The following is a 57,671-nucleotide window of genomic DNA, read 5'->3' on the forward strand; positions in this document are numbered from 1 at the left end:
CATTGGAACCACCTGATCCCATCCCGAACTCAGAAGTGAAACGATGCATCGCCGATGGTAGTGTGGGGTTTCCCCATGTGAGAGTAGGTCATCGTCAAGATTAAATTCCGAAACCCCTATCTGCTGATGCAGGTAGGGGTTTTGTTTTGCCCGCAGGAAAGTTCTTACGACAAGCGCGGACAGCTCCCGGCTGTCACAGCCCCCCGACAGTGCTAAGGTTCTGCCCTAGCTTTTGCATTTTCAAGGATGCCTTTCATGCCGGACGCAACGTCCCTTAGCCCAGCTTTCATGGTGGTTCACGGGAATCGCCTTGATGAGTTGCGCAGCCTGGTGATCAGCTTGATGCGGCGCTACCCGCTGGCTCCCCTTGAAAATGAAATCGCCCTGGTACAAAGCAACGGCATTGCCCAATGGCTCAAGCTCGCACTGGCTGAAGACCCGGAAGATGATGATTCCGGCGGCTGCGGTATTGCGGCGGCCATTGATGTGCAATTGCCGGGCAGTTTCATGTGGCAGCTGTATCGAACAGTCCTGGGGCGTGACGAGATTCCGGCCAAGTCCCTATTGGACAAGGCTCCGCTGACCTGGCGCCTGATGCGCCTGCTGCCGCAGTTGATCGAACAGCCTCATTTCGAACCTTTGCGACGATTCCTTACCCACGACACCGACCTGCGCAAGCGCTATCAACTGTCCGAGCGCCTTGCCGATCTGTTCGACCAGTACCAGGTGTACCGGGCCGACTGGCTCGAGGATTGGGCTGAAGGTCGACACCAGACACGAAATGTCCGAGGCGAAATCAAGCCGCTCGCGCCGGCGAATTGCTGGCAAGCGGAACTGTGGCGTGCCTTGTTGCTGGATGTGGGTGAACAAGGCATGGCCCAAAGCCGTGCCGGCGTCCACCAGCGTTACATCGAGCGTATCAACAATCTGGAAGTCGCTCCGAAAGGCTTGCCGGCGCGGGTCATCGTGTTCGGTATTTCTTCGTTGCCTGCCCAGGTCCTCGAGGCGCTTGCCGGTCTTTCCCGGTTCAGCCAGGTCCTGCTCTGCGTGCATAACCCGTGTCGTCATCATTGGGCGGATATCGTCGCCGACAAGGATCTGCTGCGCCACCAAAACAAGCGTCAGGCTCGCAAGACCGGCATGCCCGCCGTCCTCGATCCGCAAACCCTGCATCAACATGCCCATCCGTTATTGGCTGCCTGGGGCAAGCAGGGGCGCGACTATATCAACCTGCTCGACAGCTACGACGACCCCAACAGCTACCGTGCGGTATTTCGCGATGGGCGAATCGACCTGTTTACGGATGGGACCCCCACGACCCTGCTCAGTCAGTTGCAGGATGACATCCTGGAGCTACGCCCCCTGAACGAAACCCGGGAGCACTGGCCTGTCGTCGATACGGAGCGAGACGGCTCGATCCGCTTTCATGTGGCCCACGGCGCCCAGCGTGAAGTCGAGATTCTCCATGACCAGTTGCTGGCCCACTTCAGTGCGGATCCGACCCTGCGCCCACGGGATATCATCGTCATGGTCCCGGACATCGACAGTTATGCGCCGCACATTCGCGCGGTGTTCGGGCAGCTCGACCGGAGCGACCCTCGTTTCATTCCATTCACGCTGACTGACCAGGGCCAGCGTGGACGTGATCCATTGCTGATCGCCGTCGAGCATTTGCTCAAGCTGCCGGACAGTCGTTTCCCGGTCAGCGAAATCCTCGATCTGCTGGATGTCCCGGCGTTGCGCGAACGGTTTGGCATCGATGAGGCCGACCTGCCGACATTGCACCGCTGGATCGAAGGGGCGGGGATCCGCTGGGGGATGAGCGCCGAACACCGTGCCGGGCTGGGGCTGCCTGCGGAGCTTGAGCAGAACAGCTGGCGTTTCGGCTTGCGTCGCATGTTGCTGGGGTACGCTGTCGGCAGCTCGCAGGCCTATGACGGCATCGAACCCTATGACGAGATCGGCGGCCTGGATGCGGCATTGATCGGTCCGCTGGTTGCGTTGCTGGATGCCCTGGAAGTCGCTCATCAGGAACTCACCCAGCCGGCATCGCCGCAGCAATGGGGTTCGCGCCTGCACGACCTGATGCAGCTGTTTTTCCAGGCGAGCAACGAGCATGACGACTATTTGCTGGCCCAACTCGAAGACTTGCGTGAGACCTGGCTGGAAACCTGTGAGTCGGTGGGGCTGCAAGATGAATTGCCGCTGACGGTGGTACGTGAAGCATGGCTGGCCGGGCTGGATCAGGGGCGACTGTCCCAACGCTTCCTGGCCGGAGCCGTCAACTTCTGTACCTTGATGCCAATGCGCGCGATCCCCTTCAAGCTGGTGTGCCTGCTGGGGATGAATGACGGTGATTACCCGCGAGCCCAGCCACCCTTGGACTTCGATCTGATGGGCGGCGATTATCGTCCGGGCGATCGTTCCCGCCGTGAGGATGACCGTTACCTGTTGTTGGAAGCGCTGCTTTCGGCCCGGGAAAAGCTGTACGTCAGTTGGGTGGGGCGCAGCATCCGCGACAACAGTGAGCGACCGGCATCGGTGTTGATCGGCCAACTGCGCGATCATCTCGCCAGTGGCTGGCGGTTGGCCGATGACAGCAAGAGTCTTCTCGATGCCCTGACTCAGGAGCATCCGCTGCAACCGTTCAGTGCGCGTTATTTCCATCAGGGTGACGAGCTGTTCAGTTACGCCAGCGAATGGCGAATGCTCCACGACACTTCCGATCACACCGATAAAACCCAGGTGCTGGCACCTTACGTCCAGGAAGAACCCTTGGGCCTCGGTCAGTTGCAGGACTTCCTGCGTAATCCCGTCCGCCATTTTTTCAGCCAGCGACTGAAAGTATTCTTCGAAGCCATCGAGGCGCCTCTGGCCGATGACGAACCTTTCGTGCTCGATGCGCTGCAACGCTACACCCTGAGTGACAGCCTGCTCGAGGCTGCCCTGATACGCCTGGACCAGCCGGATCTGGCCCTCGCCGCCCACGCCCAGAGACTCCAGAACAGCGGCCTGTTGCCGATGGCCGGGTTCGGAGAGTGCATGCAGCGTGAATTGATCGAACCCTTGCCGGATCTGCTCCTGCGTTACCAACAGCTTCTGGCGTTATGGCCCACACCGCTGACCAGTGCCGTGCCTGTCAGCCTGCACTTGCAGGGCGTGAGTGTCGAAGGGTGGCTCAGTGGCCTGCACCAGCGCGCCGACGGTGCGGTCCTCGCCATCACGGCTATACCCAATAGCATCGGCTCCACCAAGACCCGCAAGTGGCATCGCCTGATACGGCCCTGGGTCAACCATCTCGTGGCCTGCGCTAACGGCTTGTCGTTGACGACAGCGCTGGTGGCCAGTGATGACAGCTTGCTGTTGGCACCTTTCGAAGAGCCTGTCGCACGAAGGTTGTTGGGCGACATGCTGCAGGCTTGGCAGACCGGTATGCGCCAGCCGCTGCCGATCACGGTGAAGACGGCTTTCGCCTGGCTGGGCCAGAGTGATCCACTCAAGGCCGAAGCCGCGGCGCGCAAAGCCTACGAGGGCGATGGACAGACGTTTGAAGGCGAACGGCGGGAAAACCCGGCCTTGGCTCGACAGTTTCCGGATTTCGCGGCCTTGATGGCTGACGAAACATTCCCCGACTGGTGCGATGCGCTTTATCGGCCATTGCTCGAAGCCCCATGGCGTTCGTCGGCCGGCGAGGAGGCCCGTTCATGAGTCGGCAGACACCTTTGGCCCTGGCTTTTCCGCTACGAGGCAGCCAACTGATCGAGGCCAGCGCCGGTACTGGCAAGACCTTCACCATTTCGGCGCTGTACCTGCGTCTGGTGCTGGGGCATGGTGGTTCGGTGTCCGGTTTTGGCCGAGAACTGCTTCCGCCGCAAATCCTGGTGGTGACCTTTACGGACGCTGCCACCAAGGAGTTGCGTGAACGAATTCGCACCCGTCTGGCCGAAGCCGCACGCTTCTTTCGCGACGAGATTCCAGCCCCGGATTCACTGATCGCTGCATTGCGCGATGAATTCAGTGCCGAGCAATGGCCTGGCTGCGCGAACCGGCTGGACATCGCCGCCCAGTGGATGGACGAAGCGGCCGTCTCGACCATCCATAGCTGGTGCCAGCGCATGTTGCGTGAGCATGCCTTCGACAGCGGCAGCCTGTTTACCCAGACCCTGGAAACCGACCACAGCGAATTGCTGGGCGAGGTCTTGCGTGATTACTGGCGGCTGTTCTGCTATTCGATGCAAGGCGAGGCGCTGAATTGGGTGCGTACCCATTGGGGAGGGCCGGCTGCGCTGTTGCCACGGGTGAGGGGGTTGTTTTCCAGCGAGCGTGGCGACGGTGACGGGCTTGAGCCGGCCGAACTCATCGCTGCCTCCCTGCAGGAGCGCAGTGCCGCCTTGCTCGATCTCAAGGCGCCATGGCGACAGTGGGCCGTGGAGCTGCTGGAGATCTGCCAGCAAGGCGTCGCCAGCAAGTCCGTCGATGGGCGCAAGATGCAGGCGCGTTACTTCGAACCGTGGTTTCAGAAAATCACCGCTTGGGTCGATGACGAAAGCCTTGAACTATTGGACATCGGCACCGGGTTCACGCGCCTGACCCCCGAAGGCATGGCCGAGGCCTGGAAAGGTGAAGTGCCCAACCATCCCGGGCTGGACGCCATGGCCGGTCTCAAGGCCAGCCTGGATGCGTTGCCCACGCCAGATGCCGCCGTGTTGCAGCATGCCGCGCAATGGGTCGGGGCGCGTTTCGAAGCCGAGAAACGTCGCCGCGCCGAAATGGGCTTTGACGACATGCTGCTGCGTCTCGACGCGGCGCTGCAGGCCGACGGGGGCGAACGTCTGGCGAGCCTGATCCGTGAGCAGTTTCCGGTGGCGCTGATCGATGAGTTCCAGGACACCGACCCGGTTCAATACCGGATCTTCGAAAGCATCTACCGCATCGAAGACAACGACACTGAGACCGGGCTTTTCCTGATCGGCGATCCGAAGCAGGCGATCTACGCTTTTCGCGGTGCCGACATCTACACCTACCTGCGTGCTCGCCAGGCCACGGCCGGCAGGTTGCATACGCTGGGCACGAACTTCCGTTCCAGCCATGCCATGGTGGGTGCGGTAAACCATGTTTTCCAGAAGGCCGAGTCCCGTCCTAAGGGGCGCGGCGCCTTTCTGTTCCGTGAACCTTCGGGTGAGAACCCGGTGCCGTTCCTGTCCGTTGAGTCCCAGGGGCGCAAGGAGTCCTTGAAGGTGGCAGGGCAGGCCGTTGCGGCGCTGAATATCTGGCACCTGCCGTCGGAGCAGCCACTTTCCGGTGCGGTGTACCGGCAATCCATGGCGGCCGCCTGCGCCAGTGAGATCACGGCATTGCTCAACGGTGGCCAGTCGGGACGCGACGGTTTCACGGTCGATGGCGAAACGCTGCGCGGGTTGCGCCCGGCGGATATCGCCATCCTGGTGCGTGACGGTAAAGAAGCGCAGGCCGTGCGCGCCGAGCTGTCCACCCGGGGCGTGCGCAGTGTCTATCTGTCCGACAAGGATTCGGTCTTCGCATCGCAAGAGGCGCGGGACTTGCTGACCTGGCTCAAGGCTTGCGCCGAGCCGGATGTGGAGCGACCGCTACGGGCAGCGCTGGCCAGCATCACGTTGAACCTGCCGCTGGCGGAGCTGGAACGTCTCAATCAGGATGAGCTGGCCTGGGAAGCCCGGGTCATGCAGTTTCGTGGTTATCGCTCGGTCTGGCGCAGCCAGGGCGTGCTGCCGATGTTGCGCCGCCTGCTGCATGATTTCGAACTGCCCCAGGCCTTGATGGCGCGTAGCGATGGCGAGCGGGTGCTGACCAACTTGCTGCACCTTTGCGAACTGTTGCAGCAGGCCGCCGGTGAACTGGATGGCGAACAAGCCTTGATCCGGCATTTGTCCGAGCACCTGGCCTTGTCCGGGCAGGCGGGGGAAGAGCAGATCCTGCGCCTGGAAAGCGATGAGCAGTTGGTCAAGGTGGTCACGATCCACAAGTCCAAGGGGCTTGAATATCCGTTGGTTTTCTTGCCCTTCATCTGTTCGACGAAACCGGTGGATGGCAGTCGATTGCCGTTGCATTACCACGATGAGGCCAACAAGGCGCAGATCAGCCTCAAGCCCACCGCCGAACTGATCGCCAAGGCCGATGACGAGCGTCTGGCCGAGGACCTGCGGCTGCTCTACGTGGCACTGACCCGTGCACAACATGCCTGCTGGCTGGGGGTGGCGGACCTCAAGCGGGGCAACAACAACAGCTCGATCCTGCATGTGTCCGCACTGGGTTATCTGTTGGGCGGCGGCGTGCCGTTGGCCGAGTCGGTGGAGCTGAGGCGTTGGCTGGAAGACCTGCAACAAGACAGTGTCGCGGTGAGTTGCCAGCCAGTGCCCGAAGCCACCGACGAGCGCTACCGACCGCCGCGCAACGACGCTGTGTTGCTCGAACCCTTGGTGCCTTTGCGAAAAGCCAGCGAAAATTGGTGGATCGCGTCTTACAGCGCCCTGCGCATCGGCGAAAGCCTGAGCGAAGGCAGCGATACCGCGCCAGAGAATCCGCAAGCCCAGAAGTTGTTCGACGATGAGCGACTGGACCCGGACGCTCCCAGGGAGACCATCGCCCTCGGTGGCGATATCCACCGGTTTCCCCGTGGCCCCGGTCCCGGCACTTTCCTTCATGGCCTCTTGGAGTGGGCCGCCGGGGAAGGTTTTTCATCTGCGCCGACGGATATCGAGGATGCCATTGCCCGACGCTGCAATCGCCGAGGCTGGAAAGGTTGGATCATCACATTGAGCGACTGGCTGCAACACTTGATCAAAATGCCCATGCCCGTCGGCAACGACCAGGCGCCGGTGGTGCTCGAACAACTGACCCGGTTCCAGGTCGAGATGGAGTTCTGGTTCGCCAGCCACAAGGTCGATGTGCAAAAGCTTGATCAACTGGTTTGCCGGTTCACCCATGGTGGTGTGGCCCGTGTCGCGGCGGAACCGGTGCTGCTCAACGGCATGTTCAAGGGCTTCATCGATTTGACGTTCGAGCACGACGGTCGGTATTACGTGGCCGATTACAAATCCAACTGGCTGGGTGTCGATGACATGGCCTACACCGTACAGGCCATGGAACAGTCGATCCTGGACCATCGCTACGACCTGCAATACGTGCTGTACCTGTTGGCCCTGCATCGCCAGCTCAAGGCGCGGCTCCCTGGTTACGACTACGACCGGCATGTCGGCGGCGCGCTCTACCTGTTCCTTCGCGGCACCCGCTCAACCAGCCAGGGCGTGTATTTCACCAAGCCGCCACGGGCCTTGATCGAACAACTGGATCGGCTGTTCCAGGGCGCGCCCGAACCCAAGGCCGAGCCGGCGTGGGTACAGGGAGAACTGCTATGAGTCGTTCCTTTGCCGACCTGCTGCCCAAGGCCGCCGACGACGAGAGCCCGGTTGACCTGGCCCCCTTGAGCCGTGCCCAGGACCTGCTGTTGTTACTGACGCGCTGGGTCGAGCGCGGCTGGTTGCGCGCCCTGGACAAGGCATTCGTGGCGTTCCTCCATGAACTGGCGCCGGACGATGATCCCTTGGTCCTGCTCGCCGCTGCGCTGACCAGTCATCAACTGGGCCACGGGCATGTTTGCCTGGATGTGTTCGAGACCCTCAAGGAGCCGGACTTCGCCCTGTCGCTGCCCCCCGAGGGCGACCTGCAGCCAGGCGTGATGCTGTTGCCTTCGCAAATATTGCAGACACTGGACGGCGTCCATTGGTGCAAGGCCCTGGCGTCCAGTCGTCTGGTGGCCCTGGCTGCGGATGAGAGCGAAGAGGCGCAGCAACGTCCGTTGGTGCTGTCTGGCAAGCGTCTTTATCTGCGCCGCTACTGGGGCTATGAACGACGGATCGACGAGGCGTTGCGCCAACGGCTGATTGACCATGAAGTGGCGCCTGGTGACCTGCGCGAGCGTTTGGACGGGCTGTTCGGGCCGGCCAATGCCAACGCCCCGATCGATTGGCAGAAGCTGGCCTGCGCGCTGGCGACTCGCGGGGCCTTCAGTATCGTGACCGGTGGCCCGGGTACCGGCAAGACCACCACCGTTGTGCGCCTGCTGGCGTTGTTGCAGGCTCCGGCCGTCGAGGCCGGGAAGCCGCTACGGATTCGCCTGGCTGCGCCCACTGGCAAGGCGGCGGCGCGCCTGACCGAGTCCATCAGCCAGCAGGTCCGGACCCTGGACGTGGATGAGGCTGTGCGCGAACGCATTCCGTGCGACGTCACGACAGTCCATCGTTTGCTGGGCAGCCGCCCCGGCACCCGGCATTTTCGCCACCATGCAGGCAACCGCTTGCCACTGGATGTGTTGGTGGTCGATGAGGCGTCGATGATCGACCTGGAGATGATGGCCAATCTGCTGGATGCACTGCCGGCCCATGCACGGTTGGTGTTGCTGGGGGACAAGGACCAGCTGGCTTCTGTAGAGGCCGGTGCGGTGCTGGGGGATTTGTGTCGAGACGCCGAGGACGGTTGGTACAGCCCCCGGACCCGAGCCTGGCTTGAGTCGGTCAGTGGTGAAGACCTGGCGGCCAGTGACCTGCAGCAAGACCTCGACGGCACTCATCCCCTGGCGCAGCAAGTGGTCATGCTCAGGCATTCCCGACGTTTCGGCGAAGGCAGTGGGATCGGTCAACTGGCTCGCTGGGTCAACCAGCAACAGCCTGAAAAAGCCCGTCAGTTGCTGGAGCAAGGGCAATATTCCGATCTGTCCTCCCTGAAACTGGCGAGTGAGCACGACACCAAGTTGGAAAAACTGTTGCTCGACGGCAAGCCAGAAGGGCCCCAGGGGTATCGGCATTACCTGAGCCTGCTGCGGCAGCGTCGCCCGGCCATTTCTCGCCCATTGGAAGACGGTTGTTGGGCCGATTGGGCTCGAGAGGTACTGGCGGCCTTCGACGAATTCCAATTGCTTTGCGCGGTGCGTAAAGGCCCGTGGGGCGTTGAAGGGTTGAACCAACGGATCACCGCGGCGTTGCTCAAGGCTCGCCTTATCGATAGCGATCATCAGTGGTACGAAGGACGCCCGGTGCTGATGACTCGTAACGACTATGGGCTGGGATTGATGAATGGCGATATCGGCATCGCCCTCAAGCTGCCCGAGCGTGACGGGCCCGATGCCGGCAAGCAGGTCCTGCGGGTCGCTTTCCCGCGTAATGACGGCCAGGGCGGTGTGCGTTTCGTCCTGCCCAGCCGACTCAATGACGTGGAAACCGTGTATGCCATGACGGTGCACAAATCCCAGGGTTCGGAATTCACCCATACCGCGTTGATCCTTCCGGATGCGCTCAACCCGGTCTTGACCAAGGAACTGGTGTACACCGCCATTACCCGGGGCAAGCAATGGTTCAGCCTGATCGAACCGCGAGTGGGCATCTTCGAGGAGGCGGTCCGGCGCAAGGTCAAGCGTTTGAGCGGGTTGATGCTGGAGTTGGAGCCGGCTGACTGAATCATCAGCTTTTAATGGTTCATGCCCCATGGCAATTTTGCCTGTTTCGCTCCGAAGTCTGCGTAACACGCGGCCTCGCTGGCTTTTGGGCACTGTGCTATCGTTCCGGCACTTATCGTCCGGATCAAGAGATTCTCCATGAAAGTGCCTGTACGGGAGGCAGTGCGCAGCAAGGGGCGGGGGCATTTTCTGCTGGCCGGCCTTTTGTGTCTGCTGCTGCCTGTCGCGATGGCCCAGGAGCAAGTCACCACGACCCAGGCCGAGCAGCGGGCCGAAGCGGTGACCCAGGTGGTATTGGGCATTCTCAGCTACGCCCGTTGGCCCGTGGAGCCCACCCAACTGCAACTGTGCATCGTCGGGCCGACCCAGTACACCGATGATCTGGTCAAGGGCACCACCCAGGCCACGGGGCGGCCGGTGACGGTGCAGCGGCTGCTGGCCGATCATCCTGATATCGCCACTGCCTGTAACGCGGTCTACGTCGGCAGGCTGACCAACGATGAGCACACCCGTTTGTTTGCGTCCTTGATCGGCAAGCCAGTGCTGAGCATCAGCGAAGGCGGCGACCAGTGCACCGTGGGTAGCCTGTTCTGCCTGCGGGTCGGCGATGAACAGGTGTCTTTCGAGGTCAACCTCGACTCTGTGGCACGCAGTGGTGTGCGCATCCATCCAAGTGTGCTGCAGCTTTCCCGTCGCAGGCCGGCGACGCCATGAAACAGCGCAAACCAAGGGTCCGTCCCACCCTGGGCTCGGTCATCGGTCGTGGCCATCTGATCGTCGCGTTGGTGGCCATCACCATGGCCAGTGCTTCCTTGACCTTGCTCGGCCTGCTGGCATTGCGGGTCTACGCCGATCACAACCTGCATTTGATCGCCCGTTCGATCAACTACACCGTGGAAGCGGCCGTGGTCTTCGATGATTCGGCTGCGGCCACCGAAGCACTGGCCTTGATCGCCTCCACCGAGGAAGTCGCCGATGCCCAGGTGTTGAATGAACATGGCCGTCTGTTGGCGCGCTGGCAGCGACCGCAAACCGGCCTGTTGTCGGAACTGGAAGTACACATTGCCAAGGCCTTCCTGGAAAAACCCATCAGCCTGCCGATCGTTCATCAAGGGCAGAACATCGGCCGTATCGTGTTGGCAGGGCATGGCGGTAGCCTGTTGCGCTTTTTGCTCAGCGGCCTGGCGGGGATCATCCTGTGCACGGCGGTCAGTGCCTGGGTGGCGCTTTATCTGGCGCGGCGCCAGTTGCGTGCGATCATCGGGCCGCTGCGCAGCCTGGCCGAGGTGGCCCACGCGGCACGCAGCGAGCGAGCCCTGGACCGACGCGTGCCACCGGCCGCCATTGCTGAACTGGATAACCTGGCCAATGACTTCAACGCATTGCTCGATGAACTGGAGTCCTGGCAGACCCACCTGCAAAGCGAAAACGAAACCCTGGCGCACCAGGCCAGCCACGACAGCCTGACCGGTTTGCCGAACCGGGCGTTTTTCGAAGGCCGACTGATTCGCGCCTTGCGCAATGCCAGCAAGCTCAACGAGCAAGTGGCCGTGCTGTACCTGGACAGCGATCGGTTCAAGGGTATCAATGACAACTTTGGCCACGCCGCCGGCGACGCGGTGCTGACGGCCGTGGCGACCCGGGTCCGGGCCCAGTTGCGCGAGGATGACTTGGTCGCGCGCCTGGGGGGCGATGAATTCGCCGTGCTGCTGGCGCCCCTGCACAAGGCCGAGGATGCCGAGCGGATCGCTGAAAAAATCATCGCCAGCATGGAAATGCCGATTCAATTGCCCGGCAACGCCTCCGTGTTGACCTCCCTCAGTATCGGCATTGCCGTCTACCCGGATCATGGTGACACACCGGGCACCTTGCTCCATGCCGCCGACGCGGCAATGTACCAAGCCAAACGCCTCGCTCGAGGCGGACAACACACGGCGGGGTCGGATCACTCCGTCGCTGATTTTCAAACCAGGAGCTGACTCGTGCGTTCATACCCTCAATTTTCCCTGCGCTGGTTCGCGGCGCTGTTCTTGCTTGCCATCCTGGCGCTGAGTGGTTGCCAGACGGCACCGCCGAAAGGCCTGACCCCGGCGCAAATTACCGTACTCAAGCAACAAGGCTTCGAATTGACCGACGATGGCTGGGCCTTCGGTTTGTCGGGCAAGGTGTTGTTCGGCAGCGATATGGAAAATCTCAACCCGGCCAGTACCGAAATTGTCGAGCGCATCGGCAAGGCGCTGCTGGGGGCGGGCATCGAGCGGGTACGCGTCGATGGTCATACCGACGCATCGGGCTCCCAGGCCTACAACGAACAACTGTCGATGCGCCGTGCCGCCAGCGTGAGCAAGGTGCTGACAAGCGTTGGCATGCGCGAAGAAAACGTCCAGCTGCGCGGCCTGGGCAGCAGCAACCCGGTCGCCTCCAATGACACGCCCAGCGGCCGCACCGAAAACCGCCGAGTCGCCATCGTGGTCATCGCCGATTAGTCGGCGAACACCATCTCCCGGCTATCACCCATCAACAATGGTTGATTCTGTTCAGTCACCTCGCGGATGTAATCCCACAACAACGTAATTCGTTTGAGCTTGCGCAGGTCTTCCCGGCAGTACATCCAGAACTGCCGGGTGACAGTGATTTCCTCCGGCAGCACGGGCAATAGTCGTGGGTCCTGGGCGGCGAGGAAGCAGGGCAGGATCGCCAGTGAGCGCCCTTGCTGCGCGGCCACGAATTGCGCGATCACGCTGGTGCTGCGCAGGTGGGCATTGGCGCCGGGCAGGACGTTGGCCAGGTAGAGCAATTCGGAACTGAACGCCAGGTCATCCACGTAGCTGATGAACGAATGCTTGCTCAGGTCGGCCGGGCGCTGGATCGGTGGGTGATTGTCCAGGTAGGGCTGGGTGGCATAGAGCTGCAGCCGGTAGTCGCACAATTTGCAGCACACATAGGGGCCATGTTCGGGACGTTCGAGGGCGATGACGATGTCGGCTTCGCGCTTGGAGAGGCTGATGAAGTGCGGCAGCGGCAGGATGTCCACCGAAATGGCCGGGTAGGCGTCGACGAAATGGCTCAGTTGCGGGGTGATGAAGAAGCTGCCGAAGCCTTCGGTGCAGCCCATGCGTACATGGCCGGACAGCGCCACGCCAGAGCCTGAGACCTGTTCGCAGGCCATGTGCAGGGTGCTTTCGATCGATTCGGCATACCCCAGCAGGCGCTGGCCTTCGGCGGTCAGGACAAAACCGTTGGTCCGGGATTTCTCGAACAGCAGCGTGCCCAGCGAGGCTTCCAGCGAGCTGATGCGTCGCGACACCGTGGTGTAGTCGACGGCCAGGCGCTTGGCGGCCGTGCTGGCCTTGCGGGTGCGGGCCACTTCGAGGAAAAACTTGAGGTCGTCCCAATTCAGCGACCCCAGGGAGGTGATGTTTTTTTGCATGATGGACCGGCTTTTATGTGCATTCTTATTAGAAGTTTGCACATCTATACTCCAAAAACCGTCTCATCACCATGCGTGCCCGTGCACCTTGGTCTTTGCTGAACCAGCGCTCTCTATAAGAACAATCCCGGAGGCCAGCATGAATGTTTCCCTTACGCCCAGCGACACTGCCCTGCAAACCGTCAGACTGTTGATTGATGGCGAGTGGGTTGAATCCCAATCCAGCGAATGGCACGACATCGTCAACCCGGCGACCCAGCAGGTGTTGGCGAAGGTTCCATTCGCTACGGCGTCGGAAGTCGATGCCGCCATCGCCGCCGCCCAGCGTGCGTTCCAGACCTGGAAACTGACGCCCATCGGTGCGCGGATGCGCATCATGCTCAAGCTCCAGGCGTTGATCCGCGAGCATTCCAAGCGCATCGCCGCGGTGCTCAGCGCCGAACAGGGCAAGACCATCGCTGACGCCGAGGGCGATATTTTCCGCGGCCTGGAAGTGGTCGAGCACGCCTGTTCCATCGGCACCCTGCAGATGGGCGAGTTCGCCGAGAACGTCGCCGGTGGCGTGGACACCTACACGCTGCGCCAACCGATCGGGGTGTGCGCGGGCATTACGCCGTTCAACTTCCCGGCGATGATTCCGCTGTGGATGTTCCCGATGGCCATCGCCTGCGGCAACACCTTTGTGCTCAAACCGTCGGAACAGGATCCGTTGTCGACCATGCTGCTGGTGGAACTGGCCATCGAGGCCGGCGTGCCGGCGGGTGTGCTCAACGTGGTGCACGGTGGCAAGGACGTGGTGGATGCGCTCTGCACCCACAAGGACATCAAGGCGGTTTCCTTCGTCGGTTCGACGGCGGTCGGCACCCACGTGTATGACCTGGCGGGTCGCCATGGCAAGCGCGTGCAGTCGATGATGGGGGCCAAGAACCACGCGGTGGTGTTGCCCGATGCCAATCGTGAGCAGACCCTCAACGCCCTGGTCGGCGCCGGTTTTGGCGCGGCGGGACAGCGTTGCATGGCCACCTCCGTGGTGGTGCTGGTGGGCGCGGCCAAACAATGGTTGCCGGAGCTCAAGGCCCTGGCGCAGAAGCTCAAGGTCAACGCCGGCAGTGAGCCGGGCACCGACGTTGGTCCGGTGATTTCCAAGCGGGCCAAGGCGCGGATTCTCGAGTTGATCGAGAGCGGCGTGAAGGAAGGCGCGAAGCTGGAACTCGATGGCCGTAGCATCAGCGTGCCGGGCTTCGAGCAGGGCAATTTTGTCGGCCCGACCTTGTTTTCCGGCGTGACCACCGAGATGCGCATCTACACCGAGGAAATCTTCGGCCCAGTGCTGGTGGTGCTGGAAGTCGACACCCTGGATCAGGCGATTGCCCTGGTCAACGCCAACCCATTCGGCAACGGCACCGGCCTGTTCACCCAGAGCGGTGCGGCGGCGCGCAAATTCCAGAGCGAAATCGACGTTGGCCAGGTGGGCATCAACATCCCGATCCCGGTGCCGGTGCCGTTCTTCAGCTTCACCGGTTCCCGTGGTTCGAAACTCGGCGACCTCGGCCCGTACGGCAAACAAGTGGTGCAGTTCTACACTCAGACCAAGACCGTGACCGCGCGCTGGTTCGATGATGACAGCGTCAATGACGGTGTGAACACCACCATCAATTTGCGTTAAGGAGCCGGACATGAACATCGCATTTATCGGCCTGGGCAACATGGGCGCCCCCATGGCGCGCAACCTGCTCAAGGCCGGCCATTCGCTGAACCTGTTCGACCTGAACCAGACGGTGCTGGCTGAACTGGCGGCATTGGGCGGCACCGTCAGTGCCTCGCCTCGCGACGCGGCCCAGGGAGCTGCGCTGGTGATCACTATGCTGCCGGCCGCCGCCCATGTGCGTAGCGTCTGGCTGGGTGAGGACGGTGTGCTGGCCGGTATCGCCGCTGGCACACCGGCGGTGGATTGCAGCACCATCGATCCACAAACCGCTCGCGACGTGGCGGCTGCCGCTGCGAAACAAGGGGTGGCGATGGCCGATGCGCCCGTCTCGGGCGGCACCGGCGGTGCGGCAGCGGGTACGTTGACTTTCATGGTCGGCGCCACGGCTGAGTTGTTCGCCACCTTGCAACCGGTGTTGGCGCAAATGGGTCGTAACATCGTGCACTGTGGCGAAGTCGGCACCGGGCAGATCGCCAAGATCTGCAACAACCTGCTGCTGGGCATTTCCATGGTGGGCGTCAGCGAGGCCATGGCGCTGGGCGATGCCTTGGGGATCGACACCCAGGTGCTGGCCGGGATCATCAACAGCTCGACGGGGCGTTGCTGGAGTTCGGACACCTACAACCCGTGGCCGGGCGTGATCGAAACGGCGCCGGCGTCCCGTGGCTACACGGGTGGCTTTGGCGCCGACCTGATGCTCAAGGACCTTGGCCTGGCGACCGAAGCCGCGCGGCAGGCCCATCAGCCGGTGGTGCTGGGGGCGGTGGCGCAGCAGTTGTACCAGGCGATGAGCCAGCGGGGCGAGGGCGGCAAGGATTTTTCGGCGATTGTTAACAGCTATCGCAAGCCGCAATAAGCGTGCACTGGGCGAGGGAGCGAGCTTCCTCGCCACAGCGTCTCATGTTCAAGGCCGCCCCGCTGGCTGGGAAATAAGCTGACTGGGCGATATTTGCCGTGAAGCTGTAATAAACGATATTTACTATGACATTGTCTTGAGTGTTCTTGGTTTCATATATATGAAACGTTGCGGGTGATAACGAGTTGTTATAGTTATGGAGCCTTGACAGAAAAAAATCGTTGCACAATACTCGGCGCTCAGGACGAGCAATCATTATCAAGGAGCGATACCCATGCCTTCGCAGGATACATGCGTACTTATATCTGCTGCCCTTAAAAAGTTGGCGCTCAATCAAGAATGTCGGGACGCCTTCAGCAAAGACTCGTTGTTCTTCAAATTATTCGAGCAAGCGGCCCACCGCTATATCGTCTCTTCCGATCGAGAAGAGCTCGCTGGAAAACTCCAATTACTTCACGACAAAGGCTATCGACTCGGCGTTGAATATGTCGGCGAGGAGAACCATGATCCGCGCGTGGTGCAGGCCTTCGTCGATGAATATCTGAAGTCTATCCAGACGTTCGCCAAGGCCGGATTAACACCACAATTGGGGTTTGATCTAAGTGCCGTGGGCATGCTCATTTCCCAGGAAACGGCCTATCGCAACGCCGCCACTATCCTGTCTGCTGCCGCAGAACATAATATTTCCGTGATGATTAGCATGGAGCATTCTTCAGCAGTCGATAAGATCCTCGAAGTGTATTCCCAACTGGCGCCCGATCATTCCAATATTGGTCTAACAGTACAGGCGCACTTGCATAGAACGCTTGATGATTTACCCGCAATCATTGGGTATGGTCGTAAGATTCGATTGGTTAAAGGTGTATATAACGAAGCGCGTGAAATAGCCCTCCCCCGTGGCACAGAACTGGATGAGCGCTATTTGACGTTACTCGCCGAACTTCTCGAGGCCAACATCGCGGTCAGTTGCGCGACGCAGGACCCCAACCTGATCAAGCGCATTTTCGAGCAGGGTTACCACTCGCGGATCCAGGAACTGGAAATGCTCCACGGTGTGCAACCCGAGACGTTGCGTAAAGCCAAGGAGGCCGGGCTGGCCTGTCGTATCGCGGCGGTTTATGGCGACAGCTGGTACCTGCATTTTCTGCATCGGCTCGCGGAGTCGCCTGAAAACGTCCTGGAGTCCCTCGCTGACTTCTACGATCCCTCTCGCATCGTCTTTGGCGCAGGTTACTAACGGAGCAATTTATGTTTATCGATCTGAGAAGCGACACGGTAACCAAGCCAACGGAAGGCATGCGCAAGGCGATTTATCAGGCTGAAGTGGGCGATGACTGCTTCGGTGAAGACCCGACAGTGCGTGCACTGGAGGAGTACTGCGCCAATTACTTCCAGAAGGAAGCGGCGCTGTTCACCTCGGGCGGCACCTTGAGCAACCAGTTGGCGATCAAGGCACTGACGAACCCGGGCGACGAGATATTCCTCGACGCTTCGTACCACATCAATTTCTATGAGTCGGCCTCGACGTCGGCTTTTTCAGGGGTCAACTTTTCGCTGTCCAACCACGACAACGGTCTGTTCGACGTCGCTGACCTGGAAAAACTCCACGCCTCCAAATGCCGCTGGAGTCAGAACTATGCCTTGCCGCGGGTAGTGGTGATCGAAAACACCCTCGGCTGCAAAGGCGGGGACATTTTTCCGCTGCAACAAATGAACGATGTCTTTGCTTACGCCAAGGATATCGGTGCCTATCGTTATCTCGATGGCGCACGCATTCTCCATGCGTCGATTGCCTCCGGTATCGATGTGACTTCATACACCGACAACGCTGATCTGCTGTCCATGTGCCTGTCGAAGGGATTGGGGGCGCCGATCGGTTCGATCATGGTGGGTTCGCAAGAACTGATACTGCGCGCCAAAAAATACCGCAAATGGTTCGGTGGTGATTTGCACCAGGCCGGCATGATGGCGGCGGCGGGGCTTTATGCGATGCAAAACCACGTCGAGCGGTTGGCCGACGACCATGAGCACGCGGCGTTGCTGCACCAGTTGCTCAATGACATCGACGAGGCGCCTGCGCGCTACAAGGGCACGAACATGGTCACCCTGGACATTGCCGCGCTGGGTGTCGCGCCGGTGCAGTTCGCCACTCTTCTGCGTCAGAAAGGGGTGGGGGGCTTGCCTTATAACGCCAGGGAAATGCGCTTCATGCCGCATCTCAACATCAGCCGCGACGATATTCATAAAGCCGCCGGGATTATCAAGGCTACCGTCCGCGAACTCAGCCGTGCCCCGGAGACGATCAAGTGATCTATAAGAAAAACATTGTGCTGATCGTGGATGCCTATTCGATCGGCAGCCTCATCGCGCCTGCCTTTATTTCCCGTGGATTCGAATGCGTGCACGTGCGTTCCACCGCCAATGTCAACGCCTTCTACAAGTCCTGGCTCCGGCCGGCCGACTTTATCCAGGACGTTCTCTATCACTCTGACGCCGAGCTGCAGCAGGCATTGTCCGATTACTCGGTGCAGTTCGTGCTGGCCGGCTGCGAGTTTGGCGTTGAGCTGGCCGCGCATCTGGCGGGCCTGTTCGATGTCCCTCGCCGCAATGATCCGGCGCACGCTGTTCGCTGGCGCGACAAGTTCGAAATGCATGAAGCCTTGCAGCGGGCGGGCGTGCGCTCGATCAAGCATTTCAAGTCGGATTCGCTGGCAGCGATTCTGGAGTGGGTAAAAGAACAACGCATCCTGCCGGTGGTGTTGAAGCCGATCAAAAGTGCCGGATCCGACAATATTCATATCTGTACGCAGGAAAGCGAAGTCGAACAGGCCTTCGAGGTCATCAAGTCGAGCCAGAACCTGTTCCTTGAAAGCAACGAGGAAATCCTGGTCCAGCAGTACCTGGACAATTCGGATTTCAACTCGGAGTTGTCGGCGAGCAAATCCACGGACGTGGACATCGAATACTGCGTCAATACCGTGAGTGTCGACGGCCAGCACTATGTCAGCGAAATCATCCGGGTGTACCGCACTCGGATTGGCGATTCGCCCGTACACGACTACAACCAGCTGATGTGCCCGGTGGACAATGCCGACGTCTACCGTCGCCTGTCGCAATACATTTTTTCCGTGCTCGATGCACTGGGTATCCAGCAGGGCGTCGGTCACAGCGAACTGATGATTGTCGACGACGAACCGGTGTTGCTTGAAACCGCGGCACGCATGCCGGGCGGTATCGACCTGTCGGCCTATACCCGGGCCTTGGGGCATAACCAGTTGAGCCTGTGGATCGATTCGTTGATCAACCCCCAGGCCTTTCTCGATTACCGGCAACGCCCGAGAAACAAGCTTTATTTCCATTCCAGCTGCGTGTTCCTGATCGCACGACAGGCTGGGCCCATCAAGCGTGCGCCGGACCTCGCCCGGTGGAAAGCGATCCCGGGCGTACACAGCATCAAGATTCAGGACGAAGGGGCGCTCAAGGAAACCGTTTCCCTGGAAAACTGCCCGGGGCACGTGTTCATTCTCGACCGTGACCGTGCAGCCATTCAGAAGAGCATCGAGTTGCTGCGCGAGGACGAACCCGGCGTGTACAGGGAAATGTTGTCATGAAAGACGTGTCGGGAGAGCTGGCGGTGCAGGGTGGATTCAAGGTGTATACCCGGCCCGTGGTTCTGCTGCTGTCGGCGACGTTCATCCTGACCGTTGCCCGGGCGCTGGCCTTGCCTTATCTGGTGGTTTATTTCTCCCAGGCCTTTGGCCTGGGGGTCACCGATATCGGTCTTGTGGTGGGCGGTGCGCTGATCGTCAGCTCCATCCTGGGTGTCTACGGCGGTTTTCTGGTGGACCGGTTTTCCAACTACCGGATCCTGCTCGGTGCCGCCACGCTGTTTGCCTTGGCGTTTGCCGTGGCTTATCAGGTGGCCAGCCTGGTGCCGTTCATCATCGCTATCGTGGTGGTCAACCTCGCCTATGCGGTGATCGATATCGCGGTGAAATCAGGCATAGGTTTCCTGGTGACGGCGGACAAGCGGGCGAGCGTGTTTTCCATGAAGTACACGCTGACCAACGTCGGTTATGCCATCGGTCCTTTCCTGGGTGTGCTGTGCGCGAAAGTCAGTCCCGGCCTGCCGTTTGCGGTTTCGGCCTTGATCGGGGTGGCTTTTGTCGTGTTGTACAGCGGGATGGGGGCACGGCTTCCTCGTGGAGAAGGCGTAGAGCGGCCAAATCATGATTTTGCCCGCGTGCTGGTCCATTTGGTGCGTAACTACAAGCTGGTGTGTTTTACGATCGGAGGCGTTCTCAGTGCTGTCGTGTTCGGTCAGTTCACGGCCTATTTGTCGCAATACCTGATCGTGACCAGCACGCCGGAGAACACCTACAAGATCATCAACTATCTGGTCACCACCAATGCTTGCGTGGTGATTGGTTTGCAATACCTGGTCGGCTCCAGGATCAACCAGAACAATTTGTTCCGGATGTTGATGCTGGGCATGTTGTTTTTCGTGGTTGGCCTGATGGGGTTTTGTTACGCACAGACTCCGCTGGCCTGGGTATTGGCCATGATCGTTTTTACCGTGGGTGAAATCATCATTATCCCGGTGGAATACCTGTTCATCGATTACATCGCCCCGGAGGATATGCGCGGCGTGTACTACGGTGCGCAAAACCTGTCCAACCTGGGAGCTGCGCTGGGGCCGGTGCTATGCGGTGTTGCCCTGTCGCTCTTTGCACCTTGGGCGGTGTTCTACCTGTTATCCATGTGCGTGGTCGTGGCCAGTCTGTTTTATTTCCTGGGTTCAAGGCGTGAGAGGTGATTGATGATTCACTTCAATACGGCGGGTTCGGGGCTGATGTCTGCCGAGACGCTGAAGCTGATGCAACGTTATCTGCAGGACGAGTTTGAGTCGGGGGCTTATGAAACCGAATTGAATTACGCCTCTGTGCTGGACGTTGAGGTCTATGAAAACATTGCCCGGCTGCTGGGCGCCGATGCGCGTAACGTGGCGCTTTTCGATGGGGCGACCAAGGCTTGGGTGACCGCGCTGGAGGCATTGACCTGGTCCGAAGGCGCACGTGTTCTGGTCACTCCCTACGAATACGCGGGCAACTTGATCGCACTTGCAACATTGCAGCGCCTGCATGGGGTAGTGGTTGAAGTGATACCGCTGCTGGCCGATGGCAACCTCGACCTGCAATGGCTGGCCCGGCACATGAGCGCCGAGGTCAAGTTGGTCTCGATCGTCCATGTCCCTTCTTGCTGTGGCATTGTGAATGACATCGAGGCGGTGGGCGATATCCTGCGCGACTACTCGGCCTGGTACTTTGTCGATGCCTGTCAATCGGCGGGCATGCTGGCGCTGGACGTGGGCGCCGCCGGCTGCGATGTGTTGACGGCTGCCGGCAGAAAGTTCCTGTGTGGGCCAAGGGGAACAGGGTTTGCCTACCTGTCCGAGCGTTTCCTGGCCACCGCGCAGCCTCGTTTCACTGACCTGGGCCGGGCCACGGTCGATGTCAGCGGCGTCGTCACGCGAGGGGTGGGAGATGCCCGCTGTTTTGAATATGCCGAGCGTAACAACGCGGCCGTAGTGGGTTTGAACCAGGCGATCAAAGAGCGCCTGTCGAGCGCCTACGGGGCGGAGTCCGAGCTCTATCGAGTGCTGCTCAGGCGTCTGGCAGAGACCCCCGGTGTCAACTTGATTGCTCCGGGCACTCACCATCAGGGCATCATCGCGTTCACCCATGAGCGTCGTTCGGCGACAGAACTCGTCAGTTATCTGCGGGCCCGAGGTATCAACGCTTGGCCGGGATATGCATCGCATACGCCGTACTTCATGTTGGCGCAGGGGCATGAGCGTTTTGTGCGCGTTTCCATCAATGGGAGGAACAACGCTCAAGACGTGGATGAGTTCATCGCGTTATTGGCCGAGTTGTAAATGATCAATGAGGCAATCAATAGCCTGTAAATAAAAAGTCTATGTCGTGCGGTTTGTCGCAATGGAATGTGCGTCGTGTGCCTGGCAGGTGACCGTCTGCGGCAGTGGTACTGCATTAATTGTTTTGTCTGGGGAAGTAATCAAGGTTGCGCAGGCGTTTCGCGCCTGTATTCATCACTTCGAGTTACGAAAGGGAATTCCGATGAACGATGTGAACAGGTTTAATCCTTCTGCTGCACTCAGGCTGCGTCTGCGGCCTTTGTACAAAAAAGACAATTGGCACTGGCTGGTTGCCCTGGGTGCGGATCTTCTGATCATTGTCTCGGCGATATTTCTAGCCAATCGCTATAACGCGCTTTATCCGCTGGCATTGTTGTTCATTGGCTCTCGGCAGCGGGCACTTGCCTCGCTTTTGCACGAAGCGGCGCATATGACGTTGGCTCAAAGCAAGGCGCTTAACAAATGGGTCGGTGAATATTTGTTGGCCTACCCCATCTTCCAGGACTATGAAGCCTATCGTCGATCCCATGTGCAGATGCACCATCACCATCTGGGCGACAAGCTGAAGGATCCCGACCATCGTTTCTATATCGAGTCGGGTTTGTACGAGGCTCAGGACCGTCTGGACTTCCTGTTCCGTCATTTGTTCAGGAGCGTGACGCTGGTCAACACCTACAAGTACTTCCTTTATCTGGTCAAGAACCGGGCGGGGGACATCCTGGCCAATCCGTTACAGGGCTTGAAGCTTCTGGCGGTTCATGGCGCCATGTTATTGCTCTTCAATTACTTTGTCGGCCCGTGGGCTTATGTCCTGTTCTGGTTGGTCCCTTACTTCACGGTATTCCAGGTGATTGGCTGGCTCTCCGAGATTTCCGAGCACTTCGGCATGTTCGGGGTGTACAAGGATGAGGTGCAACTGACGCGCAATCGTTTCCCCACGCCGGTCGAGCGATTGTTTATCGGTATGCATGGCGATAACTATCATCTGACGCACCACCTGTTTGCCGGCGTGCCGTTCTGGAACCTGAAGCAGGCGCACCAGATATTGATGGAGGATGAAAGTTATGCGGCGGCCAATCGGGGGTGTGGCGGCATTTTCACTGCGAAAGGCGATGCCCGATCGAGCCTGCATCAGATATTCGAGGCGTATCGCAGCGGTAAAATCAGCACCGTCGACGTGACGGCATAGCGGGCGGTCATGCTGCGCTGTGCTCCAGGCGCGCCTTTGAGCACAGCGTATCGGTCAAGCGCGTTCGTCAGGCGAAGACGAAATATTTGCGCACGGTCTCGACCACTTCCCACGTGCCTTTCATGCCTGGCTCGATGACGAAGATGTCACCGGCGCGCAGATGGATCGGCTCCAGGCCCTCTGGGGTGATGATGCAGTAGCCTTCCTGGAAATGGCAGTACTCCCACTTCACGTATTCCACATACCATTTGCCGGGTGTGCAGATCCAGGTGCCCATGATCTTGCTGCCGTCTTCGCTGGTGTAGGCGTTGAGGTTGACGGTGTGCGGGTCGCCTTCGAGTTTTTCCCATTTGCAGGCATCGAGTACGGGCAGCGGATGGGTGTCGCGCAGGACGGTGATGGGGGCGGTCATGTGAACTCCGAAAGGGGCGGAAGAGAACAGGCACCCTAACGCGTGGCCTGGGCAGGTAGATGCCTGTGGTCGACATCGAGCTATCCAGAAGCGCGCATCAATCGGCCAGATGTCGAGCCAGGGCCGTGGCGTAGGCCGGCAAACCGTCGAAGTTGCGGGCGCACAGCAGCAGCGCCCGGTGGGTCCAGGCCTCTTGCAGCGGGACGCAGTGATACGAAGGCTCGGGCGGGCGCCGGTCGATGGCCGCCTTCGGCACGATGGCAATGCCTGCACCATGGGCCACCATGCGAATCATGCCGTCGAAACCATCGGCACGAATGCGGATTTGCATGCGTGAGCCGATGTGCAGGGCCTGTTCTTCCAGGTGAATCGCCAGGGCACTGGAGGCGTTCAGGCCGACATAGTCGTGGCTGAGGGTCTCGCTGAAACGCACGGCTCGACCGTCAGCCAGTGGGTGCCCGGTTGGTAGGATCAAGACCAGTGGATCGTCGCGAAACGGCCAGGCCTGAAGGCCGTGGGTATCCACCGCGTCGGAAACGATCCCCAGGTCCGCCGCGCCCTGGCGCAGCGCATGGGTGATCCGTGAGCTGGGTAATTCCTGCAGGTCGATGTCGAGGTTGGGATGGGCCTTGAGAAAACCTGCCAGCAGTTCGGGCAGGTACTCGGTCATGGCGCTGGTGTTGCACAACAATCGTACCCGGCCTTTGACGCCCTTGGCGTATTCGGCCAGATCCTGTTGCAGGCGTTCGGCCTGTTGCAACAGGACTCGGGCGTGCTCGGCCAGGGCCCTGCCAGCCGGCGTTGGGGCTACGCCACGCCGTCCGCGCTCAAGCAGCTCGATGCCCAGGGAAGCTTCCATGGCCCGGACCCGCGCACTGGCCGCGGCCAGGGACAAATGGCTGCGGGCCGCACCGGCGGTGATGTTGCCGGTGTCGAGGATGTTCAGGTAGAGGCGCAGGTCGGTGAGGTCGAAGTGCATGGGCGGGTGATCCTGTGCCGGGTTTGTCTGGTGTTTGGTACGTCGCCATCGCGAGCAAGCTCGCTCCCACAGTTTGAAATGCAACCCCCTGTGGGAGCGAGCTTGCTCGCGATAGCGTCGGCAGCATCAGCGAATGAACAGCCTCTTGCCACAAGAGAGGCACCCTCAGTATATGGCAGATTTTCAAGCCAAGTCCCGGGGTGCACGATACGCCCATGAACACACTCATCGCTTTCTATCAAAATCTCGGCCTGGCCCTGTCCCTGCTGGTCATCGCCACCTTCCTGCTGGCCGGTACCATCAAGGGTGTGATCGGCCTGGGGCTGCCGACCATCTCCATGGGCTTGCTCGGGCTGGCTATGGCTCCGGCGCAGGCTGCGGCGTTGCTGATTATCCCGGCGACCCTGACCAATCTCTGGCAACTGGCGTTTGGCGGTCATCTGCAAGCCCTGATCCGGCGCCTGTGGCCGCTGTTGCTGGCGATTTTCATGGGCACTGGGCTCGGTACGCTGTGGCTCGGTATGACGGGCGGGGCTTGGGTGGTGCGGGCCTTGGGCGGGGCGTTGTTGCTGTATGCGTTGAGCGGGCTGTTGCTGCCGACGCTGCGGGTCGGTCCCGATGCCGAATCGTGGATCGCTCCGCTTTGTGGGCTGCTGACCGGCCTCATCACCTCCGCCACCGGTGTGTTCGTCATTCCGGCGGTGCCCTATCTGCAAGCGCTGGGCTTGAGCAAGGATGAATTGGTGCAAGCCCTGGGCCTGTCATTCACCGTTTCTACTCTGGCCCTGGCCGCCGGCCTGTTGTGGCGCGGCGAACTGGGCGGCGGCGAATTGAGCGCTTCGTTACTGGCGCTGGCACCGGCGCTGCTGGGGATGTGGCTGGGGCAATGGTTGCGCCAGAGGATCAGCGCCGTGTTGTTCAAACGGGCATTTTTCATCGGCCTCGGCGTGCTCGGCGGCCATCTGCTGATCAGCGGCTAGCCGAGGAAGGGCTGAGCATGTCGACGCGACGGATGTCGAAGTCGCGCTCCAGATAGTCCATGCGTTGCTCGAAGAATTGCCGCATGTGCGGCAGGTTCGAGTGCACCTCCAGGTGCGCCTGGGAGGCCCAGATCTCATAGAAGATAAACAGCGTTGGATCCTGCTGGTCCCGCAGCATGTGGTATTCGATGCAACCGGGCTCGGCACGGCTTGGCTCGACGTAGGCGCGAAACAGCGCTTCGAAGGCTTCGGCTTTTTCCGGACGGGTCTTGGCATGCAGGATGAAACCGTGCAGTTCGCTCATCGAGATGGCTCCTGAAATAAAAGAGGTGTCGGAGCTTACGGCAACAATAGGTCTTCCATTCTTGCGTATAGGTCAAATCAGTTTTGCCGTTGCGGTGCTTATTCCGCGCGAAGCTCGTCGGTACTCTGCCGCCATCATTTTCAACCTTTCCATGCAGCGGCCCTCCAACGGCCCACGCCGTGGAACCCGATGAGGCTCCCCATGAAAAAAGTCCTGTTGCTCAACGGCGGCAAACAATTCGCCCATTCCGACGGTCGCTACAACGCCACCCTCCATGACACGGCGCTCAGCGTGTTGGACCGTGGCGGTTTCGATGTGAAAACCACCTTTATCGACGGCGGCTACGACGTCCAGGAGGAAGTCGCCAAGTTCCTCTGGGCCGACGTGATCATTTACCAGATGCCAGGCTGGTGGATGGGCGCACCGTGGACCGTGAAGAAATACATCGACGAAGTCTTCACCGAAGGCCACGGCAGCCTCTATGCCAGCGACGGTCGGACCCGTTCCGATGCCTCGCAGAAATATGGCAGCGGCGGCCTGATCCAAGGCAAGCAGTACATGTTGTCCCTGACCTGGAACGCCCCGCAGCAAGCCTTCGACGACCCGACCGACTTCTTCGAAGCCAAGGGTGTGGACGCGGTGTACTTCCCGTTCCACAAAGCCAATCAGTTCCTCGGCATGACCGGCCTGCCGACCTTCCTGTGCGTGGACGTGATGAAGCGCCCGAACATCGAAGAAGACGTGGCGCGGTATGAGCGGCATTTGATCGAGGTGTTCGGCCTTTCGCGGTAATCCGGCTACTATCGGGACCTACCTGAAGGCAATCATGCATCTGTGGCAAGCCCTGTCACATTGAGTTGCATGTCATGAGAGGACGCCTGTGAAAGCCAGATCCGACGAGTTGCAGATTTTCGTCTGCGTGATTGAGTGCGGATCGATTTCTGCCGCCGCCGAACAGGTCGGGCAGACGCCATCGGCGGTCAGCCGCACGCTGTCGCGGCTGGAGGCCAAGCTCGACACCACGCTGATCAACCGCACCACGCGACGCATGGACCTGACCGAGGAGGGCAAGTATTTCTTCGAACAAGCCAAAGGCATCCTCGACCAGATGGATGAACTGGAAGAGCGCCTGTCGTCCCGCCAGAAAAATCCCGCGGGACGCTTGCGGATCAACGCAGCCTCGCCGTTCATGCTGCACGCCATCGTCCCGCACATTGAAGAGTTCCGCCGGCTTTACCCGGATATCCAGCTCGAACTCAACAGCAACGACCTGATCATCGACCTGCTGGAGCAAAGCACCGACATCGCCATCCGCATCGGCACCCTCACCGACTCGACGCTCCACGCCCGCGCCCTGGGCTGCAGCCCGTTGCACATCCTCGCCAGCCCGGCCTATTTGAAGCGGCACGGCACACCCACCAGCGTCGCCGAACTGGCGGAGCATGCGTTGCTGGGTTTTGCCCAGAACGAGGGGCTCAATCAATGGCCGCTGCGCCATCCGCACGGTGATCGCTGGCCGATCCAGCCCGCCATCAGCGCGTCCAGCGGCGAGACCGTGCGGCACCTGGCGCTGCAAGGGCAGGGCATCGTCTGCCTGTCAGACTTCATGACCCGCGAAGACATCCAGGCCGGTCGGCTGAAGGTGCTGCTGGCCGATGCCAACAGCGGATACCGCCAGCCGATCAATGCGGTGTACTACCGCAACTCGCAACTGGCCCTGCGGATCCAGTGCTTCCTGGACTTCATCCAGGGCAAGCTCGCCGACTACGCCGCGCGGGACTTCAAGGGCTGATTCGTGACTTCAAGGCAAGAGTGATTTGGGCAATGTGGACTGTTTCGGCAAGGACCAGTCCTCGATACTCGTCCCATCACTTAGGTTGCCAAGGAGTTATCCATGAACGTATTCATCACCGGCGCTGCCGGTTTTATCGGCGGTTCCATCGCCAACGGCCTGGTACGCGCCGGGCATCAGGTTCGCGGTCTGGTGCGCAGTGCCGAACAGGCGAGCGAACTCACTGCGCTGGGCATCGAGCCGGTCATTGGCACCCTCGAGGACAGCGCTCTGCTCACCGAACAGGCCCGTGCCGCCGACGCCGTGATCAACGCCGCCAGCAGCGATCATAGGGGTGCGGTCGAAGCCCTGATCGAAGGGCTCGAAGGCTCGAACAAAGTGCTGCTGCACACCAGCGGTTCGAGCATTGTCGGCGATGCTAGCGGTGGTCGTCACAGCGATGACATCTACCGGGAAGGCCATCTGCCCCCGCCCACCGTCGACAAAGCGGCCCGTGTCGCCATCGACAATCTTGTCCTGGACGCCGCCAAGCAAGGCGTGAACTCGGCGGTGATCTGCAACACCTTGATCTACGGTCACAGCCTGGGGGTCAAGCGTGACAGTGTGCAGTTGCCACGGCTGCTCAAGCAGGCGCGTAAGAGTGGGGGGGTGCGGCATGTGGGACCGGGGCAGAACATCTGGTCCAACGTGCACATCGAAGACGTGGTCGAGCTGTACAAACTGGCCCTGACCCGTAATGTACCCGGCACGTTCTATTTCGTTGAAAGCGGCGAGGCCTCGTTCATCGACATGACCACAGCCATGGCCCGAGCGCTGAAGCTGGGCGAGCCGCAAGATTGGCCGCTGGCCGAAGCCGAGGCCGAATGGGGCTACGAAATGGCCAACTATGGCCTGGGTTCCAACAGCCGTGTGCGAGGCACGAACGCCCGTGAGCTGCTGGGCTGGACGCCGAAGCGGACGTCGGTGGTGGAGTGGATTCTCGATGAGATGGTGTGAGTACCCTCAAAGCCATCCGTAAAACATAGGACCTGTGGGAGCGGGCTTGCTCGCGAAGGCGGTGTGTCAGTCGATAAAAAGGCTACCTGACACGCCGCTTTCGCGAGCAAGCCCGCTCCCACAAGGTCCCATGCGGGCCTGATACTTTTCAGTCGTGCTGCACGCCCGCACGCTTGAGCATTTGTTTGCAACGCTCGGACAGGTGAAACACCCGCAGGTGCTTGCCCGCTTTGCTGTAGCGCTCGCGCAGGGTCTTGAGTGCGGCGACGGCCGAGTAGTCGACGAAGCGCAAGTGACGGCAATCGAGGGTCACCAGGGCCGGGTCGTTGGCCGGGTCGAACTGGTTGAGGAACGGCGTCGACGAGGCGAAGAACAGCGTGCCGTGCAAGCGATAAAGCTTGCTGCCGTCGGCTTCCTCGTGGGTGTCGGCGTACAGTTCCCGTGCTTGTTGCCAGGCGAAGTTGAGCGCCGCGATGATAATCCCGCAGAGCACGGCGACAGCCAGGTCGGTGAACACCGTGATCACCGTCACCGCGATGATGACCAGCACATCGTTGGCCGGCACTTTGTTGACCACCCGCAACGAGGCCCAGGCGAATGTCTGCTGGGACACCACGAACATCACGCCCACCAGTGCCGCCAGCGGGATGCGCTCGATCAGCGGCGACAGGAACAACACGAACAGCAACACCATCACCCCTGCCACCACGCCCGACAACCGTCCGCGTCCGCCCGAGCTGAGGTTGATCATCGTCTGGCCGATCATGGCGCAACCGCCCATGCCGCCGAGCAAGCCGGAGGCCATGTTGGCCGCGCCCAACGCCACGCACTCACGATCCGGATAGCCGCGGCTCTCGGTGATTTCATCGGTCAGGTTCAAGGTCAGCAAGGTTTCCAGCAAACCGACCATCGCCATGATGACCGCATAGGGTGCGACGATCTGCAGGGTCTCCAGGTTCCAGGGAATGTCCGGCAGGGCAAGGGTCGGCAAGCCGCCGGCGATGTGGGCCATGTCGCCCAGCGTTCGGGTCGGCAGGCCGAGCAGGTCGACCGCCAGGCCAACACCGAGGATGGCCACCAGCGCCGGCGGCACACTGCGAGTCAGACGCGGCAGCAGGTAGACGATGGCCATGGTCAGCGCCACCAGGCCGGCCATCAGGTACAGCGGCGGGCCGCTCAGCCAGGCCTCGCCATTCTTGAAGTGTTCCAACTGGGCCAGGGCAATGACGATCGCCAGGCCGTTGACGAAGCCGAGCATCACCGGGTGCGGCACCATGCGCACCAGCTTGCCCAGGCGCAACAACCCGAACGCCATCATGATCAGCCCGCCCAGCAGCACGGTCGCCAACAGGTACTGCACGCCGTGCTGCACCACCAGCGCGACGATCACCACGGCCATCGACCCCGCCGCGCCCGAAACCATCCCGGGCCGTCCGCCGAACAGGGCAGTGAGGGTGCAGAGGATGAAGGCACCGTACAACCCCATCAGCGGGTTGAGGTGGGCCACCAGGGCGAAGGCGATGCACTCGGGGAGCAAGGCGAAAGAGGTGGTGAGGCCGGCGAGGGTGTCGGCGCGAAGACGGGCTGATTTCATGATTTACCTGACTGGGCGCCGGTGGAGCGTCGGCTGCCGGGGAGTGGTGCAAAAACAGGTGCGGATGGTACGGAATTGAGCGCGGGGCGGCCAGCCGTTGGTTGATGAATCTGGGGCCGCTTCGCAGCCCAGCGGGAGCAAGCTCCCTCGCCACAAGGCAATGAAAGTCCGGCGCTGGATTTTCATAGCGGCTGCATCGTGATGTCCGTCAGCGACATTTCTTGCCTGTGGGCGAAAATTACTTTCAGTGGGTTTGAAGATTCATCGTCGAAATGATTTATGAGTTTCACAACACATCGACGTGACCCCATTCGAGGAGTAACGCATGGCACCTGCTTTCGGTTATTGGCTACTGGTCTATGCAGCCATCGCCATCATTGCGCTGATCGTTCTGATCGCCCGTTATCGGCTCAATCCGTTCATCGTGATTACCCTGGTCTCCATTGGCCTGGCGTTGCTGGCCGGGATGCCGCCGTCGGGTGTGGTGGGGGCGTACGAGGCAGGTGTCGGCAAGACGCTGGGGCACATTGCGCTGGTGGTGGCCTTGGGCACGATGCTCGGCAAGATGATGGCCGAGTCCGGTGGGGCGGAGCGGATGGCGCAGACGCTGATCGCACGCTTCGGCGAGCGTAACGCCCACTGGGCGATGGTGTGCATTGCCTTCCTGGTGGGCTTGCCGTTGTTCTTCGAAGTCGGCTTTGTGCTGCTGGTGCCCATCGCCTTCACCATCGCCCGGCGGGTGGGTGTGTCGATCCTGATGGTGGGGCTGCCGATGGTCGCCGGGCTTTCGGTGGTCCATGCGCTGGTGCCGCCCCATCCGGCGGCGATGCTGGCGGTGCAGGCGTTCCAGGCCTCGGTGGGCCAGACCTTGCTGTACGCGATCCTGATCGGCATTCCCACCGCGATCATTGCCGGCCCGCTGTACGCCAAATTCATCGTGCCGCGCATCCAGCTACCGGCCGAGAACCCGCTGGAGCGACAATTCCTCGACCGTGAGCCGCGTGCCAGGCTGCCGGGTTTCGGCGTGACCCTGGGGACCATTCTGCTGCCGGTGATCCTGATGTTGATCGGCGGCTGGGCCAACCTGATCTCCACCCCGGGCAGCGGTTTCAACCAGTTCCTGCTGTTCATCGGCAACTCGGTGATCGCCTTGTTGCTGGCGACCGTTCTCAGTTTCTGGACCCTCGGCCTGGCCCAGGGCTTCAACCGCGAATCGATCCTCAAGTTCACCAACGAATGCCTGGCACCGACCGCCAGCATCACCTTGCTGGTGGGCGCTGGCGGTGGTTTGAACCGGATCCTGGTGGACGCCGGGGTCACGCAACAGATTGTCGGCCTGGCCCAGGAGTTCCAGTTGTCGCCGCTGGTGATGGGTTGGCTGTTCGCCGCACTGATGCGGGTTGCCACCGGATCGGCCACGGTGGCGATGACCACGGCCTCGGGCATCGTCGCGCCCGTGGCGATTGGCTTGGGTTATCCCCATCCCGAACTGCTGGTGCTGGCGACTGGCGCCGGGTCGGTTATCTTTTCCCACGTCAACGACGGCGGTTTCTGGCTGATCAAGGAATACTTCAATATGACCGTCACGCAAACCTTCAAGACCTGGACGGTGCTCGAAACACTGATTTCCGTGGTCGCGTTCGCCTTGACCCTCGGGCTTTCGCGCTTGCTTTGAGCGCAACGCACCCTAACAGGAGCCGCCATGGACATCCTCTACCAGATCCGTTCCCGCCAGGATTCCTTCAGCGCCGGCGAAGGAAGAATCGCCCGGCTGATGCTCGAAGACGTCGGCTTCGCCGCCTCCGCCAGCCTCGATGAACTGGCCCAACGGGCGGAAGTCAGCAGCGCTACCCTGTCGCGTTTCGCCCGGACTGTCGGTTGCCGCGACCTGCGGGACTTGCGCCTGCAACTGGCCCAGGCCAGCGGTGTCGGCAGCCGTTTCCTCGACCCCGCCGGCGCGCCGGAGCAATCGGCATTTTATGGACAGATCGTCGGCGATATCGAAGCGACTCTGCGCCAGCATCTGTCGGCGTTCGAAGAGTCGCGGTTCAGCGATGCCGTGCGGATGATCGGCAAGGCACGGATGATCCATGCGTTCGGCCTCGGTGGCTGGTCGGCACTGTGCGGCGAGGAATTGCAGGTGCGGCTGGTGCGTTTCGGCTACCCGATTGCCGCCTGTCGCGACCCAGTGATGATGCGCATCACCGCCACTTCGCTGAGTGACCAGCATCTGGTCATCGCCTGTTCACTGACCGGTATCACGCCGGAGCTGTTGAGTGCCGTTGAGTTGGCCCGCAGCTACGGCGCGGCGATCCTGGCCGTCACCCGCGCCGACTCGCCACTGGCCCAACTGGCCGACTGCGTGCTGCCCCTGCAAGGCGCCGAAACCTCGTTCATCTACAAACCCACGGCGGCGCGCTACGGCATGCTGCTGGCCATCGACGTGCTCGCCACCGAGCTGGCGCTGGCCCATCCCGAAGACAATCAAGAGCGCCTGAGGCGAGTCAAACTCGCCCTGGACGATTACCGCGGTGGCGACGATCACTTGCCGCTGGGAGACTGACATGCTGTACGACACGCTTATTCGCAATGCGCTGGTTATCGACGGCAGCGACAGCCCCGGTTACCACGCCGACGTCGGCATTCGCGCCGGTCGCATCGAACGCATCGGCGAGCTGGGAGATGCCCGGGCCCTGGAAGACATCGACGCCGCCGGTCGTGTGCTGGCGCCGGGGTTCATCGATGTGCACACCCACGACGACACGGTGGTGATTCGCCAACCGCAGATGCTGCCCAAGCTCAGCCAGGGCGTGACCACGGTGATCGTCGGCAACTGCGGCATCAGCGCTTCGCCGGTGAGCCTGCGGGGCGATCCGCCGGACCCGATGAACCTGCTCGGCACGGCCCAGGCCTTCGCCTACCCACGCTTCGGGGATTATCGGGGGACGGTAGAGGCGGCCAAACCGGCGGTCAACGTGGCCGCGTTGGTCGGGCACACGGCGTTGCGCAGCAATCACATGGATGATTTGTTGCGCACTGCCTCGGTGGGCGAAATCGCTGCCATGCGTCGGCAATTGCGCGAAAGCCTGGAGGCCGGTGCACTGGGTTTGTCCACCGGCCTGGCCTATGCCAACGCATTTTCGGCGTCCACCGACGAAGTCATGCAACTGACCGAAGAGTTGAGTGCATTCGGCGCGGTCTACACCACCCACCTGCGTAGCGAATTCGAGCCGGTGCTCGAGGCCATGGACGAGGCGTTCCAGATCGGTCGTCATGCGCAGAGCCCGGTGATCATTTCCCACCTCAAGTGTGCCGGGGCCGGTAACTGGGGACGCAGCCCGCAGGTACTCGCGGCGTTGGAGCACGCGGCGAAAACCCATCCGGTCGGTTGCGACTGCTATCCCTACGCGGCCAGCTCCTCGACCCTGGATCTCAAGCAAGTGACCGATGCCCATCGCATCACCATCACCTGGTCGACACCGCACCCGTCAATGGGCGGACGCGACCTGACCGACATCGCCCGCGAATGGGCGGTGTCGCTGTTGGAAGCGGCGCGGCGCCTGCAACCGGCCGGTGCGGTGTACTACGGCATGGACGAAGGCGACGTCCGCCGAATCCTCGCCCATCCGCTGTCCATGGTCGGCTCCGACGGATTGCCCGAAGACCCGTTTCCCCATCCGCGCTTGTGGGGCGCATTCCCACGGGTGCTGGGCCATTTCAGTCGTGATGTCGGGCTGTTTGCGTTGCACACCGCTGTGCACAAGATGACCGGTCTGTCGGCGGCGCGCTTCGGCTTGAAAGGCCGTGGTGAAATCCGTGAAGGCCATTGGGCGGACCTGGTGCTGTTCAACCCACACACCATTCGCGACGTGGCCGATTTCAACCAACCTCAACGGGCTGCCGAAGGGATTGATGGCGTGTGGGTCAATGGTGTCTTGAGCTACCACGAAGGGCAGGCAAACGGGCGCCGGGAAGGGCGATTCCTGGCGCGGGAGGGCGACTTGCGTCAGGGGTTTGGCCCGGCGAATGGCGTGTAAGCGGCTGATATTGTGTAAATTGGCGTCACAATAATGGCACTGCGACACTAAAGAAGCCGGACCCAAGGCCGAAGCATTGGAGTCAACCCATCTAAACTGGGTCTTTTCAGCCAGGGAGCAACCCATGAGCTTCGGTAAAACCACCCCGATCCTGCGGATCTTCGATGAAACCAAGGCGTTGGCGTTTTATGTCGACTTCCTGGGCTTTACCGTCGACTGGCAACATCGCTTCGGTGACAACTTCCCGTTGTACTTGCAGGTCTCCCGTGGCGACTGCGTGTTGCACCTGAGCGAGCACCATGGCGATTGCACGCCGGGCTCGGCCCTGCGGATAGAGACCGATGAGCTGGAAGCGTTCCAACAGCAATTGCAGGACAAGGCGTATCGCTACGCCCACCCCCAGATCCAGGCCATGCCCTGGGGGAGCCAGGACATGACGGTGGTCGATCCGTTTGGGAATCGGTTGGTGTTTACCAATGCGATCAATGTCTGAGAGGCGCCCCCGCTCGGATCCCCCAGGCCTGGCAGGATCCGAGCGGGTTTGAGTTGGCCAGGTGCAGTCAGGAACTGAGACCAGGGCGCGGAGCACGATTGATAGCCAAGACATGCTCGTTGTATTTCGCATAGTCCATAGCGTGGCGCCCCGTCTGGATACTGACGTTTTGCGGAATGATGCCGCTGCAATTGAAGCAGGCAATGAAAGGTTTCGGTTCGTCCACGCCGGTTATTTTGTGGGTGAACAGTTGCGTGTTCGACAGCTTCATTTCAGCTTGACCCGGGTAGAGCGCAACGACCGAGTTGATCAGGCGGACTTCTCCATGAGCCCCTGGTCCCCCGGTGCGTATGGGGATGATGCTATTGGATTGTTCAATGTGCCTGGCAATGAGGTTCTGGGTGTATTGCTGCAGTTCATGGACGTCCTCGACGGTCCTGCTCAGCGTCGGCTCGCTCTTTAACTCGTCAAGATCCAGTTCGATTTTATGGATCGGATCGTTTTTCGTCGCGCTGTATCGTTCGGCCAAGTCGGCCAGGTAATCGTGGGTATTGCCGATCCTGTAGCTTCCGAAGTTCAGGTAGAACTGCTTGCTTTCGGCGGTACCGTCATACGCCTTGTCTACGCCGCGGTATCCCTCCGGGCCGGATTTAGGCCCGGTGAGGTTGTAGAATTCGTTGAGGCCCACGCCCAAGCCCTCGACCAAGCCATGGGAGTGAACGACCAGCTCCTTGCGTTTGGTTTTGCTGAAACTGGGGCTGGCGTCGGGGTCTGGAGGGCCTTCCTGATGAGTGCCGGCACGTTTTTTAGCTTGTTTCGTCGGTGGCGGCTGCATCATTTTCAGGGAACGGGCGTGGCCATCCTCTTTCATCCATTGGATGAAATCCTCCTTCATCCACCCTTGACGGTCGACAAACCTGAGGGGGTTGTTTCCCACCATGGCATACAGGTTCAAGCCATCGACCGCCCCTGCCGGGTCGGGGCTGATCCAGCGTTGCAACCACGGCGCGTAGTACCGCTGCCCGTAGTAATACAGGCCACTGGCATCGCGTTCCTTGCCGGAGTATCGAAGGGTCCGGTAGTCGGCTTCCACGGCCGAGCGGGAAGCCTGCCAGGCGGTTGCGCCGTAGGGCAGGTAGTTTTCCTGGCTGATCAGGCCGCCCTGGTCGTCGAGTTCCAGTGAGCTGGAGCCCAGGTGGTCGCCAAGGCCATAGCGAATCTGGTTGGCGGCGATACCGGACGGTCGGCCTTCGGTCCAGTGCAGGTAGCGCACGTTGTAGCGACCGGCTTGCAGGGTGATGACTTCCAGGCGTTCATTATCGCGTGTGCGAATTTCGAGGCCCGGCAGATAACGGACTTCCCGAGTGTGAACCCGTGTCGCGCCCTGGGTTGTCTGGAGCTTGCGTACCCGTTGGCCGCCGCTGTCGTAGCGATAGCGCTCGATGTCATCGGCAGCGTTTTCACGCCGCACCAACACCACGCCGTCGAGCTGGTTGCGCAGGTTCCATGTCAGCGCCTGGCCTGGGGAAAGCGCCTGCTGGTTGCCGTTGGCATCGAAGTCCACTGCCACGTCGGGCGTCGATTGGCCTTTATTCCAGGCGCGCAGGCGATTGCTCGCGGCGGCCACGTTCAGGGTCCGGGTGTAGTGATTGCCGTCGCGACGATGGCGCAATTCGATCAGGTTGCCGCCAGTGTCGTACTCGTAATGTTCGGTGAAGTTGAACAGCTGACTCGGGTCGACGGGGGTTTTGCCAAGGGCCGGAAGGTCCGGGGGGCTGGTCAATCCGGCGGCCTCGCGGCCCGTCGCGCTGATCAATTGGTAAAGGCTGTCGTAGGTGAATGTGCTGGCGGCTTCGACCCGCTGGTTACTGCCGAACTGCACCGGTTGGGCCTTGTCCTCGAGGTGCGTCACGTTGCCCACCGGGTCGTAGGTGTAGCGCAGATCCTGCAAGGTGCTGGCCGCCCGCGAAGTGAGCAGTTTGGTCAGTCTACCGTTGGCCGGATCGTACACGGCGTGACTGACGACCCCGTTGCCGGCGGTCTGGGACTCGATCTGGCCGGACGCGTTATAGACCAGATCGCTCATGATGACTTTTTCGGTCGCCGTGTGGCTTATCTGCAGTCCCACGGACTTGAGTTGACCGGCGACATCGAACGAGTAGCGCTGCTGGTGCTGGGCGGCATCGGTCTGCTGGATAAGCTCGGCGAGGGCGTCGTAGCGCCAGTTCGTGGTGTAGCCGTTCCCCTGTTCCAGCAAGCGATCGCGATCTATCTCCTGCGCTGGCCAGTCCAGGCGTTCGGCGGTGGCCAGCAGGTGCCTGGTCTGGCTGAGAGGTTTGGCGCAAAGCCCATAGTCATGGATCAACAAGGTGCCGGCGCTGTCATCGTGGCGGATCAGCGCACCGCACTGGTTATGCACCGCGGACTCCGGCGAATTGTCGCCGTAATGCCGGCATTCGACCCTGCGTGGCACGTCGCCTGCCGCTTGCTCATGGACGGCCGTCATGCGCAGTTGCGTGTCGTAGGTGGTTCGCCAATAGGAGCCCCGCTGATCCCAGCAGTGCGATAGCTGCCCGGCATCGCCAGGCAGGTACAGGCGCCAGCCGGCATCGATACTGTCGAGCAACAGCGTCTTGCCGGACAAACTGAAGACCGTCCGCAGGTTCGCCCCACCGGTCGCCATGGCAAACAGTCGAGGATCACGCTGCGCCACCGCTCGTCCCGCCGCGTCATAGTCTTGCTGGGCAATGCGCGCCTGGGAGGGGGCCTGGGCGTCGCGCCGGTAGTAAGCGATTTGCCGCACGGGCAGGCCACGACCGTCGAAGGCATTGATCGTGGGTGTCTTGTGATGAAGGCGTGCGTTCATGCGCCACCTCCGGCCGTGGCGGCGTGTTCGGACAGGACTTCCTGCAGCGTGTCATTCTCGTCCTCGTCCACGGTGTACCAGGGATGGCGTGTATGGCGGCGCAGATAGGCGAGGCCATTTTGCCTGGCGAGCAACACGTGGCTGGGGCGTCCGAGTGGGTCGTAGAAGTGTTGGTCGAAATGCCCGGACTGGCGCAAGGACGCATCGTTGATGTGGCTGTGCCGGTCGGCGAAATATGGGCGGTAGATACGCACCGCCAGGCCCTTGCTGTTGTATTCCACCCGTTCGCTGACACGCCAGCGCCTGGCTGCGATCTGCTCCTTGGGCTTTCCATCCGCCAGTGTCAGGTCGCCCTTGGCGTCGACGACATAAGCCAGGCCCGGTTCGACGAGTTGCTTGCTTTGCAGGGTTCGCCCGAAGCCATCGAAGCCACTGACGGCGATGCGGATTTGTCTTCGGGGGTCATCCGCGAAGCGGTCGGCGACCAGCGTGGCGATGTGTATTGGTTCACGGGGGGCGGCTGCGATTTCGTGTTTCAGCTTGAGGTCGTCGGCGGAGGGTGTCTGAAGCTCCGCCAGGCGGGCTCGGGCCGATGCGCGGATATGGCCGCTGGGCAGCAGGTCGCCGTTGCCCACGCAACGCGCCAGCCAGTCGGTGTCCGCCCGGGCAACCTTCGATACATGCCCCATCCAACTGAAGGGCGCGTAATAGAGGGTCATGGCGGCGTCTTGCAGAGCGTCCCCGCTTTGTCTGATGGCGGCCGCGGGGCTGCTGAACGGTGGCCGTTTGAACTGTGCGAGCGGCTTGAAACCCACGGGCGTGCGGTGCTCGTCCCCATGAAAAGAGGTGGCCAATACTTGGCCGAACGTATCGAACAGGCCTTCCTGTACGTTACCGTTGGGGTCGATGATGCGCACGGGCTGGAGTGACCGGTAATCGTAAAACGCCTGGGTGGTGCAGCCGTCGGGCAGTTTGAAGGTGGTGACAAGACAAACGTATGGGTCATGGCCTATCTCGTACACGCCTTGGCTTTTGCTCGGTTGTACGCTTCTGGTTTTGTAGAAACCCGCCAATGGCGCGTAGGTGGTGAAAGCGCTTTTGACTGACCAGAGTTTTTTCTCCGGCGCGGTGTCGAGAAGAAAATCGCTCATTCGGTGATAACCCATGCGCTCCAATAGTTTTCCTTTGGGGCGGCTGTCCTGTGGCAGTAATTGGAAGGCGCCCAAGGCGGTTTCATCCAGCTCGGCGCTTTCCAGATGATCGACCAGGGCCTGAAAATCGGCGACGCCGTCCGGCAGGGTCGCTGCGCTCGACGCGTGTCTGTAGCGCTGCACGGACAGGCCGGTCAGTACGCCTTGGGTTTTCCAGGCGGTTTGTTTCGTGAGCTCACTGAGCGTTTCGAAAGACAGGTCCCGTGGGGTCAATCCCTCGTCTTCAGGGCGCTTGGGGCGTTGCAACGCCTGGGTGCGCTGGCGATAAGGCAGGCCGAGTCGCCATTGCTGGGGCGCCTGCAAGTGGATGAATTCGGCACGGGTTTCGTTCAGGTAGTAGAGCTGCTGCGCCGGGTCATGCGCATCGCGCCACCACTGTTGCGGGTCGGTGTCGCTGAACGGTGGTGTGTCGCTGGCGGTTTTTCGTCGGGCGTAGTGGATGTCCACGCTGTGGGTCAGTGCGCCGTACCGGTCGTGTTGCAGGTTCAGGGTGTGCCGGCATTGCGGGTCATCGGTAATGCCTTCGTACTGGTAGCGGATGGACTCCAGCAGCAGGGGCAACATTCGGGCCTGCCGGCGAACGCTGTCGGGTGCTTGCAGCAGGCGTAGCCCATAACGGTTTTCCTCCACCGAATACAGGCGGGTGGTTTTCAGCTGTCTGTCGATGCCGAAGACCTCGCTGCGCAGTACCCGGCCACACAGGGCGCGGGACATTTCCAGTTCGGTCGCCGCATCTGGCGAGGCAATGATGCGATCCTGCAACGCCTCTGGCGGCCAGTGACACAGCAAGGTCTTGCCCAGCGGCACGGCTTGCTTGTCTGCCCGGCTGTAGCCATTGCGTGGCAGGTTCACCCTTCGCCCGGTGTGAAACCAGGTTTTTTTCAGGCAGGTGGCGGTGAAGGCCTGGACCTCTGTGTCGCCGGGGCTCGCTTCAGTGTCGGTTTGCAGCAACAGGCCAAAGCCCCGAAACTCACGTTCGATGCCGTCGTAGTAACCCTGGCGATAGGAGAATGCCTGGGTCAGTCGATTGCCGGTTATTTCATCCACTTGGGTCTGAGCGCAAACCAGGTGCAGGGCCAAGGGCAAGCGACAGGTGAGGGGCTTGCCGTCCGTCATCCGCTGCAGTTTTTCATCCAGCCACTCCTGGGCCGAGCTGCGGTAGCGGATGCGCTGGTCGGCGCCCATGTTGTTGTGGATGCCGGTGAGCAGGTACGGTTTGGCGCTGACGAAGTCGTAGCGCCAATGCCGGGGTGTCATGTGCGGCGCGCTCAGGATCAGGCTGGAACAACCGAGCCCTTGCAGGTCGGCGATGCTGACCTGGCACAGAGGATCGTAGCGCAGGTCTTCCGGCCAGGGCAGGGCAACCGCGGGGCTGAAACCATGGCCGCAGCGGTTCATGAAAATCAACGCCTGGTCCGCTTGCAGATAGATCAGGTCCGCAGCGCCGGAACCATCCAGGTCCGCCAGGCGGATACGCGCGGCGTCGAAGCTGTCGTAGGCCAGCCCGGGGAAGTCCAGCACCCTGGCGTTGCCGAAACGCCCACGGCCGAGGTTGGGCCAGCACTTCACTTCGTTGTGACGAATGCGCACCAGATGCTGTTGGCCGCTGCCCAGTACATCGCTGAAAGCCACCAGCTCGCCGGCTGAGGCACTGAATAGGGGCAGGGCGTCTTCGTTTTCCTCGCGAGGGACTTCCACGGGAGGCGAAAAGCCGTGTTCCCGCTGGTTGGCGTACAGGCGAACACTGCGCGGGCCGATCACCGCCAGATCGCCGAGCCCGGCGCCCATCAGGTCGGCCAACTGCCCTTGGGGGCTGAAAAACTCTGACGCAAGTGCATTGAACGTGGCGAAGCCCGACCAGCTTCGTTCGGCATCGAGGGCGAAAAAGCCGCTCACTTGCGGCTGGGCGACGAGCCAGTCCAAACGACCGTCACCCGTGAGGTCGCTCAGGGCCTGGTGCACCGGTGTGGCCGTGTCGGTCGCCGGGATGTGGGGCAGCGTTCGCCACGGCCCGTAGGCCACGTCGTTGCCTTCGGCCTTGGCCCGCACGGGCTCGCGGTAATGCCAGCCGTTGTCGGTTCGATGGAGTACCCCCGGCAGCCCTTCGCCGTACAGGTCCACCAGTTGATAGCCACGGCCATCGTTGAGCCCCGGCATGTCCTGGACGCGTCGCCAGGCGCGGGGCTCAGGCGCAAGCTGGAAGGCGCTGTAGCTGAACTCGACGGGCGGTCGGCTTTCGGCCGCTTCACCTTCGCCGAACGCCTGGTCATGGGCGGCGCTCAAGTGCTGGTAACCCAGGGTTGTCTGGCGATAATCCAACAGCAAACGCCGCACCAGGACGGGGGCGGCGCCCAATTCCTCAGGGAAACGGTGAAACATCAGGACCTGGCGACACAGCCGTTCGGTGCGCAACTCAAAACCGTAGGCGAAGCTGGAAAATGCATCGCTCCGGGCTTGCCACTGTTGCCCCTCATACGCCGGTTTTTCTGTGTAGGCGGTGGTCCGTTCGCCGTAGTCGAACACCAGTTCGAAGTGCCATTGCACGTTCGCGAGCCGATCCACTGTCCACCCGTAAAGGTGTGCATCGGCCTTGAAATTGCCATAGCTGACCTGGCTCAGATAGCGTTGGGCGGTGGTGTCTGTCTTGTACTGGTAGAGGATGTGCTCACCGTGGGCGTTCAGGCTTTCCTCCAGCAGCCATTCGCCGACACGGCTCGTATCCTGGGGATCGGCGCGCCGTGCTGACGGGTGCTTGCCAAACAGGTGGAGGCTGCCGTCGGCACCGTGCACCAGCCAGAAACCGGCCTCATCGCCTTGCGAGGACCAATGCTCGATTCGGTCGAAGTGGCTTTCGATCCTGGGAAAGTATTGGGTGACGGCATAGCGCGTGCCCAGGTCCAGATCGTTGTAGTGGTCGATGCGGGTGGCGGCGATGATGCCTTGTGAATCGCGCTCGGGTAGCCACGCCACCCCGGAGGGGCCGACGATCTCGTCATCCTCGGCGTACGCCGGTACACCCTTGCTGGTGCGTCGCGCCACGCTGGGTAACGACAATCCCCAGCCGATGCCGAACACACCGTTGCCGAGCGAGCTGAGATAGCTCAGGGTCAAGGGCGGCGCAAAGCCACGCCCTGGCGAAATGGGCAGGGCAATCTCATAGGAGGCCGCACCGTGGGCGCCGACGGGGCTCGATCCTTTGCCGATGCTTTGAATGGCACCGCCCCCCTTGGGCAGGGACGGTGCGGTGACAGGCAGCGGGGCGTGTTCATTCATTGCACACCTCCACCGGCCCTGGCGGTATAGCTCACGTGGACTATGACGTCGGTCAGCGACTCCAGCAGGTCTTTTTGGGCCTCGGGGTTCGGGAAGGTCAACTGCCACTTGGAAATCGCGCCGGTGTATTCGAACGGCAGGTAGCGATCATCGTTGAAGCTCAGGGTGAACAGACCGTTGTCGTCGACACCCGTCGACAGGGCGATCTGTTGGTTGGCGCGCCAGCTTTCCATGGCCTGGCCTTGATCGCCCGACGACAGGAACACCGTGCTGGCGGTCTGGGTCAGCGTGGCTCGAATGTTTTCATAAGGCCCGACGACGGTGGGCAAGGTCACGCTGATGGTTTTGATGCGTCGCAGATAATGTCGCTGGTCCTTGTAGTCGTCTTCGAACAATTGATGGGTCAGCTCGAACTCGCATCCGCCCTGTTTCAGGTCGGCGTGCAACTGCGCCCACTCCTTGTTGAGAGAGCTGGCAGCGGTTTTGCCCTTGAGTTGTCGCAAGGATATTGTCTTGTGGATCTCCAGCTCCCGCTCGTGACGTTGCAGGTACCCGGCGTGCATTTTCAGCAGGTTGAGCTTCAGCAGTTCGCCCGCCCCAAGCCCGCGATAGGTCGCATGCCAGGCGCCAGGCTGAATGAAGCGCGTGTCGAAGTCGGCGATCTCATACTGCCAACAGGCTTCGGCTGCCAGGCACAGGCTCAGTGTCGCGTCGTAGGCCTGGCGATACAGTGCGGCCAACTGGCTGTTCAGCCATTGATACAGTTGCGCCTTGGTAAAGCGTTTGCTGAGGAAGTCGTAGTGGGCCTTGGCTTGGCCCAGGGTCGATTCGGCCAGGCGCAATTGCAGGCGAGTGGCGGTTTGCTGCTCGGTGAATTGCGCCAGTTGTGCGTCGATCTGGGCCAGTTCGAGTTGTGCCTGGTCACGAATCAGGGTCCATTCCTCCCCGCGACGATCGAACTGTGCCGTGCGATCGAGATGAGCCGCCGCCGTACGATCGTCGATGGCGGCGCCTTGGGCGAGTGCGGTAGCCGCGTGCATGGCACCTTCCCAGCGAATGCCGCCATTGCTGAAACCAAAGATGTTCGGAGCCATCATCAGGCCGCCAGCCGTGATCTGGGCGTCCGATGCCGAGAGCTCGGAGGCACCGCTGTTCAAGTACAACTGGCAGGCCAGGGTCTCGGCGCCACTGATACCGTTGTCCAGCAATTGCTGGTAGTGATTGATCCTGCCCTGGACAATCGCCTTGCTGGCCAGCAAGGCCTGGCGATTGCGCTGATCGATGATCAAGGCCTGGCGTTGCAGGTCGACGGAGATTTTTGCCAGGTCCCAGGCTTGCTGTTGTTGCAGCTCCTGCAACTGGGCCTGTTCCTTGCGCTCGATCAGCGACAGCAGCAGGGTGCCGAATTGGCTGAGGCTTTCCACGGCGTTCTGGGCGTGGCTGTGCATGACGGTGAAACGATAGTGGGGAATGGTGACGCTCGGCAGGCCTGTCGACGGGCTGTCAGAGAGACTCAGGGCATTGGCGCTGGAGAGGGTGCGCGGGTCCAGTGGCGCCGCGATGATCGGCAAGTGCAGCGGCTTGCCGGCCATGTCGAGGTTATGTCGCAGGTTGTACAGGCGACTTTCTGCCGCCTCCCAGCGCTTGAGCAGTTGCGGGTTGAACGGCACGCGCAAATACGGGTTATCGATCGCCGCCAAGGCCGCTTGCGAATGGCCTTCCTGCGCAAGCGACGGCGGGCTGGCGGTTGGTAGGGGCAGCCGGTTTTCAAAGCGGCGTAGGTCATCATTATTCGAGGTGCTCAAGCCGTTAAGGCTGACGGCCGTCCAGTGATCGGCCGGTTGAACGGTCGGACGTGGCCCCAATAAGTCCAGTGTCCGGACGTACCAGAGCTTTGCCTCACTGAGGCTGTCCGTTGTCAGCTCGCGGTACGCGGCATCGCCTCGGTTGATCAGGATGTCGAGGTACAGGAAGTACAGGGCCTTGCGAAAGTGCACGGGATGACTGCGGGCAATCTGATGGGGATCGTGGGGAGCCTGGTGGGAATACGAAGGCATGTCATCGTCGAGCAAAGGAACGCTTCTCCAGCAGTCGGCCTTCTTGCGACCCGGGGCGAAGACATAGCGGAGCCAGCGTTCAGCTTCCTCATACCGATGCTCGGCATTCAAACGATGGGCGACCAGCCAGGGCACGTAGAGAAACAGTTCGGTGAAGTAACGACCGTATGGCCCATGGAAGTCCATCCTGTTGCTTGGGGCATCGGGCAGTGTGGGTTCCGGCAGGTGTTGAGTCGTCCAGTCAAACAGTTCGTCCAGGCTGTTTTCGGTACGCCGGATCAACTCTGCGGCGAATACGGTGTTCAGCCTGATCGGTTGGCGCTTTTGGCTTCTGCCGTCGCTGCTTTTGATGGCGGACTTGGAAAAGTCGATGAATTGGGTAGTGCCCAGGTTGGGTGTCGGTAGGGAAGTGATGCCGGGAGGCTGGGAGAGTGCAGGGGCCAGATTGAGCGTGATCGCTTTGAGGGCGAAGGAAACTGTCTTTTCCGGTTCGCGAGGGCTGGCTAACGCAACCCCATAAAATAAAGTAGTGCCCTGTTCACTGAGTTCTTCGATGTGCAGCGGGTATTCATAGATAGCCGGTAACTGCGTTACCAAGGGAGTCGTCGCGACAGGTTTCAGGTCTTCATAGGTAACTGTGTCAGGACCCAATGTGTCCGGCTGACGGAAGACAAGATATCTCCTATATAAAAGCTCTTCTTGGTAATTAACGATAGCCGGGATGTTAAAAGTCTCTTTTGGTGTTTGGAAGGTCATCGGGACATTAGCCAAACGGTTGTTTTTGGTGGCGGCGATCAAATATCGGACCGCCGCGACGGAAATGAGCTTGCCACTTAAATCGCGATTCCATGGCAGCGTAAGGCTCTGCGATTCTTCATCATCTATGAGTACATTCGTCATATTGCCGAAGGACAATACATATTGGTCATAGAAGGCCCCGGGGCTGAGTGTCATCGTGAGCTTCGAATCATCAACCAGGGGAATATAGGCGGAGGACGGTAAGCTTTCTTGAGGCGGTACTAGATTAAACTTTATGGTGCCTGTGTAGAGTGTAATTCTACTCACGGTCGGGGGGAGCGATGCGTTGTCGGCGTTGAAAGACAGGTAATGGGTCGAGTCGGCGGATCTGACGATGACGCCGTTTAGCTGGTCATCGAAGTTGGGAAGAGTATTAACGATGTTTTTTGGCAGGGTTGTGTCAGCTCCTTCTATTTTCACAAGGGACAGTTTGGTTTGGATCCTCTGATCGTGAAGACCGATGAGATCATCCCCAACGGAGCTGCGATTTGGACCAGGCTCTGTTCCTGTCTCCGTTTGCTCGATAGATACTGAGTTGTTCGGATCATGGCCGAGATTTTTATCGACACAAACCATTTTGCTAAAACTGAAAGTCTTCACCGACGTGGCGTTGGCGTCGGCACTGGGGCGCTTGGCACACAGTATGAGGCCGAGCGAGTCTCGTGCCGTGTTGTGAAGCTGCACCGCAACAGTACCTATCAACGGCCTGATTGCCTCCAGGCTCTGACTGGCAAGTACCTTGTCCTCGCAATACCCTTGCAGGCCAACTCGCGCGGTGCTCCAACGGCCATCCTGCTTTTTGAAGCAATAGCTCAATCGCAATAGAGGATGGCTTACAGTCGGTAGAAGGGCGTTGGCGTTCGAGGCGTCGGTGTTGACGGCTGATGGGTCCTGATGAATGCATTCTGCCCAGACAACGAACAGCCGATTGTTGAACCAGACAGGACGAATCGAGTGTTCGACCGCACTTTCGGAAATGGGCACATCGGCTTTTTCCCAGTCCGACCAGGCGTACGGATCCGGCTGATCCTGTTTGGAGGGGGGCGCTAACGTACTGTCCAGCGGACGTTGCGCCATGTTCAGCGAGCGCCAGTAGTAGGTGTTTTCGGTGCGGGATTTGGCGATGAAGTAGTAGGTGCTGTTGGCAAAGTCCTCGCCATCGATATAGCTGTTGAGAACCGCCAGGTTGGTCACTTCTTCGAATCGAGCCAGGTAGGCCAGGACCGCCGATTGAACCGCCTCGGGTTGAATCCGGTTCTGGTTGAGGGTGTTTTCCAGTTGCTGGAAGTTATCACTGCTGTTGGCCCTCAGCACCGGGTCCAGGTAAGCCGCGGGGAAGTAAAGCAACTTTTGGTGGGCGGCCCAGGTGGAGTACTGATGCATCTCGTTGCGCCACGTCTGCCGGTGGTCGGCGGTGAAGTCCTCCGGGTCGTAGCCGGGCTCCAGATTCATCAATATACGGTTGATGTACTGCTGCAGACTGGCAATCGCACAAGCTACCGGCGTGGTGGGCACATCCTGGCTGACGAGCACATCTAGCAGCCAGTATTCATAGAGGTCATGGGCACTCTTGAGCCGGGTGGCATTGGCGGGGGCGACGTTGTTCAGATAGAGCGCCAACAATGCGTCGCGCAGACGTTCATCGAGCTGCTTTTTTATGGCATCGGTCATCTATTCAGTCCTTGAATTTGAAATGGGTGCAGCCGTCAATGGCAGGCGGCAATCAGCGCTTCACCGACTATTTTCCAATCCGATGCAGGGCTGGTGGCTTTCAGTTTGATCGCCTTGATCAGCAGGTTTGCAGACAGTCCCGTTTGCAGGCAGCACGCTTGGCAGCGCATGATCCAATCCACTGCTTCCATTGAGTTTGCGCGCCTTGTGTCCAGGGACGCCGTCAGGGAACTCACCTCCTCTACGCTCCAATTCAACAGCTTGGCCAGCAGGCCATTGGTTTCTTTTTCCGAATGCTGCGCGTCCTGGTTGGCCACTTGCAGGTAGTGCAACAGGTTCTCTTCCGATTGGGCCTGATGACGGGCGCAATGACTGAAGCGTTCGAGCAGATACAGGAACTGGGGCGTCAGGTTTCCGGATGGGCGCGCGGCCAGCCATGTCGGGTTTTCCATCAGGACCGCCAACGTGCTGCTGCTCAGGTGCAAGCGCTGGCAAACCTCGGCGGTGCGCAATACCGTCGCCAGCAACGGGGGCATCGTTCCCGAGGCTTGCTTGATGGCCGCAACGAGCGCCCTTGCGTCGGTGCTGGCCATTTGCAATACGCCAGGGACGTATTCGGCGGGCAGGTCCGCAATGTCCTGCAGCAGGAGCTCCACCTGATGCTGATGATCTTGGGAGGCGTTGGTGTCAGCCTGGAATTTCGCCAAGCGTTTCTCCGGGGTTTGATCTAGCGGCCAGTCATCGCTGCTGACGTTGAACAGGCGACACCATTGCAACACGTCCCGATTGTTTTGCCTGAGCCAGTCAACGGCCCAATCCATTGCCATCAGGACATCGAGAATGTCCAACTCTGCGGAACCGACGGTTTTCAGCTCCCCTTTCACCAACGCCTTGCAGAAATCTTCCCCGCCGAGTAACCGGGCCAACTCGGTGCATTCAAGAGGGGAGAGTCCGAACATCCGGGCGATACGGGCCTGGCGATACAGGGCCGAAACCGTGGGCAAATCGTATTCCAGTGAAAAGTACCGGTTGGCCTGTTCCGTCAGCAGCGACAGCGAATCTTGGGTTACGGGAAGCCCAAGGCCGGCGCCGAGGTAACTGAAGGTCTGGATGTCCGTGGCGGTCAGGCTCCGCCTGGGGGCGCCCCACACAGGACTTTTGAGCAGTTGGGTGCGATTGAACACGTGATCGAACAGCGACACCCGTTCCCCGCAAGCATGAGTGGGCATGTCGTGCAGGAACGAAGCGAATTCTTCAGGGGCGATGCCATGGCGCCGGTTCAGGTATCGATAGACGCCCAGAGCGCGCAAGGTGTTGGCGCTAAGCGTTTCAACTCTTTCCGAGCGTTGGACATTGAAGATCAACGTGTCCAGTTCGGCAACGGGAATACCGGTCCAGCGATGCAGGCGGATCATGCGCTGCAAACGGTCGAAACGTTCAGGGGAGTTGTTGACGAAGACCCTCTGCTCCCCTTGGATCTCGATTGCCAGGGCAGGGGTTGCTCCGCCGCCGTTGATGTAGCTGGCGCCGTAATGTTTCCGGGGGGAAAGGGGACTGTTCACTGACGTTCGTGGGCTGTATTTGCCTTGCGCCAGTAGCTCCTCAACCTGTTCCGTCGTGAGGTCGGTGCGCTCCTTGAAGAATTCAAGCTCACTCAAGCGTAGGAGGTTCTCAGTGCCGTAGTTTGTTTCCAGTGTGCTGAGGTTGCCCTGCGAAGCGGTCGGTTCAATGAGCAGCGCCTGTTGCGCGGGACTCAACCCGGACAGGAGTTTTTGCGCTTGCGCAGAACTGACGAATACGCCCCCATAAAAAATTCGGCCCTCTGAAAACGGCAGCTTCAGGCTCACCCGATAATTCAGCTCGCCCAGCGTCGGCTTGCCCGTGCCCAGCCCGAGCACACACTGATGATGGTGCAGATCGTAGGGCAGCGAGAAGGGATAGTGCGCACTGGCCAGTACCTGGTGAACGGTCCTGTTCTTGTCGCTGTTTTCCAGGTGCGCCTCGATATTGCTGCGCAGGGTGTCGTTGATGATGTCGAGCATCGGTCGCGTAACGAAGGCACTCTGTCGATCGAGCATCAGTGCCTTGAGGTCCGGGCGCCGTTGCGCCAGAGTGATTCTATCGGCGTGCGGTGACAGGTTTTCCAGCTCCTCGGCAAACAGATACAACGCCCGCAGATACGCCACGGGCGAGTCGATTGCCGCGATATCACCCTCGTTGCAGAACTGATCCCAATTCTCTTCGAACAGCGCCTGATAGCCGGTGGGCTCTGACGCTGAGCCTATTGCCAAGCTGCGTTTGCTACGTGGCGTGTTGACGCCGGACGATAGTCGATGCTCTTGATACAGACGGCTGATTTGCCGGGCATGGCTCGTAGCATTGTCGTGGGCCCGCTCGCCGTCCACGTCGCTAAGCCCGGCGAGTGCCTGGGTGAATTGCGCCTTGCTCATGCGTGCGATGTCGAATACCGACGTCACCCCGATTTGTGCCAGGGCGGTTTTCAGATCGGCTGCTATGGCGTCCTTACCGTCTGGGGAGCCAACGAGCCTGTGCAATAGCGAGTCGTTACTTACGTCCATGTGTTGCCATCTCCTGTGCGAACGGAATGTGCTTGTTCAAGCGAAAACCGTACAGGAGCGGGCAATGAAAGGCGGTAGGACAGGGGTCGGGTGTTTTGTATGAAAGAGCGATTCGTAGGTGGCACTGATGCGAATCCTGTGGGGCGGATTCGCTTGCGAAGGCGGTGGCTCAGCCAACATTTAAGTTGACTGAACCGCCGCCTTCGCGAGCAAGCTCGCTCCCACAGTGGGGCATGCAAAGTCCGGTCGGGCGTTAGACGCGGAAGTGGCTGACCATCATCTGCAATTGATTGCCCAGCCGCGCCAGTTCCACGCTGGAAGCGGCGGTTTCTTCGCTGGCGGCGGCGGTCTGTTCTGACACGTCGCGCACGTTGATGATGCTGCGGCTGATCTCCTCGGCCACGGCGCTTTGCTGTTCGGCAGCAGCGGCGATCTGCTGGTTCATCGACTGGATGTTCGACACCGTGCGGGTGATGTTTCCCAGGGATTCCCCAGCCTTGCGCGTCAGGGCCACGCTGCTGTCGGTGAGGCTGCGGCTGTTGTTCATCACGGCGGCCACTTGCTGGGTACCGTTCTGCAGGCCGGCCACCAGGCCTTCGATTTCCTCGGTGGATTTCTGTGTGCGCTGGGCCAAGCCACGGACTTCGTCGGCCACCACGGCGAAACCACGCCCGGCTTCACCAGCGCGGGCCGCTTCGATGGCGGCGTTGAGCGCCAACAGGTTGGTCTGCTCGGCCACGGCCTTGATCACGTCCATGACGCTGCCGATCTTGTCGCTTTCCTGTTGCAGCACGGTCATGGCGTCGGTGGAACGCACCACTTCGCTGGCCAGGCGTTCGATCTGGGCGATGGCTTCGCTGACCACCTTGTCGCCGGCGCGGGCTTCGCCATCCGCGGCGGCGGCTGCCTGGGAGGCTTCTTCGGCGTTGCGCGCGACTTCCTGGACCGTGGCGGTCATCTCGTGCATGGCGGTCGCGACCTGGTCGGTCTCGACTTTCTGGCTGTTGACCCCGGCGCTGGTCTGCTCGGTCACGGCGGACAACTCTTCGGCGGCGCTGGCGATCTGAGTCACGCCATCGCGGATGCCGCTGATCAGGTCACGCAGGGTCACGCCCATGCGTGCGATGCCTTGTTGCAGCACGCCCAGTTCGTCACGGCGGGTGACGATGACGTTCTGCGACAGGTCGCCGCTGGCAATGCGTTCGACCACGGCCAGGGTTTCGCGCAGCGGGCCGGTGATCTGGCGCGTGATGATCACGGCGGCAATGACGCCCATCAGCAACGCCAGCAAGGTGCTGATCAGTTGCAGGGTGCGGGCCTGGGCACTTTCAGCGTCGCGGCGGTCGAGTTGGATCTGGTACAGCTGCTCGCTCAAGGTCACGATGGTCGTGCCCTGGTCGGTCATTTCCTTGCGGGCCTGGACCACATCGGCGGTGGCCAGCTTGAAGGCCTGCACGGCGCTGCGGTACTGGGTCAGGGCGTTTTCCAGCTGGCGCAGTTCATCCTGGCGGCTGCTGGAGAAATGTTCATTCAAGGGCTTGAGCGACGCGATGGCGGCGTCCAGTTGGGCGATGGCCTTGCGTTCGGTGTCGGCGTTGCTATTGGCGGTATAGCCGCGCACTTCATAGCGGGCCAGCATGAAGGCCTGCTTGGCCTCGGTGATGGCCTGGAACTGGGCGAAACGTTCATCGCTGAGGGCCATGTGCCGCACGTCGGCGTCGATGGCTTCGATCAGCTTGTAGGCGACCTCGGCGTTCGCGCCCATGGCGTCGCGGGCGCTGTTGCCGGCGCGGTAGGCGCTGCGCATTTTGTTCAGGGAAACCTGATAGGCACTGATGACCGCGCTCTGCTCCTTGAGCAGCTTGACGTTTTCCGGGCTCTTGAAGCTGCTGAGCAGGGTGTTCTGTTGCGCCACGAAACCGTTGAGGGTGGTCTGAACATTTTGTGCGGCGGTTTCGTCGCCATCGGTCAGCATGTATTGCAAGCGGGTGACGCGAAGTTTGGTCAGGCCGGCGTTGAGCTGAGTGATGTCGCTCATCCAGTTGCTGCGCTGGATCAGACCGCCCAGGCTGGTCCAACTGGTCAGGGCCAGCAGGCAGGTCAGGACCAGCACCAGGCCGAAGCCCAGGCCCAATTTCATGTTGACGCTAATGTTGCCAAACCAGCTATTCATCAAATTCCTCCAGGAACGTTGTGCTGCTTGATCATCGATTGGCTGGAAGATTGTTGTTGTTAAGAGCCAGCAAGAGCATGTAGCAGGGCTTTATCGGCGGGGGGGCCTGGATCTGAAGCTTTTTTTCACATTGGTTTCACTGCCTGCCTACGTTGGCCTCTTTACTGTCGCGCCATCGAATGACTAGGTGGATGCCGTCGGGGCGGCTTGATGTGGAACTGAGACTGAGCCTTTTCGGCCTGACGCGCTCGATCGATACGCGCTGGTTTGCCCGTTACCAAAACACGCTGGTCGTGCTGGCTTCGGCGCTGCTGGTGATCCCGTTGACCTTCTGGCTGCTGAGCCCGGCAGCGGTGCCGGACCTGGCCCATGGCAACATCGCCGGTGCCCGGGCCTTGGCCGATGGCTGGGCCAAGGGCGAGATGATCGTGCTGGTGCGCCATGTCGAGCGCTGCGACCACTCCAAGGCCGCGTGCCTGAATGATCGCGAGGGCATCACGGACCGCGCCCGTGCCGTTGCGGTGGGCCTCGGTGCCCGGTTCGAGCAACTGGGCCTGGACAACGTCGACCTCTACAACAGCCCGCTGGTGCGTGCGACCCAGACGGCGGGGTACATGTTCAACAAGGTGAGCAGCGGTGACGATTGGCTGATCAATTGCCGGCATGACCTGCTGCGTAATGCCCTGGCCCACAAGGTGGCGGGGCGCAACCTGATTCTGGTGACCCATAGCGAATGCATGCAGGCCATGGAAACCGCGCTCCAGCGCCCGACTTCGGCGTTCGGCTATGGCGCTTCGTTGTTCGTTTCCGCCGCCCAGCCCCAAGCGCCACGCTTGCTTGGGTTTATCGAGGCCTCTGACTGGCACTCGGTGGCGTTTCAGTAACTTTCCCCACGATTAGGACCGCTCATGCTGACGTCTGCTCGCGCCCGTTTCTACGGACTCAACCTCGGAATTCCCTTGGTCTGTGCCGCCGTGGTGTTCCTGCTGTTCGACCTGACCCGCATCGACATCGCCATCAGCGATCTTTTCTACGATCCGCTGCACCAGGTCTTTCCGCTAGAGCACGTGCGGCTGTTCGAGCAAATCACCCACAAGTGGGCGAGGGTCATCCCGAACTGGACCGGCGAGGCGGCCATAGTGGGGGCGCTGTTGGCGTTTTTCTGGCCGATCTTCAAACCGGAAAAACACCCTGGGCTGCTTCGCCTGCTGGATAAGACCCGACTGAGCAAACCACTACGTTTTGCCCACAAGCACCGCCGCGACTTTCTCTACGTGGTCTTCGCCTTTTCCCTCAGCACTGGGGTGATCCATTACCTCAAGGGCCACACCAGCGTGTACTGCCCGGTGGAAACCACCCAGTACGCCGGCAAGATCGAGCACAAGGAATGGTTCCAGAATTTCGACCTGCTGAACGTCGCCGGTGACGGCCGTTGCTGGCCCGGCGGTCATGCGTCCGGCGGCTTCACCATGCTGGCGCTGTATTTTGTCGCCCGCCGCTACCGCTGGCGTCATTCGAGGGCCTTGATGTTTGGGGCGCTGGCCCTGGGGTTTGTCTACGGCACGACCCGGGTCCTGCAGGGTTGGCACTACATGTCCCACACGTTCTGGGCGGGGATTTTCGTCTGGTTGAGTTGTTGGCTGATGGCGTTGCTGTTTTATGGGCGGGCGGCCTTGGAGCAGCCTGCGTTGGGCAACGCACTTCGTCAGCCTGAACGCCAGGCAAAAAAAAGCCCGCTGGGAGTGCGGGCTAAAACCTTAGTTTCTTGAATGAGCGAGGGGACTTTACCCAATCACAGGCAGGCGTGGGGTGAAGAAAAGTTCATGAGGCCGCTTCCTCGCACGACCTCATGGGCTTGGACACTTCTCACCGCAGATCGAACCGATCCAGGTTCATCACCTTGACCCACGCCGCGATGAAGTCCTTGACGAACTGCTCATGGGCATCCGGGCTGGCATAGACTTCGGCCAGGGCCCGCAGCTGCGCGTTGGAGCCGAAGACCAGGTCAACGCGAGTGCCGGTCCATTTGACCTGGCCGGTCTTGCGGTCGCGAGCTTCGAAGGTTTCCTGGGTGTCGGAAAGGGCTTTCCATTCCACGCCCATGTCGAGCAGGTTGACGAAAAAGTCGTTGCTCAACGTCCCTGGCCGTTGGGTAAAGACACCGTGCGCAGTGTGGCCGACGTTGGTATCCAGTACCCGCAGGCCGCCAATCAGTGCCGTCATTTGCGGGGCACTGAGGGTCAGCAGTTGTGCCTTGTCGATCAGCAGCGCCTCGGCGGACACGCGATACCGGCCCTTGAGGTAGTTGCGGAAACCATCGGCAATGGGCTCGAGAAAACCGAACGACTCGACGTCCGTCTGTTCCTGGCTCGCGTCCATGCGTCCTGGCGTGAAAGGTACCGTCACGCTGAGCCCGGCATTTTTCGCGGCCTGTTCAATACCGGCGCTGCCCGCCAGCACGATCAGGTCCGCCAGGGAGATTTTCTTGCCGTCGGCTTGGGCCGTATTGAACTCGCTCCGAACCTTTTCCAGGGTCGCCAGCACTTGGGCCAGTTGTTCTGGCTGGTTGGCTGGCCAATTCTTCTGCGGGGCCAGGCGCAGGCGGCCACCGTTGGCACCGCCGCGTTTGTCGGAACCACGGAAGGTGGAAGCCGCGGCCCACGCCGTAGACACCAGCTGTGAAACCGTGAGGCCCGCGGCCAGCAGCTTGCCTTTGAGGGCGGCGATGTCGTTGTCGTTGACCAGCGGATGGTCGACCGCCGGGATAGGGTCTTGCCACAGCAGTTCTTCGTTGGGCAGTTCCGGGCCGAGGTAGCGTGAGAGCGGGCCCATGTCGCGGTGGATCAGCTTGAACCAGGCGCGGGCAAAGGCGTCGGACAACTGCTCCGGGTTTTCCAGGAAACGCCGGGAGATTTTTTCGTAGATCGGGTCGAAGCGCAGGGCCAGGTCGGTGGTCAGCATCGTTGGATTACGCCGTTTGGCCGGGTCATGGGCATCGGGGATGATGCCCGCGCCTGCGCCGTTTTTCGGCGTCCATTGATGCGCGCCTGCCGGGCTCTTGGTCAGTTCCCATTCGAAGCCGAACAGGTTCTCCAGGTAATTGTTGCTCCAGCGGGTGGGCGTGGTGGTCCAGGTGACTTCCAGGCCACTGGTGATGGTGTCGGGCCCCTTGCCGGTGCCGAAGGTGCTCTTCCAGCCCAGGCCTTGCAGCTCCAGGCCAGCGGCTTCGGGCTCGGCGCCGACATTGTCCGCAGGCCCGGCGCCGTGGGTCTTGCCGAAGGCGTGGCCGCCGGCAATCAGTGCCACGGTTTCTTCGTCGTCCATCGCCATGCGGGCGAAGGTTTCGCGAATATCCAGCCCGGCGGCGACCGGGTCCGGCTGGCCCTCGGGGCCTTCCGGGTTGACGTAGATCAGCCCCATCTGCACGGCGGCCAGCGGGTTCTCCAGGTTGCGTCCTTCGTCAGTGCGGCTTTCTTCGTTGCCAGGTTCGGCCACCAATTGGCCTTCGCCGGGATCCTGCATGGCGGCTTTGTCGGGCTTGCCGTAGCGAACATCGCCCCCCAGCCATTTGTTTTCGGAACCCCAGTAGACGTCTTCATCCGGCTCCCAGACATCGGCGCGACCACCGGAAAAGCCGAAGGTCTTGAAGCCCATGGACTCCAGCGCGACGTTGCCGGTGAGGACGATCAGGTCGGCCCAGGAGATGTTGCGACCATACTTCTGCTTGATCGGCCACAGCAGCCGACGCGCCTTGTCGAGGCTGACGTTGTCGGGCCAGCTGTTGAGCGGTGCAAACCGCTGCTGACCGGAACCCGCCCCACCGCGCCCATCACCGGTGCGGTAGGTGCCTGCGCTGTGCCAGGCCATGCGGACAAAGAGCGGCCCATAGTGGCCGAAGTCCGCCGGCCACCAGTCTTGCGAGTCGGTCATCAGCGCATTCAGGTCTTGTTTCAAGGCCTGGAAGTCCAGGCGCTTGAACGCTTCGGCATAGTTGAAATCCTCGCCCATTGGGTCGGACAGCGAGGAGTGCTGGTGCAGAATCTTCAGATTCAGTTGGTTCGGCCACCAGTCGCGGTTCGTCGTGCCACTGCCAGCGGCGTGATTGAACGGGCATTTCGATTCGTTTGCCATGAGAAGCTACCTTTGGTCGTATTCATCCAGCTATCCAGCCCGGCGGGCTTCGAATAGCGACAGGCGAAATAAATGACACAGGGCGCAGGGCTCACAGTTCGCTCAACTGATCATGTTTGGCTACGCGGCAACATCTAATTGCCAGTACGGTGGCCCACGGCAAGCCCAGTACGTTTCTGAACGCTTCGTATCTCTTGTCAGGTTTCACGGGCCGGATTACACCAGCCTGAATTCAGGCTAGTCCTCCTTTGGCAGATAGCTAATAGGCGCAGTATTAACGCTCGATAGGGATAATCTTTTATCGGCGCCCGGCGGTGAGGCAGATGATATGAACGGCGCCTGCCGTGACGGACCCCATCATGAACAAATGCCCGCGCAGCACGGCCTTCCACGAAGCCGGTCATGCCCTGGCCTTTTGGTGGAATGGCCTACCGATAAAGCGCATCACCGTGCGTACCAAGGTCGAAGCCTGGGCGGAGCCGCTGTTCGACCTGCACGGCAACCCGCAATACGCAGAAGGGTTGGTCGAAGCCGACTACCTTGTTTCGCGCCCGGCCTTCGACGCGCCGGGGATCGCTGAATACCTGCCCTCGATGATCGATGCCATCGAGCGTGACCTGCTCCATTGCTTCGCCGGGCCTGTGGCCGAAGCGGTCTACCGGCACCGCAGGTCCGACCGGCTGTTCAGGGGCAGCGGCCGGGGTGACCTGGACCGAGGGCACGAACTGATCAGCCTGCTGCCACCGCGCAAGCTGCTCGACGCCCAAGCCCAGGCCATCGCTCGTTGCAGTTGCCTGGTGCACCGTTACTGGCCGGCTGTCAGCGCCGTGGCGGGCTTTCTGCAAGAGCATGGCACGGTTGAAGGGAACGCCGTCACAGCGCTGCTGTGTGAGATGACCGGGGAGCGGCCGATGTTGCTTGGCCATCAAGTGGCAAGCCTCGATTCGTGATCAAGGCGTTGCCACTACTCGCTAGCGCTTCACTGTTTCCTCAAGAGAGAAGCGTCCCAGTGGGTTTTGTTGGAAGTGCTCGATGTTCTTGCGCGAAATATTGATGTACGGGCTGTAGTAGAGATCGATCCAGTTGACGTCCTGCTTGGCGATTGCCTGAAGGTCGGTATACATCTGCTTGCGCTTGGTCGGGTCCACTTCTACCCGCGCGGCCGCGACCAGATCCTTGACCTTGTCGTTCTTGTAGCGGGTCATGTAATTCATGTTGGTGTCATGTCCCAGCACGAAGGTGGTCTTCTGGTCCGGGTCGAGGATGTCGTTGGTCCAGTACATCACGGACAGATCGTAGTCGCCGTCGATCAGCATTTGCCAACTCTGGGTTGGGTCGACTTTCTGCAAGGTGGCTGTCACGCCGACTGCTGCGAGCTGTTGCTGGACCAGCACGGCGATCTGCTCGTCGGCTTCATTGCCCGCATTGACCACATAGTTGAGCTTCAGGCCTGAGGCGCCTGCATCTGCCAGCATTTTTTTGGCTTTTTCCGGGTCGTACGGGCGCTGCAGATTATCGGCATTGTGATAAAGCGCTCCTTTAGGAATGTAGGAATAAGCCACCTGGCCATGGCCGAACGTCACGGTATCGACCAGGGATTTCTTGTTGATCGCAAGGTCCAGGGCCTGACGTACTTCAGGCTTGCCCAGCAGGCCGTGCTCATGGTTGATCAGCAGATGATCCTCACGGGTGGAGGGATCCATGTGTACGACCAGGTTGGGATCTTTCTTCAGGGTTTCGACGCGCGAGAAGGGCACGAAGATCGCCGAATCCAGTTCACCGGCCTGTACCTTCAACATCCGCGTATTGTCATCCGGGATGGAGATCCATTCCACGCCATCCAGGCTCACCTTGTCGGCCTGCCAGAAGTGGGGGTTCTTTTCCAGCACCACGCGATCACCGCGTAGCCACTCCTTGACGATAAAGGCGCCAGAGGCAACGGGGTCCTGGGCATAGGCTTCCTCACCCATTTTCTCCATGGCCTTTTGCGACAGGATGGAGACGTTGGGCAACGCCAGCTGCGCGAGGAAGGGCACTGAAGGGCTCGTGAGTGTCACCACCAGTGTCTGCGGGTCGGTTGCCTGGGCCTTGTCGATAATCTTGTAGGAGTCGCTCCACAGCGACCCTTTGTTGTCGCGGATGCGCAACAGACTGAACGCTGCATCGCTGGCGGTAATCGCTGAGCCGTCGGAGAACTTGGCCGAGCGTAGTTTGAAGGTATAGGTCATGCCATCGTCGGAAACCTGCCAGCTTTCGGCCAGCCCCGGTACCAGCTGGGTGCCGGTGTTGTCGACGCGCACCAATACGTCGTAGACATTGGAGAACACCCAGTTATCACGGTTCTGCGCGCTTTTGATCGGGTCGAACGTCGTGCTTTCTTCACGGCAACCGATGGTCAGCACGCCTGCTGCCTGGGCGACACCGGCCGCCAGTGTGCAAACGGTCAACGTCGCGGCGGTCAGCAACTTCAAATGTTTCGATCGCATGGTCAAACTCCCTATTGATGAATGTTTTTTAGAGCAATGGCTCTCCGAGTACACAGCTATAACGATGTCCATTGATGTCATGGCTGGGGGGCGGCGTTTTCGCGCAGATGGGTTGTGCATACCGGCAGCGCGGGTGAAAAACGCAGCCGGATGGAAGGTTCAGGGGGCTGGGTGGCTCGCCAGGCAGGGGTTCGTTCAGCAACGCTCGAGTCGGGTCGATGTGTGGAATGGACT

At 60.7% G+C, this 57,671-nt stretch carries 38 protein-coding genes, 1 rRNA gene and 1 pseudogene (1 of these 40 running past the window's edge); 26 read left to right on the forward strand and 14 right to left on the reverse strand.

The window, feature by feature from the left end; genetic code table 11:
• The 7 genes from rrf to IB266_RS24240 form a co-directional block, all read left to right on the forward strand.
• A 5S ribosomal RNA gene (rrf, locus tag IB266_RS24210) occupies nt 1-100 on the forward strand; the annotation flags it as partial.
• 155 nt (nt 101-255) lie between these two features.
• Nucleotides 256-3,708, forward strand: coding sequence for an exodeoxyribonuclease V subunit gamma (gene recC, locus IB266_RS24215; RefSeq protein WP_192262854.1), 3,453 nt, complete (start codon nt 256-258; stop codon nt 3,706-3,708).
• Entirely contained in the window at nt 3,705-7,394 is a 3,690-nt protein-coding gene (gene recB / locus IB266_RS24220; protein WP_192262856.1) for an exodeoxyribonuclease V subunit beta, read from the forward strand. The genes recC and recB overlap by 4 nt, the downstream gene beginning before the upstream one ends.
• A complete protein-coding gene (gene recD, locus IB266_RS24225) occupies nt 7,391-9,487 on the forward strand; it encodes an exodeoxyribonuclease V subunit alpha (protein WP_192262858.1) in 2,097 nt (698 codons plus the stop codon). The genes recB and recD overlap by 4 nt, the downstream gene beginning before the upstream one ends.
• Before the next feature lie 138 nt (nt 9,488-9,625).
• Nucleotides 9,626-10,201: a YfiR family protein gene (locus IB266_RS24230; protein ID WP_092476378.1), complete on the forward strand. Its 576-nt coding sequence runs from the start codon at nt 9,626-9,628 to the stop codon at nt 10,199-10,201.
• Nucleotides 10,198-11,466 carry a diguanylate cyclase domain-containing protein gene (locus tag IB266_RS24235; RefSeq protein WP_192262865.1) on the forward strand — a complete coding sequence of 423 codons (1,269 nt, stop codon included), beginning with the start codon at nt 10,198-10,200 and terminating at the stop codon, nt 11,464-11,466. The genes IB266_RS24230 and IB266_RS24235 overlap by 4 nt, the downstream gene beginning before the upstream one ends.
• Nucleotides 11,467-11,469: 3 nt before the next feature.
• The gene (locus tag IB266_RS24240) at nt 11,470-11,973 is read left to right on the forward strand and encodes an OmpA family protein (protein WP_192262867.1); all 504 of its coding nucleotides are present in this window, start codon (nt 11,470-11,472) and stop codon (nt 11,971-11,973) included.
• On the opposite strand, the gene IB266_RS24245 is transcribed toward IB266_RS24240, so the two are convergent.
• A complete protein-coding gene (locus tag IB266_RS24245) occupies nt 11,970-12,917 on the reverse strand; it encodes a LysR family transcriptional regulator (protein ID WP_053181727.1) in 948 nt (315 codons plus the stop codon). The genes IB266_RS24240 and IB266_RS24245 overlap by 4 nt on opposite strands.
• Before the next feature lie 139 nt (nt 12,918-13,056).
• Here IB266_RS24245 and IB266_RS24250 point away from each other — a divergent pair, with 139 nt between their 5' ends.
• The 8 genes from IB266_RS24250 to gntB all read left to right on the forward strand — a co-directional run bounded on the left by IB266_RS24250 (nt 13,057) and on the right by gntB (nt 22,605).
• Nucleotides 13,057-14,583, forward strand: a complete 1,527-nt coding sequence (locus IB266_RS24250; protein WP_192262869.1) for a CoA-acylating methylmalonate-semialdehyde dehydrogenase — start codon at nt 13,057-13,059, stop codon at nt 14,581-14,583.
• Between the two features lie 10 nt (nt 14,584-14,593).
• Nucleotides 14,594-15,481 carry a 3-hydroxyisobutyrate dehydrogenase gene (mmsB, locus tag IB266_RS24255; RefSeq protein WP_060739292.1) on the forward strand — a complete coding sequence of 296 codons (888 nt, stop codon included), beginning with the start codon at nt 14,594-14,596 and terminating at the stop codon, nt 15,479-15,481.
• Between the two features lie 274 nt (nt 15,482-15,755).
• Nucleotides 15,756-16,718, forward strand: coding sequence for a proline dehydrogenase family protein (locus IB266_RS24260; RefSeq protein WP_192262871.1), 963 nt, complete (start codon nt 15,756-15,758; stop codon nt 16,716-16,718).
• An 11-nt stretch (nt 16,719-16,729) separates the two neighbouring features.
• Complete coding sequence (locus IB266_RS24265; RefSeq protein WP_192262873.1) at nt 16,730-17,791, forward strand: threonine aldolase family protein; 1,062 nt, start codon at nt 16,730-16,732, stop codon at nt 17,789-17,791.
• On the forward strand, nt 17,788-19,092 hold the full coding sequence (locus IB266_RS24270) for a hypothetical protein (protein ID WP_192262875.1): 1,305 nt from the start codon (nt 17,788-17,790) through the stop codon (nt 19,090-19,092). Before IB266_RS24265 ends, IB266_RS24270 begins: the two co-directional genes overlap by 4 nt.
• Nucleotides 19,093-19,115: 23 nt before the next feature.
• The gene (locus IB266_RS24275) at nt 19,116-20,297 is read left to right on the forward strand and encodes an MFS transporter (protein ID WP_412548321.1); all 1,182 of its coding nucleotides are present in this window, start codon (nt 19,116-19,118) and stop codon (nt 20,295-20,297) included.
• A 3-nt stretch (nt 20,298-20,300) separates the two neighbouring features.
• The gene (locus IB266_RS24280) at nt 20,301-21,416 is read left to right on the forward strand and encodes an aminotransferase class V-fold PLP-dependent enzyme (RefSeq protein ID WP_192262879.1); all 1,116 of its coding nucleotides are present in this window, start codon (nt 20,301-20,303) and stop codon (nt 21,414-21,416) included.
• A 46-nt stretch (nt 21,417-21,462) separates the two neighbouring features.
• Nucleotides 21,463-22,605 (forward strand): guanitoxin biosynthesis L-arginine gamma (S) hydroxylase, encoded by a 1,143-nt coding sequence (gene gntB, locus IB266_RS24285; protein ID WP_318646603.1) that lies wholly within the window; start codon nt 21,463-21,465, stop codon nt 22,603-22,605.
• A 67-nt stretch (nt 22,606-22,672) separates the two neighbouring features.
• Here gntB and IB266_RS24290 read toward each other — a convergent pair whose 3' ends face one another.
• Nucleotides 22,673-23,017 carry a cupin domain-containing protein gene (locus IB266_RS24290; protein ID WP_060739285.1) on the reverse strand — a complete coding sequence of 115 codons (345 nt, stop codon included), beginning with the start codon at nt 23,015-23,017 and terminating at the stop codon, nt 22,673-22,675.
• Between the two features lie 97 nt (nt 23,018-23,114).
• Entirely contained in the window at nt 23,115-23,996 is an 882-nt protein-coding gene (locus tag IB266_RS24295; RefSeq protein ID WP_192262883.1) for a LysR substrate-binding domain-containing protein, read from the reverse strand.
• Between the two features lie 215 nt (nt 23,997-24,211).
• Between IB266_RS24295 and IB266_RS24300 the strand changes: the two genes are divergently transcribed.
• Nucleotides 24,212-24,976, forward strand: a complete 765-nt coding sequence (locus tag IB266_RS24300; RefSeq protein WP_192262885.1) for a sulfite exporter TauE/SafE family protein — start codon at nt 24,212-24,214, stop codon at nt 24,974-24,976.
• Here the strand turns inward: IB266_RS24300 and IB266_RS24305 are convergent.
• Complete coding sequence (locus IB266_RS24305; RefSeq protein ID WP_060739282.1) at nt 24,966-25,280, reverse strand: putative quinol monooxygenase; 315 nt, start codon at nt 25,278-25,280, stop codon at nt 24,966-24,968. The two genes, IB266_RS24300 and IB266_RS24305, sit on opposite strands and share 11 nt — an antisense overlap.
• 201 nt (nt 25,281-25,481) lie before the next feature.
• Here IB266_RS24305 and IB266_RS24310 point away from each other — a divergent pair, with 201 nt between their 5' ends.
• The 3 genes from IB266_RS24310 to IB266_RS24320 all read left to right on the forward strand — a co-directional run bounded on the left by IB266_RS24310 (nt 25,482) and on the right by IB266_RS24320 (nt 28,068).
• Nucleotides 25,482-26,072, forward strand: a complete 591-nt coding sequence (locus tag IB266_RS24310; RefSeq protein ID WP_092328719.1) for an NAD(P)H-dependent oxidoreductase — start codon at nt 25,482-25,484, stop codon at nt 26,070-26,072.
• Between the two features lie 88 nt (nt 26,073-26,160).
• Nucleotides 26,161-27,072, forward strand: a complete 912-nt coding sequence (locus IB266_RS24315; RefSeq protein WP_192262890.1) for a LysR substrate-binding domain-containing protein — start codon at nt 26,161-26,163, stop codon at nt 27,070-27,072.
• 102 nt (nt 27,073-27,174) lie between these two features.
• Nucleotides 27,175-28,068 carry an NAD-dependent epimerase/dehydratase family protein gene (locus IB266_RS24320; protein ID WP_192262892.1) on the forward strand — a complete coding sequence of 298 codons (894 nt, stop codon included), beginning with the start codon at nt 27,175-27,177 and terminating at the stop codon, nt 28,066-28,068.
• A gap of 148 nt (nt 28,069-28,216) precedes the next feature.
• Here the strand turns inward: IB266_RS24320 and IB266_RS24325 are convergent, their stop codons facing one another.
• The gene (locus IB266_RS24325) at nt 28,217-29,662 is read right to left on the reverse strand and encodes a SulP family inorganic anion transporter (protein WP_192262894.1); all 1,446 of its coding nucleotides are present in this window, start codon (nt 29,660-29,662) and stop codon (nt 28,217-28,219) included.
• Between the two features lie 325 nt (nt 29,663-29,987).
• Between IB266_RS24325 and IB266_RS24330 the strand changes: the two genes are divergently transcribed.
• The 4 genes from IB266_RS24330 (at nt 29,988) to IB266_RS24345 (ending at nt 34,192) form a co-directional block, all read left to right on the forward strand.
• Nucleotides 29,988-31,337 carry a gluconate:H+ symporter gene (locus IB266_RS24330; RefSeq protein ID WP_192262902.1) on the forward strand — a complete coding sequence of 450 codons (1,350 nt, stop codon included), beginning with the start codon at nt 29,988-29,990 and terminating at the stop codon, nt 31,335-31,337.
• Nucleotides 31,338-31,364: 27 nt separating this feature from the next.
• A complete protein-coding gene (locus IB266_RS24335) occupies nt 31,365-32,225 on the forward strand; it encodes a MurR/RpiR family transcriptional regulator (RefSeq protein ID WP_192262904.1) in 861 nt (286 codons plus the stop codon).
• A 1-nt stretch (nt 32,226) separates the two neighbouring features.
• Entirely contained in the window at nt 32,227-33,699 is a 1,473-nt protein-coding gene (locus tag IB266_RS24340) for an N-acyl-D-amino-acid deacylase family protein (protein ID WP_192262906.1), read from the forward strand.
• Between the two features lie 124 nt (nt 33,700-33,823).
• Nucleotides 33,824-34,192: a glyoxalase superfamily protein gene (locus IB266_RS24345; RefSeq protein ID WP_192262908.1), complete on the forward strand. Its 369-nt coding sequence runs from the start codon at nt 33,824-33,826 to the stop codon at nt 34,190-34,192.
• 67 nt (nt 34,193-34,259) lie between these two features.
• On the opposite strand, the gene IB266_RS24350 is transcribed toward IB266_RS24345, so the two are convergent.
• The 6 genes and pseudogenes from IB266_RS24350 to IB266_RS31270 all read right to left on the reverse strand — a co-directional run.
• Complete coding sequence (locus IB266_RS24350) at nt 34,260-37,058, reverse strand: RHS repeat-associated core domain-containing protein (RefSeq protein ID WP_192262910.1); 2,799 nt, start codon at nt 37,056-37,058, stop codon at nt 34,260-34,262.
• Nucleotides 37,055-41,542, reverse strand: a complete 4,488-nt coding sequence (locus IB266_RS24355) for a SpvB/TcaC N-terminal domain-containing protein (RefSeq protein WP_192262912.1) — start codon at nt 41,540-41,542, stop codon at nt 37,055-37,057. The genes IB266_RS24350 and IB266_RS24355 overlap by 4 nt, the downstream gene beginning before the upstream one ends.
• Complete coding sequence (locus IB266_RS24360) at nt 41,539-46,068, reverse strand: neuraminidase-like domain-containing protein (RefSeq protein WP_192262914.1); 4,530 nt, start codon at nt 46,066-46,068, stop codon at nt 41,539-41,541. Before IB266_RS24360 ends, IB266_RS24355 begins: the two co-directional genes overlap by 4 nt.
• Nucleotides 46,069-46,103: 35 nt before the next feature.
• The gene (locus IB266_RS24365; protein ID WP_192262916.1) at nt 46,104-48,647 is read right to left on the reverse strand and encodes a Tc toxin subunit A; all 2,544 of its coding nucleotides are present in this window, start codon (nt 48,645-48,647) and stop codon (nt 46,104-46,106) included.
• Nucleotides 48,648-48,900: 253 nt separating this feature from the next.
• On the reverse strand, nt 48,901-49,764 hold the full coding sequence (locus IB266_RS31265; RefSeq protein ID WP_371857826.1) for a methyl-accepting chemotaxis protein: 864 nt from the start codon (nt 49,762-49,764) through the stop codon (nt 48,901-48,903).
• A 42-nt stretch (nt 49,765-49,806) separates the two neighbouring features.
• Nucleotides 49,807-50,820: pseudogene (locus tag IB266_RS31270) on the reverse strand (methyl-accepting chemotaxis protein); the annotation flags it as partial.
• A gap of 212 nt (nt 50,821-51,032) precedes the next feature.
• Here IB266_RS31270 and IB266_RS24375 point away from each other — a divergent pair.
• Nucleotides 51,033-51,704 (forward strand): histidine phosphatase family protein, encoded by a 672-nt coding sequence (locus IB266_RS24375; RefSeq protein ID WP_412548320.1) that lies wholly within the window; start codon nt 51,033-51,035, stop codon nt 51,702-51,704.
• 24 nt (nt 51,705-51,728) lie between these two features.
• On the forward strand, nt 51,729-52,589 hold the full coding sequence (locus tag IB266_RS24380) for a phosphatase PAP2 family protein (RefSeq protein ID WP_192262920.1): 861 nt from the start codon (nt 51,729-51,731) through the stop codon (nt 52,587-52,589).
• Between the two features lie 97 nt (nt 52,590-52,686).
• Here IB266_RS24380 and katG read toward each other — a convergent pair whose 3' ends face one another.
• Nucleotides 52,687-54,951: a catalase/peroxidase HPI gene (gene katG / locus IB266_RS24385; RefSeq protein ID WP_192262922.1), complete on the reverse strand. Its 2,265-nt coding sequence runs from the start codon at nt 54,949-54,951 to the stop codon at nt 52,687-52,689.
• 359 nt (nt 54,952-55,310) lie between these two features.
• Between katG and IB266_RS24390 the strand changes: the two genes are divergently transcribed.
• The gene (locus IB266_RS24390; protein ID WP_192262924.1) at nt 55,311-55,901 is read left to right on the forward strand and encodes a hypothetical protein; all 591 of its coding nucleotides are present in this window, start codon (nt 55,311-55,313) and stop codon (nt 55,899-55,901) included.
• Between the two features lie 21 nt (nt 55,902-55,922).
• Here the strand turns inward: IB266_RS24390 and IB266_RS24395 are convergent, their stop codons facing one another.
• Nucleotides 55,923-57,437: an ABC transporter substrate-binding protein gene (locus IB266_RS24395; protein ID WP_060739264.1), complete on the reverse strand. Its 1,515-nt coding sequence runs from the start codon at nt 57,435-57,437 to the stop codon at nt 55,923-55,925.
• A gap of 28 nt (nt 57,438-57,465) precedes the next feature.
• Nucleotides 57,466-57,671: the end of an ABC transporter ATP-binding protein gene (locus IB266_RS24400; RefSeq protein WP_192262926.1), read on the reverse strand. Its footprint extends 766 nt past the window's final position; 206 of the gene's 972 nt are visible here — the last part of the coding sequence; the start codon falls outside the window, past its right edge; the stop codon is at nt 57,466-57,468.

The organism is Pseudomonas sp. Pdm06, assembly GCF_014851795.1.
GTDB classification, from domain to species: domain Bacteria; phylum Pseudomonadota; class Gammaproteobacteria; order Pseudomonadales; family Pseudomonadaceae; genus Aquipseudomonas; species Aquipseudomonas fluorescens_AA.

Bases quoted from the DNA above. Each gene is read 5' to 3' on its own strand.
- mmsB (WP_060739292.1), top strand. From the start codon at position 14,594: ATGAACATCGCATTTATCGGCCTGGGCAACATGGGCGCCCCCATGGCG.
- recC (WP_192262854.1), top strand. From the start codon at position 256: ATGCCGGACGCAACGTCCCTTAGCCCAGCTTTCATGGTGGTTCACGGG.
- IB266_RS24235 (WP_192262865.1), top strand. From the start codon at position 10,198: ATGAAACAGCGCAAACCAAGGGTCCGTCCCACCCTGGGCTCGGTCATC.
- IB266_RS24340 (WP_192262906.1), top strand. From the start codon at position 32,227: ATGCTGTACGACACGCTTATTCGCAATGCGCTGGTTATCGACGGCAGC.
- IB266_RS24335 (WP_192262904.1), top strand. From the start codon at position 31,365: ATGGACATCCTCTACCAGATCCGTTCCCGCCAGGATTCCTTCAGCGCC.
- IB266_RS24390 (WP_192262924.1), top strand. From the start codon at position 55,311: ATGAACAAATGCCCGCGCAGCACGGCCTTCCACGAAGCCGGTCATGCC.
- IB266_RS24310 (WP_092328719.1), top strand. From the start codon at position 25,482: ATGAAAAAAGTCCTGTTGCTCAACGGCGGCAAACAATTCGCCCATTCC.
- IB266_RS24345 (WP_192262908.1), top strand. From the start codon at position 33,824: ATGAGCTTCGGTAAAACCACCCCGATCCTGCGGATCTTCGATGAAACC.
- IB266_RS24250 (WP_192262869.1), top strand. From the start codon at position 13,057: ATGAATGTTTCCCTTACGCCCAGCGACACTGCCCTGCAAACCGTCAGA.
- IB266_RS24355 (WP_192262912.1), bottom strand. From the start codon at position 41,542: ATGAATGAACACGCCCCGCTGCCTGTCACCGCACCGTCCCTGCCCAAG.
- IB266_RS24300 (WP_192262885.1), top strand. From the start codon at position 24,212: ATGAACACACTCATCGCTTTCTATCAAAATCTCGGCCTGGCCCTGTCC.
- IB266_RS24325 (WP_192262894.1), bottom strand. From the start codon at position 29,662: ATGAAATCAGCCCGTCTTCGCGCCGACACCCTCGCCGGCCTCACCACC.
- IB266_RS24320 (WP_192262892.1), top strand. From the start codon at position 27,175: ATGAACGTATTCATCACCGGCGCTGCCGGTTTTATCGGCGGTTCCATC.
- IB266_RS24305 (WP_060739282.1), bottom strand. From the start codon at position 25,280: ATGAGCGAACTGCACGGTTTCATCCTGCATGCCAAGACCCGTCCGGAA.
- IB266_RS24350 (WP_192262910.1), bottom strand. From the start codon at position 37,058: ATGAACGCACGCCTTCATCACAAGACACCCACGATCAATGCCTTCGAC.
- IB266_RS24265 (WP_192262873.1), top strand. From the start codon at position 16,730: ATGTTTATCGATCTGAGAAGCGACACGGTAACCAAGCCAACGGAAGGC.
- IB266_RS24395 (WP_060739264.1), bottom strand. From the start codon at position 57,437: ATGCGATCGAAACATTTGAAGTTGCTGACCGCCGCGACGTTGACCGTT.
- IB266_RS24360 (WP_192262914.1), bottom strand. From the start codon at position 46,068: ATGACCGATGCCATAAAAAAGCAGCTCGATGAACGTCTGCGCGACGCA.
- recD (WP_192262858.1), top strand. From the start codon at position 7,391: ATGAGTCGTTCCTTTGCCGACCTGCTGCCCAAGGCCGCCGACGACGAG.
- IB266_RS24380 (WP_192262920.1), top strand. From the start codon at position 51,729: ATGCTGACGTCTGCTCGCGCCCGTTTCTACGGACTCAACCTCGGAATT.
- IB266_RS31265 (WP_371857826.1), bottom strand. From the start codon at position 49,764: ATGGGCGTGACCCTGCGTGACCTGATCAGCGGCATCCGCGATGGCGTG.
- IB266_RS24245 (WP_053181727.1), bottom strand. From the start codon at position 12,917: ATGCAAAAAAACATCACCTCCCTGGGGTCGCTGAATTGGGACGACCTC.
- IB266_RS24230 (WP_092476378.1), top strand. From the start codon at position 9,626: ATGAAAGTGCCTGTACGGGAGGCAGTGCGCAGCAAGGGGCGGGGGCAT.
- IB266_RS24290 (WP_060739285.1), bottom strand. From the start codon at position 23,017: ATGACCGCCCCCATCACCGTCCTGCGCGACACCCATCCGCTGCCCGTA.
- IB266_RS24365 (WP_192262916.1), bottom strand. From the start codon at position 48,647: ATGGACGTAAGTAACGACTCGCTATTGCACAGGCTCGTTGGCTCCCCA.
- IB266_RS24280 (WP_192262879.1), top strand. From the start codon at position 20,301: ATGATTCACTTCAATACGGCGGGTTCGGGGCTGATGTCTGCCGAGACG.
- IB266_RS24295 (WP_192262883.1), bottom strand. From the start codon at position 23,996: ATGCACTTCGACCTCACCGACCTGCGCCTCTACCTGAACATCCTCGAC.
- IB266_RS24260 (WP_192262871.1), top strand. From the start codon at position 15,756: ATGCCTTCGCAGGATACATGCGTACTTATATCTGCTGCCCTTAAAAAG.
- IB266_RS24330 (WP_192262902.1), top strand. From the start codon at position 29,988: ATGGCACCTGCTTTCGGTTATTGGCTACTGGTCTATGCAGCCATCGCC.
- recB (WP_192262856.1), top strand. From the start codon at position 3,705: ATGAGTCGGCAGACACCTTTGGCCCTGGCTTTTCCGCTACGAGGCAGC.
- katG (WP_192262922.1), bottom strand. From the start codon at position 54,951: ATGGCAAACGAATCGAAATGCCCGTTCAATCACGCCGCTGGCAGTGGC.